Origin of the sequence: Nocardioides ureilyticus, from assembly GCF_051280745.1 — a bacterium.
Lineage (GTDB): Bacteria > Actinomycetota > Actinomycetes > Propionibacteriales > Nocardioidaceae > Nocardioides.
Window position 1 is genome coordinate 1 of record NZ_JBNCOG010000001.1, and the last position, 55,181, is coordinate 55,181.

A 55,181-nucleotide genomic window follows, 5' to 3' on the forward strand; every position below is an offset into this window, starting at 1 on the left:
ATCATTGTCAAAGAAACCATCAACCACCAACCCACCAAAAGGCAGACCAATGATCGACGGGGCATAACAAACTAATTCGTCGACTATGACACACTGTTGAGTTCTCAAGAATCACACGCGCACCGCTTGGACCCTCTCGGGCCGGCTGCGGGGCAACCTGCAGAAACTTACCCGATCCGCTCCGGCTTCGCAACTCGGGGCTGCGGGCCCTTCTGGATCGTGCCCCGGACATGCCGCTCCCGCTCGTGTTGGCCTGTCGGCCCGAGTGTGGGAGCCGCTTGCCGCGGCGAGAAGGAACATTACACGCGGGTGCTGGCCGGTCCAAATCGACCCCCGCTCCCCCTCGCGAGTCCGCCCGGGAGCGGCTCATCGCGGCTTGGCAGGCCGGTACGCCGAGACGCTCGGCGCCCCTGTCTCCCAGAACCGCCACGGCCGGTCGGGCGCGCCCCGGAGGCCGACGCGCGGTCCGCTCGACACCTGCGCCGGCGGGTCACCCGGCTCGAGGGTGAGGGGGCCGGCCACCAGGTCGGATCCGTCGTGGTCGAGCGCGATGGCCAGCGCCCGGCACAGCCGTGCGGGGCCGCGGGCCAGGTCCCGGTCGGAAGCGCCGGGTCGGCGGGTGCGCGCGACGTCGACGCCCTCGACCACCTCACCGGCGCGCAGCAGGACGGCGCTCGGGTCGCCCTCGGCGCCGGTGACCACGTTGCAGCACACGTGCATGCCGTAGGTGAAGTAGCAGTACAGGTGGGCCGGGGGCCCGAACATCGTCGCGTTGCGCCGGGTCATGCCGCGATAGGCGTGCGACCCCGGGTCGGCGGGGCCGGCGTACGCCTCGACCTCCGTCAGCCGGATCGCGACCGGGCCGTGGCGGAGGACCGAGCCGAGGAGCCGGGGCGCGACCTCGTCGACCGGCCCGGCGAGGAAGCGGACCAGACGGTCGGCCCGGTCAGCCGAGCCGGTCACGGTAGGAGGCGGCCCGGGCCAGCAGCTCCTCGAGCTGCTCGCGCACCCGCACGGGCGCGGTGCCGCCGCGGCCGTCGCGCGAGGCGACCGAGCCCTCGGCGGTGAGCACCTCACGGACCGCCGGCGTCAGGTGCGGCGAGATCTCGCTGAGCTGCTCGTCGGTCAGCTCGTGGAGCTCGATCCCGCGCTCCTCGCAGACCCGGACGCAGGCCCCGGCCAGCTCGTGGGCCACCCGGAACGGCACGTCCTGGCGCACCAGCCACTCCGCCACGTCGGTGGCGAGCGAGAAGCCCTGCGGCGCGAGCTCCGCCAGCCGCTCGCGGTCGAACACCAGGGTGGCGACCATGCCGGTGAAGGCCGGCAGCAGGACCTCGAGGGTGTCGACGGAGTCGAAGACCGGCTCCTTGTCCTCCTGCAGGTCGCGGTTGTAGGCGAGCGGCAGGGCCTTGAGCGTCGCCAACAGCCCGGACAGGTTGCCCAGCAGCCGGCCCGCCTTGCCCCGGGCGAGCTCGGCGATGTCGGGGTTCTTCTTCTGCGGCATGATGCTCGACCCGGTCGACCACGAGTCATGGAGCGTCACGAACCCGAACTCCTTGGTGGCCCAGAGGATCACCTCCTCGGCCAGCCGACTGACGTCGACCCCGACCTGGGCGGCGACGAAGGCCAGCTCCGCGACGAAGTCGCGCGCCGCCGTGCCGTCGATGGAGTTGGCGCTCGAGCCGGTGAACCCGAGCTCGGCGGCCACCGCGGTGGGGTCCAGACCGAGCGACTGGCCCGCCAGCGCCCCGGAGCCGTACGGCGAGTCGGCGGCGACGCGGTCGTCCCACGCGAGCAGCCGGTCGACGTCGCGCAGCAGCGGCCACGCGTGCGCCATCAGGTGGTGGGAGAGCAGGACCGGCTGTGCGTGCTGCAGGTGGGTGCGCCCCGGCATGATCGTCGGCTGAGGCTCCAGGTGCTCCCGCGCCTGCGCCGCCAGCACGTCGACGAGGTCGAGGACCTGACCGGCGACCACGCGGGCGTGGTCGCGGAGGAAGACCTTGAAGAGCGTGGCGATCTGGTCGTTGCGGCTCCGGCCGGCCCGCAGCCGGCCGCCGACCTCGGCACCGACCTCCTCCAGCAGGAGCCGTTCGAGCGCGCCGTGCACGTCCTCGTCGCTCGGGTCCGGCCGGAGGTCGCCGGCGGCGTACCGCTCGCCGAGGACGTCGAGCCCACGACGCAGCTCGGCGAGGTCGGCGTCGGACAGCAGGCCCGCCCGGTGGAGGGCGTTCGCGTGGGCTCGGGAACCGGCCAGGTCGTACGGCGTGAGCCGCCAGTCGAAGTGGGTGGAGCGCGACAGGGCGTCGAGCTCGGGCGACGGTCCGCCGGCGAACCGTCCGCCCCACAGCTTGCCCTCGTTGGTGGTGCTCACTGCCTGCCTCCCAGCACCGCGTCGACCGCGGCGCGCATGATCGTCGTCAGCGTCTCGCTCGCTGCGGTGCCATCCTCGTCCAGCGCCTGCGGCGTCCACCACCCGGCCCGGTCGATCGTGCCCACCTCGAGCGGCTCGAGGCCGCCGAGGTCGACCACGGCGCCAGCGTCGAGGGCCACCGCGAAGAACGTGTGGTCCTGCACCAGGTGCCAGGGCCCCCAGTCGAAGGCCACGTCCTCCCGGCCGACCGGCTCCCCCAGGTCCGCGGGGGACACCGCCAGGCCGGTCTCCTCCCGCATCTCCCGCGCCGCAGCCTCCGCGAGCGACTCCCCCGGCTCCACACCACCGCCGATCGAGAACCAGTACGGCGCATGCCGCGCCGCCGGGTCCCAGCCGTGCAGCAGGAGCACCTCGCCGGCGGCGTCGACCGGCAGGACGCGGGCGCACACCCGCTCCCGGACCGGCGGGCCGAGGCCCGCGCCGGTCCGCCGGCGGGGCCGGGCGGGGAGGTGACCATCAGTCCGTGCCCATCAGTCCGTGCCCATCAGTCCGTGCCCATCAGTCCGTGCCCAGCTCCATCGCCGCCGCGTCGAGGGCGTCCTCCTCGGTGCCGCCGGCGTACTCCGGGTTCTCGGTGATCCTGTCGTAGCCGCCGGCCGGGAGCTCGCCGAAGAGCGTGCCGTGCTCGACCAGCACCTGGCCCTGGTCGAGCGGCTGACCGGCGTACTGCTCGAGCTTGGCCCGCGAATCGGCGATGTCGAGGTTGCGCATGGTCAGCTGCCCGATCCGGTCGACCGGACCGAACGCCGCGTTCTCGGTGCGCTCCATCGACAGCTTGTCCGGGTGGTAGGAGAACGCCGGGCCGTCGGTGGCCAGGACGGTGTAGTCCTCGCCGCGGCGCAGCCGGATCGTCACCTCGCCGGTGACGAGGGAGGCGATCCAGCGCTGGATGGCCTCGCGGATCATCAGCGCCTGCGGGTCCAGCCACCGGCCCTCGTAGAGCAGGCGGCCGAGGCGGCGGCCGTCGTTGTGGTAGCTGGCGACGGTGTCCTCGTTGTGGACGGCGTTGACCAGACGCTCGTAGGCGATCCACAGCAGCGCCATCCCGGGCGCCTCGTAGATGCCGCGCGACTTGGCCTCGATGATGCGGTTCTCGATCTGGTCGGACATGCCGAGGCCGTGGCGGCCGCCGATGGTGTTGGCCTCGTGGACCAGCGCGACCGGGTCGTCGTAGGTCGTGCCGTTGATCGCGACGGGACGCCCCGCCTCGAAGCGCAGCGTGACGTCCTCGGTGGCGATCTCCACCGACGGGTCCCAGAACTTCACGCCCATGATCGGCTCGACGGTCTCGAGCGAGACGTCGAGGTGCTCGAGGGTCTTCGCCTCGTGGGTGGCGCCCCAGATGTTGGCGTCGGTGGAGTACGCCTTCTCCTTGCTGTCGCGGTAGGGCAGGCCGTGCTCGGTGAGCCACTGGCTCATCTCCGCGCGGCCGCCGAGCTCGGTGACGAAGTCGTGGTCGAGCCAGGGCTTGTAGACGCGCAGGTCGGGGTTGGCGAGCAGCCCGTAGCGGTAGAACCGCTCGATGTCGTTGCCCTTGAACGTGGAGCCGTCGCCCCAGATGTCCACGCCGTCCTCGTGCATGGCGCGGACCAGCATGGTGCCGGTGACCGCGCGGCCGAGCGGCGTGGTGTTGAAGTAGGCGCGCCCGCCGGAGCGGATGTGGAAGGCCCCGCAGGCGAGCGCGGCCAGACCCTCCTCCACCAGCTGGCGGCGGCAGTCGACGGCGCGCGCGATCTCCGCGCCGTACTGCATGGCCCGGTCCGGGACGCCGGAGATGTCCGGCTCGTCGTACTGCCCGATGTCGGCGGTGTAGGTGCAGGGGACGGCACCCTTGTCGCGCATCCAGGCGACGGCGACCGAGGTGTCGAGGCCGCCGGAGAACGCGATGCCGACGCGCTCTCCCTTCGGCAGCGTGGTGAGGACCTTGCTCACTTAGAACTCCTTGAGGGGGCTGGCGGGGGCGGAGGAGTCGGCGAGGGAGAGGAAGCGCTGCGCGAGCGCCTCTCCACCCTCCGCGTCACGACCGATGACCAGGATGGTGTCGTCCCCGGCGATGGTGCCGAGGACGTCGAGCAGGCCGGCGCCGTCGAAGGCGGAGGCCAGGAACTGGGCGGCGCCCGGGGGCGTGCGGAGGACGACCAGGTTCGCGCTGGCCTCGGCGGAGACCAGCAGCTCGCCCAGCAGGCGGGAGAGACGGTGCGAGGCGGCAGCGGTCTCCGTCGGGGCGGCGGGCCGCCGGTCGCCGCCCTCGGCGGGCACGGCGTAGACCAGCGCGCCCGAGGAGGCCCGCACCTTGACCGCGTCGAGCTCGACCAGGTCCCGCGAGAGCGTCGCCTGGGTGACCCGCACGCCGCTCTGCGCGAGCAGGTCGGCGAGCTCGCCCTGCGACCGCACCTCGTGGTGGGTGACCAGCTCGACGATGCGCCGGTGCCGGGCGTTCTTGGTGGCCGGCCGCAGGGCGCTGTCGGTCATCACCGCTCCCCCGCCGACTGCGACAGCAGCCACGTCAGCACCGCCTTCTGCGCATGGCGGCGGTTCTCGGCCTCGTCCCACACGACGCTCTGGATGCCGTCCAAAACCTCCGCCGCGATCTCCTTCCCGCGGTACGCCGGCAGGCAGTGCATGGCGATCGCCTCCGGCTTCGCGGTCTCGAAGAGGGCCTGGGTGACGGCGTACGGCGAGAAGACCTCGGTCCGCGCGGCGGCCTCCTCCTCCTTGCCCATCGAGACCCAGGTGTCGGTCACCACGACGTCGGCGCCGGCGGCGGCCTCCTTCGGGTCGGCCACCCAGGTCGCCGACCCACCGGTCCCGGCGGCGATCTCCCGGGCCCGCACGAAGACCTCCTCGGGCGGGGTGAAGCCCTCCGGGGCGCTGATCCGCACGTGCATGCCTGCGGTCGCGCCCGCCAGCAGCCACGAGCTGCCCATGTTGCAGGCACCGTCGCCGAAGAACGCCACGGTCAGCCCGGCGAGCTGAGGCTTGTGCTCGAGGACCGTCATCAGGTCCGCCAGCAGCTGGCAGGGGTGGAAGTCGTCGGTCAGCGCGTTGACCACCGGGACGCCGGCGTGCTCGGCCATCTCCTCGAGGTCGGCCTGCCGGAAGGTGCGCCAGGCGATCGCCGAGGCCTGGCGCCCGAGGATCCGCGCGACGTCCGCGACCGGCTCCCGCACCCCGATGCCGGCCAGCGCGCCGTCGACGAGCATGGGGTGGCCGCCGAGCTCGGCGACGCCGGCGGCGAACGAGGTCTGCGTGCGCAGGGTCGGCTTGTCGAAGACCATCGCGACGGTCTGCGGCCCGGCCAGCGGGCGGTGCTCGAACGGCGCCGCCTTCATGGCGGCGGCCAGCGCGAGCACCTCGGCCTGCTCGGCCGGCGACAGGTCGTCGTCGCGCAGCAGGTGGCGCGGCTGCCCGGGGATCACGCCGCGCCCTCCATCGCGTCGTCGAGGATGCCGGGCCACGCGGCGAGCAGCGCGTCGACGTCGGCGTCGGCGAGCACGAGCGGCGGCACCAGCCGGATCCGCCGGGGCGTGGGGTTGTTGAGGATGAACCCGCGCCGCAGGGCGGCCGCCACCACCTCCGCCGACACCTCCGACGACAGGTCCAGCCCGATGAGCAGGCCCTCGCCGCGGACCTCGGTGACCCGGTCGTCGGCGCCGAGGCCGTCGCGGAGCCGTCGGCCGAGCACGGTGGCCCGATCGAGCAGGCCCTCCTGCTCGATCGTCCGGATCACCGCCAGCCCGGCCGCGCACGCCACCGGGTTGCCGCCGAAGGTGGTCCCGTGGTTGCCGGGCTGCAACAGGTCCGCCGCGGCGCCGAACGCCAGGCACGCGCCGATCGGGAAGCCTCCGGCGAGCCCCTTCGCGAGCGTCAGCACGTCGGGGCGGACACCCTCGCTGGCGAGCCAGCGCCCGGTCCGGCCCATGCCGGTCTGCACCTCGTCGAACCACAGCAGGGCACCGGTCTCGTCGGCGGTGCGCCGGGCGGCGGCGAGGTACCCCGCAGGGGGCACCACGACGCCGGCCTCGCCCTGGATCGGCTCGAGCACGACGGCGGCGGTCCGGTCGGTGACCGCGGCGGCGAGCGCGTCCGCGTCGCCGTACGGCACGAAGGTCACCTCGCCCGGCAGCGGCTCGAACGGCGTCCGGTAGGCCTCCTTGGACGTCAGCGCCAGCGCGCCCATGGTGCGGCCGTGGAAGCCGCCCTCGGTGGCGACGACGTGGGTGCGGCCGGTGCGGCGCGAGAGCTTGAACGCCGCCTCGTTGGCCTCGGTGCCCGAGTTGGTGAAGAACACCCGGGCGCCGCCGCCGGCGATCTCCACCAGCGCCTCCGCCAGCTCCAGCTGGGGACCGGTCGTGAAGAAGTTCGAGACGTGGCCGAGCGTCTGCAGCTGGGCCGTGACCGCCTCCACCAGCGCCGGGTGGGCGTGGCCGAGCGCGTTGACGGCGATGCCGGCGAGGTAGTCGACGTACTCGTTCCCGTCGGCGTCCCAGACGCGGGCTCCCTCACCCCGGACGAGCTCCAGCTTCGGCGGCCCGAAGGTGTTCATCAGGCTGCCGGCGTACCGCTCGGCGAAGCCCACGGGGCTGCTCACTGGGAGTCCCTCACCTTCCGGGTCTTGGTGTCGACGCCCGGGAGCACCTGGGTGCCGACGCCCTCCTTGGTGAACAGCTCGAGGATCACCGCGTGCGGCTCGCGCCCGTCGACGACCGTCGCGCGGGGCACGCCGCCGTTGACCGCCTTCAGGCAGGCGCCCATCTTCGGGATCATCCCGGAGGCCAGCGTGGGCAGGATCTTCTCGAGCGCCTCGGGGCTGATCTCGCCGATGACGTCGGTCGGGTCCGGCCAGTCGAGGTAGAGCCCCTCGACGTCGGTCAGCACCAGCAGCTTCTCGGCCCGGAGCGCCACGGCCAGCGCGGCGGCCGCGCTGTCGGCGTTCACGTTGTGGACCTGGCCGTCCACGTCGGGCGCCACGCTGGAGACGACGGGGATCCGGCCCGCCTCGATCAGGTCGAGCACGGACTCAGGCCGGACGCGGGTGACCTCGCCGACCAGGCCGAGGTCGACCTCCTCCCCGTCGACGACCGTGCCGGTCGCCTCCGCGGTGAACAGCCCGGCGTCCTCACCGGAGCAGCCGACCGCGAGCGGGCCGTGCTCGTTGATGAGCCCGACGAGCTCGCGCTGCACCTGCCCGACGAGGACCATCCGCACGACGTCCATGGCCTCCGGGGTGGTGACCCGCAGGCCGCCGCGGAACTCCGAGTCGATGTCGAGCCGCTTGAGCATGGTGGAGATCTGCGGACCGCCGCCGTGCACGACGACCGGCTTGAACCCGGCGAACCGCAGGAACGCGATGTCCTCGGCGAACGCGCGCTTGAGCGTGTCGTCGGTCATGGCGTTGCCGCCGTACTTCACCACGACGATCTTGCCGTGGTACTGCTTCATCCACGGCAGGGCCGCCGCCAGCGTCCGTGCCTTGGCCTGGTCCGGCTTGCTGGTGTCGAACTCGCCGCTGGGGTCGCTGGAGTCGTTGTTCGGCTTGGTGCCGCTGTCCGGGGTCTCGGTGCTCATGAGGAGTAGGCGCTGTTCTCGTGTACGTAGGCGTGGGTCAGGTCGTTGGTCCAGACGGTGGCCCGCTCGGTGCCGGCCTTGAGGTCGATGGTCACGCTCACCTCGCGCGGGGTGAGGTCGACCGTCGCAGGATCGGCGTGCGGGGTCGACCGGCGGCAGACCCAGACGCCGTTCATGGCGACGTCGAGGTCGGCGGGGTCGAACCGGGCGTCGGTCGTGCCGATGCTGGCGAGCACCCGGCCCCAGTTGGGGTCGTTGCCGAAGATCGCGGCCTTGAACAGGTTGCTCCGCGCGACGCTGCGACCGACCTCGACCGCCTCGTCCTCGGTCGCGGCGTTGACCGTGGTGATCGCGATCTCGTGGTCGGCGCCCTCCGCGTCCTTGAGCAGCTGCATCGCGAGGTCGGTGCAGGCCTGGGTGAGCGCCTGGGTGAAGTCGTCGAGGCTGGGCGTGATGCCGCTCGCGCCGCTCGCCAGGACGGTGACGGTGTCGTTGGTCGACATGCAGCCGTCGGAGTCGAGCCGGTCGAAGGAGACCCGGGTGGCCGCGCGCAGCGCCGTGTCGAGCTCCTCGGCCGGCACGACGGCGTCGGTGGTGAGGACGACCAGCATCGTGGCCAGCTGCGGGGCCAGCATGCCGGCGCCCTTGGCCATGCCGCCGATGCTCCAGCCGGCGCCCTCGACGACGACCTGCTTGCTCACGGAGTCGGTGGTCATGATCGCCTCGGCCGCCGCGGCGCCCGCATCGGGTGACAGGGCGGCGTACGCCGCGTCGACACCGTCGAGGAGCTGCTGCCGGTCGTTGGCCAGCCCGATCAGGCCGGTGGAGCAGACGACCACGTCGACCGCGCCGATCCCGAGCCGTTCGGCGACCCGCTCGGCGACCGCGTGGGTGGTCTGGAAACCGTCCGGGCCGGTGTAGCAGTTCGCCCCGCCGGAGTTGAGGACGACCGCCCGGACGATCCCGTCCTTGACGACCTCCTGGCTCCACAGGATCGGGTTGGCCTTGCAGCGGTTGGCCGTGAAGACGGTGGCCGAGTCGAAGCGGGGACCCTCGTTGACGACGAGCGCCAGGTCCTTGCCGCCGCTGGTCTTGAGGCCGGCCTCGACGCCGGCCGCGCGGAAGCCCTGGGGGACGGTGCAGCTCACGGCGCCACCCCGATCGTGGTGAGGCCCGTGCCCTCGTTCAGGCCGAGCGCGAGGTTCATGCACTGGACCGCGGCGCCGGCGGTGCCCTTGGCCAGGTTGTCGACGGCACCCACGGCGACGAGGCGCCGTGCGGACTCGTCGACGGTCGCCTGGACGTGGACGGCGTTGGAGCCGACGACCGACTGGGTCTGCGGCCACAGCCCCTCGGGCAGGACGTGGACGAACTGCTCGTCGGCGTAGGCCTTGACGTAGGCGTCGCGGACGTCCTCAGCCCCCACCCCGTCGACGAGGCGGGCGGTGCAGGTGGCCAGGATCCCCCGCGACATCGGGACCAGCAGCGGCGTGAAGCTCACGGTCACCCGGTCGGTACCGGCCACGCTGCTCAGCAGCGTGGACAGGTTCTGGGTGATCTCGGGGGTGTGCCGGTGGGAGCCCCCCACGCCGTACGCGCTGGCGTTGCCCATGACCTCGCTGCCGAGCAGGTGCGGCTTGGCCGCCTTCCCGGCACCGCTGGTGCCCGACGCCGCGACCACGACGACGTCCGGCTCGACGAGGCCGGCGGCGACGGCCGGGGCGAGGGCGAGGGTCGAGACGGTCGGGTAGCAGCCGGGGACCGCGACCCGCGTGGCGCCCGCGAGGAGGTCGCGCTGGCCGGGCAGCTCGGGGAGGCCGTAGGGCCACGTGCCGGCGTGGTCGCCGCCGTAGAAGCGGACCCACTCGGCCGAGTCCTGGAGCCGGAAGTCGGCACCGCAGTCGATCACGACCGTGGTGGGGTCCGCCTCCTGCAGCGCCTGGGCGATGGCGCCCGACTGGCCGTGCGGCAGCGCGAGGAAGACGACGTCGTGGCCGCCGAGGGTGTCGGTGTTGGTGGGCTCGAGCACCCGGTCGGCCAGGGGCACCAGGTGCGGCTGCAGCCGCCCGAGGGTCTCCCCCGCGTTCGAGGCGCCCGTGAGGGCACCGATCTCGACCTCAGGGTGCACCAGGAGGTGCCGCAGCAGCTCCCCTCCGGCGTACCCGCTGGCTCCGGCGACAGCGACGCGCTTCCTGGACATATGCATGACCATACCGGACCGCGAATGTCTATGCGAACCCGGGTGCCCGCCGACGGGGCTCTGGTACCCCGGCGCCCCGCGACCATGCGCCCGCCCGTCGCCAGTCGCCGATCAGCGGCGAGGGGTCGGATGCAGCCGGTCAGGCCCGCTGGACCGCCCCGGTGCGCTCACCGGCGAGGGCGACGGCGGCCTCGCGGGCCCGGGCCGTCTCCTCCTCGGTCAGCGTGCGGTCCGGGGCGCGGAACCGCAGCGCGAACGCCAGCGACTTCCGGCCCTCGCCCACCTGCTCGCCGGTGAAGACGTCGAAGAGCCGGACCGACTCCAGCAGCGGACCCGCGCCCTCGCGCAGCGCCGCCTCGACGGCGGCCGCGGGCAGCCCCGCGTCGACGACGAGGGCGACGTCCTCCTTCGCGACGGGGAACGACGACAGGGTGGGCCCGCCCGGCACGTCCACGGCGGACCGCATCAGCCCGTCGAGGTCGACCTCGACGGCGGCGCTGCGGGCGGGCAGCCCGAACGCCTGGCAGACCCGCGGGTGCAGCTCGCCGGCGTGGCCGAGCTCGACCTGCCCCCGCTGGGGGTCGGCGACGGAGAGCCGGGCGCACCGGCCGGGGTGCCACGGCGCGAGCGCGGCGGACTCGACCACGAGGTCCAGGCCCAGCTCCTCGGCGACGACCCGGACCACGGCGAGCGCGTCGGCCCAGCCGGCCGGTCGGCCCTCGCCCCACCAACCGGAGCGTTCGCGCTCACCCGCCAGCACCACGGCGAGGTGGAGGGGCTGGTGCGGGACGGCCTCGAGGAGGGTGGCGAGCTCGTCCGACGAGGGACGCCGGTCGACGCCGTAGATCGGGGCCGCCCCGCGCCCGGACGGGAACGCGACGGTCGCGGTCTCGAACAGGGCCACGCCGGGAGCACCGCGGCCGATGTTGCGCGCAGCCGCCTTCAGCAGGCCCGGCAGCAGCGTCGTGGTGTACGCCGGCTCCTCCGCCGACAGCGGGTTGGCCAGCCGGGTGGTCCTGCGCCTCGGGTCGTCGGCGTCGAGGCCGAGGGCGTCGAGGGCGGCCTCGCCGACGAACGGGAAGGTCAGCACCTCGACGCAGCCGGCGCCGGCGAGCGTGCGGCCGACCCGACGACGCAGGCGCTGCTCGCGGGTGAGGCCGCGACCGGCCCGCGGGGTCGGCAGCACCGACGGGACCCGGTCGTAGCCCACGACGCGCGCGACCTCCTCGACCAGGTCGAAGGGGTCGGTGAGGTCCGGGCGCCACGGCGGGACGGTCACCGTGAGCACGTCCCCGGTCCCCTCGACCGCGCAGCCGACGGCGGTGAGGTGCTGCACGGTGGTGGCCGGCGGGACCTCGATGCCGGTGACCCGGGCCGGCAGGTCGGCGTCCACGGTGATCGTGGAGGCCGGAGGCGGCGTGCCCACGACCGTGACGCCCGGCTCGGCCGTCGCGCCGCCGTGGGAGCAGAGCAGCTCGACCACCCGGTCGGCGGCGGCCTCGCAGATGGTGGGGTCGACCCCGCGCTCGTTGCGCCGTCCCGCCTCCGAGGAGATCTTGTGCCGCTTGCCGGTGCGGAACATCGCGACGGGGTCCCAGTGGGCGGCCTCGACGAGGACCCGCGTCGTGGTGCCCGACATCTCCGTCGCCTCGCCACCCATGACGCCGCCGAGGCCGATGATGCCGGAGTCGTCGGTGACGACGAGGTCCTCGGGCGAGAGGACCCGGTCGGTCCCGTCGAGGGTGGTCAGCCGCTCGCCCTCGCGCGCCCGGCGCACGCGGACCGCGCCCTGGAGCTTGTCGGCGTCGTAGCCGTGGATCGGCCGACCGGTCTCGAGCATGACGTAGTTGGTGACGTCGACGGCCAGCGAGATGGGGCGCATCCCGGCCTGCCGGATCCGCCGGGCCATCCAGTCGGGGGTCGGTGCCGTCGGGTCGAACCCGCTGACCGTGCGGGCCACGAAGACCGGGCACCCCTGCGGGTCGTCGACGACGACGGGGTGACCGGCGTCGTCGGCGGGCGGCACGTCACGCTCGACGGGGTCGCGGTACGGCGCGTCGTAGGCCAGGGCGGCCTCGCGGGCGACGCCGCGGACCGACAGCGCGTAGGCGCGGTCGGGGTTGATCTCGAACTCGATGACCTCCTCGCGCAGCCCGAGGAGGTCGAAGACGTCCTCACCGGGCTCACCGGCGTCCGCGGGGAGCACGATGATCCCGTCGTGGTCCTCGCCGAGACCGAGCTCCCGCGCGGAGCAGATCATCCCCGCGGAGACGTGCCCGTAGGTCTTGCGCGCCGAGATCGCGAAACCGCCGGGCAGCACGCCGCCGGGCAGCACGACGACCACGAGGTCCCCGGGGGCGAAGTTGTGGGCGCCGCAGACGATGCCCTGGGGCTCACCGGTGCCGTTGGCCGCACCGACGTCGACGGTGCACCAGTTGATCGTCTTGCCGTTCTTCTGCGGCTCGGGCTCCATGGTGAGCACCCGGCCGATGACGAGCGGACCGGTGATGTCGGCGCCGGCACTCTCGACGGCCTCGAGCTTCAGTCCGAGGGCCGTCAGCCGGTCGGTGAGGTCCCCGGTGCCGACGCCGTCGGGCAGGTCGACGTGCTCGCGGATCCAGGAGGCGGGGAGCTTCATCGCTCAGATCTCCGTTCCGAAGGCGGTGGTGAAGCGGACGTCGCCCTCGAAGAACGCGCGCAGGTCGTCGATCCCGTGGCGGAACATCAGGGTCCGGTCGATGCCCATGCCGAAGGCGAAGCCCGAGTAGCGGTCGCTGTCCACGCCGCAGGCGGTCAGCACGCGGGGGTTCACCACCCCGCAGCCACCCCACTCGATCCAGCCCTCGCCCCGGCAGGTCCGGCAGCGCGAGCCGTCGAGCTCGCCGGCGCCCCGGCAGACGAAGCAGAGCAGGTCGACCTCGGCCGAGGGCTCGGTGAAGGGGAAGTACGACGGACGGAACCGCGTCGTCATGCCCTCGCCGAACATCCGGGCGGCGAAGTGGTCGAGGGTGCCCTTGAGGTGGGCCATCGTGATGCCCTCGTCGACGGCGAGGCCCTCCACCTGGTGGAACATCGGGCTGTGCGTGGCGTCGTACTCGTCGGTGCGGAAGACCCGGCCCGGGCACACGACGTAGATCGGGGGCTCGCGGGTCAGCATGGTGCGGGCCTGGACCGGCGAGGTGTGGGTGCGCAGCACGAGCCCCTGCTCGGCCGGCTCGGTCCAGAAGGTGTCCTGCATGGTGCGCGCCGGGTGGTCCGGACCGAGGTTCAAGGCGTCGAAGTTGAGCCACTCGGCCTCGATCACCGGGCCCTCGGCGACCTCCCAGCCCATCGCGACGAAGATGTCGGCGATCCGCTCGGACCCGGTGGTGATCGGGTGCCGGGCACCGACGGGCGCGCGGTCGGTCGGCAGGGTCACGTCGACGGTCTCCTCGGCGAGCATCCGCTCCTCGTGCTCGACCTCGAGCACCGCCTGCCGCTGCGCGATCGCCTGGTTGACCGCTCCACGGGCCTGGCCGATCCGCTGGCCGGCCTCCTTGCGCGCCTGGGGCGGCAGCGCGCCGATCTCGCGGTTGGCCAGCGCGAGCGGCGAGCGGTCGCCGGTGTGGTCGATGCGCACCTGCTTGAGCTCGGCGAGGTCGCGGGCGGCGGCGACGGCGGCGAGCGCGGCGTCGCGGGCGGACTCGACCTCCTCGGGCTTCAAGGGAGTGACCTCCACGGGGTCGTAGTCGGTGTTGGGTCCGGACATGCGCGCCTCTCCAGCTGGTGACCGGCCGGTCGTCGGCAAGTCTAGGAAGGAGCGCGGCCGACCCGCGCACCGGTGCGGCGCCGTGGACACCGCCGTGGACCCCGCCGTGCGCTCAGGCCGGATCCCCGCCGTCCGCGGGCCAGGTGGTGACCAGCCGGGCTCCGCCCCCGGGCGCGTCGCCGATCGTCACCGTGCCGCCGTGCGCGCGCACCAGCCCGTGGACGATGTAGAGCCCGAGACCGGAGCCGCCGCGGACCCCGCCCTTCCAGAACTTCGTGAAGACCCGCCGCCGCATCTCCTCCGGGATGCCCTCGCCCTCGTCCTCCACGGTGATCCGGACCCCCGGCGGATCGGGCTCCTCCCTCGGGCCGACCGCCTCCAGCCGGACCCGCACCGCCCCGTCGCCGTGGCGCACGCCGTTCTCGACCAGGTTGGTGAGCACCTGGGTGAACTTGTCGGGGTCGACCCGCACCTGCGGCAGGTCGTCGGCCAGGGACAGCTCGATCGCCCGGGCGGTGCCCGCCTGGACCGACTCCACGATCCGCGTCACCAGCACGCCGGCGTCCGCGGGGCGGGGGTAGAGCTGGAGCCGACCGGTGTCGATCCGGGCGACGTCGAGCAGCTCGGCGATGAGCCTGCTGAGCCGGTCGGAGTCGGAGCTGACGGTGGTCAGCATCAGCTTCTTCTGCTCGTCGCTGAGCTTGTCCCAGCGGTTCAGCAGCGCCTGGACGAAGCCCTTCACGCCCGTGAGGGGCGACCGCAGCTCGTGCGCGACCGTCGCCACCAGGTCGGAGCGCTCGCGGTCCAGCCGCGCCCGGCCACGCCCGGAGCGGAGCGTGACGGCGACCCGGTCGACCGGCTGGTCGAGGGCGGGCCGGTGGATCCGTGCCGCCACGAGCACCTCGGTGCCGTTGGCGAGCAGCCACGACTGCTCGGGCACCGCCGTCCGGGTGCTGAGGCCTTCGTAGGGCCGGTTGCAGTGCGCCCACGGCCTGCCGTCGTGGTCGCGCAGCGCCAGCACCTCGGCCAGCGGTCGTCCGATCGCGGCCGACTGGTCGATGCCGAGCATGACCGCCGCGGGGCGTGAGACCAGGACGACGTCCTGGGCGGCGTCGGCCACGACGACACCGTCGGGCAGCGAGTCGGCGAGCTCCTGGGCATCCACGTCGCCACCCTAGGTGTACCGAGCCAGGGCGCCGGCCGGCGACGGGTCAGGTCGCCGGGGCCGGGGTACCGCGGACGTCGTGCCAGCAGCCCTTCCCACCCTGCTCGTCGTCGGCGCCATGAAGTGCGGGACGAGCGCCCTCCACGACCTCCTCGACCGCCACCCGGACGTCGCGATGGCGCCCGGCAAGGAGCTGAACTTCTTCTTCGGCCCCGACCACCCGCCGCACGAGGACCCGGAAGAGTGGTGGCGCGACGGGCAGTGGCACCGCGGCCTCGAGTGGTACGCCGGCTGCTTCGACGCCGCGGCCACGGTGCGGGGCGAGTCCTCACCCGGGTACACCGATCCCTCGCACCCCGAGGCGCCGTCGCGGATCCACGCGGTGCTGCCCGACGTGCGCCTGGTCTACCTCGTGCGGGACCCCTTCGAGCGGGCGCTCTCGCAGTGGCGTCACCACGTCCGCGACGGGACCGAGCCGCGGCCGGCCGAGCTCGCCCTGCTCGACCCGGCGAGCCAGTACGTCGACCGCAGTCGCTACCACGAGCGGATCGCGCCCTACCTCGACCTCTTCGCCCGCGAGCAGCTGCACGTGGTCGTGCAGGAGCGCCTGCGCGACCACACCGACCGGGAGGTCCGCGGGGTGCTGGCCCACGCCGGCGCCGACCCCGGCCGGTGGGAGCCGGTCGGACCCTCCACACCCGCCGGCCCGACCACCACCGACGACGTGCCGCCCGGCCTGCGTGCGCGCTTCGCCGGGCGCGTGGCCGACGACGTGGCCGCGCTCCGCGCCCTGCTGGACGACCCGCTGGAGGAGTGGGGATCGGTCCCGGCCGGCCGCACGGCGGGCGTGGCGGGTTGAGAAAGGCCGGAGCGGGTACCCCGGCCACACCAGTGGTTCACGGAGAGGCAGGGCAGCACATGCGGAGGTCGACGAGCACGGCGGTGGTCACGGGCGGAGCAGGCTTCGTGGGGTCGTGGCTGTGCCAGCGCCTCCTCGCCGACGGCCACGAGGTCTGGTGCATCGACTCGCTCGTGACCGGGCGCCGCGACAACATCGCCCACCTGCTGCCCGACCCGTGCTTCACCTTCGTCGAGGCCGACGTGTGCGAGCCGTTCGACGTGCCGGGAGACGTGGACCTGGTGCTGCACCTGGCCTCCCCCGCCTCCCCCGTCCACTACCTGCGGATGCCGATCGAGACCCTGCAGGTGGGCAGCACCGGCACCACCAACGCCCTGGACCTCGCCGAGCGCAAGCAGGCACGGTTCCTCATGGCCTCGACCTCCGAGGTGTACGGCGACCCCCTGGAGCACCCCCAGCGCGAGACCTACTGGGGCAACGTCAACCCGGTCGGCCCGCGGAGCGTCTACGACGAGGCCAAGCGCTTCTCCGAGGCGCTGACCACGGCCTACCGCGACCACCGCGGCGTCGACACCGTCATCGCCCGGCTCTTCAACACCTACGGCCCCCGGATGGCCCACCAGGACGGCCGGGTCGTCCCGACCTTCGTGCACCAGGCGCTGCTGGGCGAGCCGCTCACCGTCGCCGGCGACGGCAGCCAGACCCGTTCGCTGTGCTTCGTCGAGGACACCGTCGAGGGTCTCCTCCGCCTGGCGGCGTCGGGCGAGCGCGGCCCGGTGAACATCGGCAACGACCGCGAGCTGACCGTCCTGGAGATCGCCGAGGTGGTCAAGGAGATCACCGGGTCCGACTCCCCCATCGAGTTCATCGACCTGCCCACCGACGACCCGAAGGTGCGCCGTCCCGACATCAGCCGCGCCGAGGAGCTGCTCGGGTGGCGCCCGCGCACGCCCGTGCGCGACGGCCTGAGCCGGACGGTGGCGTGGATGGCGGCCGAGCGCGCGGAGGCCGCCTCCGCCTGACGCCGGGCCCCGCGACCGGGGATCAGCCGGGGCGCACGGCCTGCCCGATCCGCGCCCGGCAGGCCGCGACCACCTCGTCGACGTCGATGGCGGCCAGCGCCGGGTCCAGCTCGGCACCGTGCGGGTCACCGGGCCCGGTCCCGTGCCACAGCACCGTGTGCGGGCCTGCGGGCGGACCCCAGCGGTGCGGCGGGGTGGGGCCGAAGAGCAGCACCGAGGGGCGGCGGTACGCCGACGCCAGGTGCGCGGTGCCGGTGTCCCCCGAGACCACCAGCCGCGCGTCCGCCACGAGCGCGGCCAGCTCGGCGAGGTCGGTGCGCCCCGCGAGGACGGCGCCCGCCGGCAGGCCGGCGCGGCGCCGTACCTCCTCGGCCAGGGGCTGCTCGTCGGCCGTGCCGGTGAGCACCACGTCGTGGCCGTCCCCGGCCAGCGCCCTCGCCACGGCGGCGAACCGGTCCGCGGGCCAGCGCCGGCTCGGGTAGGCGGCCCCGGCGTGCACCACGACGGCGCCCGAGGCCGCAGGGGCGACCCGTGGGACGGCGATCGTGACGTCGTCGGGGTCGGTCGCCACCCCGAACGCCTCGGCGACCAGGCGACACCAGCGGTCGCGCTCCTGCTCCTCGGGGTCCCACCGCGAGGGGCCGCCGTGGAAGGCCACGACCCGGGCCGGCGCGAGCTCCTCGACCAGCCGCCGGCTGGCCGGTCCGTTGCCGTGGAGGTCGACCGCTACCTCGGGCGGCGCACCGGACCAGGCGACCGGCGCGAGCTCGGCGGTGGGGAGGTGGGTGTCGACGGCGTCGACCAGCGCGACGAGCGGCGCCAGCACCCCGGGCGCCGCGAGCACGAGCTCGTGCTCGGGCACGGCCCGGCGCAGCGCCTTGAGAGCGGGGACGCCCGCCAGCATGTCGCCGAGGCCGATCGCGCGCAGGACGAGCGCGCGCGGCCTCATCGGGTGGCGCCCACCCGCTCGGCGGCCGTCTCCACCAGGCCCGTGGTCGACCGCCCCTGCAGGTAGGGCAGCACCACGGACTGGCCACCCCACTCGCGCAGCAGCGCGGCCTCCGGCAGGTCGACGCCGGCGTAGTCGCCGCCCTTGGCCCAGACGTCCGGGCGGATGCGCCGCAGGGCCTCGGTCGGGGTGTCCTCGTCGAAGACGACCACCGCGTCGACGGGCTCGAGCGCCTCCAGCACGCGGGCCCGGTCGGCCTGCGGGACGAGCGGTCGGGCGGGCCCCTTGAGGCGGCCCACCGACGCGTCGGAGTTCAGGCAGACGACGAGGCAGTCGCCGAGCGCGCGGGCCGCCTCCAGCGTGGCGACGTGGCCGGCGTGGAGCAGGTCGAAGCAACCACCGGTGGCGACGACCGTGCCGCCGGCGGCACGGACCGCCTCGACCCTCGCGAGCCCTCGGGCGACCTGCGGCGCGGCACCCTGCCCTGCCCGGCCGAACGACGCGGCCCCGCCTTCGGCCACGAAACGCGCCGCGGCCAGCACGGCGGCCTGGACCGCCTCGGTCGTCACGGCGCCGGTCGCGAGCGCACCCGCGGCCGCGCTGGCGAACCGGTCACCCGCGCCACACGGGTCCGACGCGCCGACCCGGGGCGCCGGGACGACCGACGGCGAGGACTCCCCGTGGCTCAGCAGGGCGCCACCGGCGCCGAGCGTCACCGCCACCGCGTGGACCGACCAGCGCTCGACGAGCGCGGCGGCGCGGGCGCTGACGGTGCCGAGCGACGTGCGCGCGTCAGCGCCGACGTCGCCGGCGAAGTGGGCGGCCTCGTCGCGGTTCGGCGTCACCAGGCGCACGCCGGGCACCGGCGCGGCGCCGCGGGGGTGCGGGTCCCAGACGACCGGGACCGTGGCCGCCGCCGTCTCCAGCGCCTGCCGGACGACGGGTGCGGACGTCAGCCCGCGACCGTAGTCCGCGACGAGGACGGCCCCCGCGGTGCGGATCGCCTCGACCGCGGCCTCAGGCACCTCTCCCAGGTGCCCCGTCGCGCCGGAGTCGAGGCGCAGCAGGGACTGCCCGGAGGAGCGCACCCGCCGCTTCACGGGTGTGGAGCCGTCGTGCGGCACGGCGACGAGCCGGACGCCGTGCTCGGCCAGCAGGCCGGAGAGGCGCTCACCGTCGTCGTCGGCGGCGATCGCGGAGACGAGGACGACCTCGTGGCCGTCCGTGGCGGCCAGCGCGGCGGCCAGCCCGGCCCCACCGGGCCGGGCGTGCTCGGCCAGCTCGTCGAGGACCGGCACCGGGGCGTCGGGGCAGAGCCGGCCGGCGCGCCCCTCGAGGTCGACGTCGAGGAGCGCGTCCCCCACGACGACGAGCGGACCGCGGCTCACGCGCCCGCTCCCCGGCTGCGGACCAGGTCCTCGTGCGACATCCGGGTCCGCGAGACGCCCACGTCCAGGGTGCGGTCGAGCGCGGCACAGGTGATGTGGAGGGCGACGAGGTGGAGCTCCTGCACGGTCGCGGTGTACGGCGCGTCGACGGCGCACACCTCGTCGGCCACCTCGGCGAGCGGGTTGGGCCGCGGCCCCGTCATCGCCCACACCTCGAGGCCGACGTCGCGGCCCCTCCGCGCGGCGGCGACCATGTTCGGGCTCCGGCCGCTGGTCGACATCAGCACCAGCACGTCGCCGGGCCGGCCGTGGGCCTCGACCTGGCGGGCGAAGAGCTCCTCGGGCGGGTAGTCGTTGGAGATGGCGGTGAGGCTGGAGGTCTCCGCGCTCAGGCAGATCGCGGAGAACGGACCCCGGTCCTCGCGGTAGCGACCCACCAGCTCGGCGGTGAGGTGCTGCGCCTGGGCCGCGCTGCCGCCGTTCCCGGCGGCGAGCAGGCGACCGCCCCCGTCGAGCACGCTGGCCAGCCGGACACCCCAGGCGTCGACCAGGTCGACGCACGGGCCGAACCGCTGGAGCGCGGAGGAGAGCTCCTGGAGGTGCTCGTGGTCGCAGGGGGTGTGCAGGGGACGGGTCGTGCTCATCGGGTTACCTCCGAGGTCAGGCGCGCAGCCGCGCCGACGAGTGCTTCATAGACGTTCTCTGTCTGCTCGACGACGCGCCGCCAGTCGTAGAGCTCCATGGCCCGCTGGCGCCCAGCCCTGCCGTACGCCGCACGGCGCACGTCGTCGGACAGCAGTGCGGTGAGCGAGGCCGCGAGGGCCCCGGGGTCGCGGGGCGGCACCAGCTCGCCGGTGACACCGGGGACGACCGTGTCGAGCAGGCCCCCCACGGCCGAGCCGATGACCGGACGACCGCAGGCCATCGCCTCCAGCGGCACGATCCCGAACGGCTCGTACCAGGGCACGGTCACCACCACGTCGCTGCTCCGGATCAGCTCCGGCACCTCCGGACGCGGCAGCGCGCCCGTGAAGACGACCCGGTCGGCCACCCCGAGCTCGTCGGCGAGCGCGCGGAGCCGGCACGCCTCCGGGTCGACCGCGAGCGCCTCGGACGCCGGTCCGCCGGCGACGACCAGCTCGACGTCGGGGACGGCGGCCACCGCCCGGATGGCGTCGTCGATCCCCTTGCGTGCCACGAGACGGCCGATCACCAGGACCCGCCGACGGCCCGTCTCGCCCCGGCGCGCCCGGCCGGGCCGGAACTGGTCGACGTCGACGCCGCAGGGCACGACGCTCGCCCGCGACGCGTCGAGGCCCAGCTCGCCCAGCTCACGCACCTCGTCGGAGCAGGTGGCCACCACGTGGTCGACCTCCCGGCACAGCCGGCGCTCCAGCTCGACCCGGGTCGGCGGACTGGTGTCGTCGGCGCCCTGCCAGCGGCGCTTGACCGAGCCGAGGGCGTGGAAGGTCTGGACGACGGGGATGCCGCGCTCCGCCGCCGCGTCGAGGGCCGCGAGCCCGCTCATCCAGAAGTGGGCGTGCACCAGGTCCACGGGCTGCCGGCGCCACTGCTCGCGCAGGCACTCGGCGAACTCCGGCATGTGCGGGAGCAGCTCGTCCTTCGGCAGCGCGGTCGGCGGACCGGCCGGCACGTGGTCGACCACGTAGCCGTCGGGGGCGAGCACCCGCGTCGGTCCGTCAGGACGGTCCCGCCTGGTGTGCACCACCACGTCGTGGCCGCGTCGGACGAGGCCGGCCGCCAGGGCCGCCACGTGCACGTTCTGGCCGCCGGCGTCGACCCCACCGAGCGTGGCCATGGGATTGGCGTGCTCGGACACGAGCGCGATCTTCACGGGATCCTCCTCAGGGTCGGGCGGGCGGAGTGGGCCGGCTCGGCCCACTCCCCCGGCGGCCCGCTCAGGGCCGTGACGGCGGCGACCACCTCGGCAGCGGTCACCGACGCCAGGCACGGGTGCCCGGGGACCGGGCAGGTCGTGGCACGGCTGCCACGGCACGCGGCGCGCTGGTCACCCAGCACGACACGCCTCGAGGTGTACGGCGCCCACCGCGCGGCGGGCACGGTCGGCGCGAAGAGCGAGACCACGGGCACCCCGACGGCCGCAGCCAGGTGCGCGGGGCCGGTGTTGCCGACGACCACGGCCTGCGCCCCGGCCAGCAGGCCGGCCAGCTCGCCGAGGTCCGTGCCGCCGCCGTGGTCGAGGCCGCCCCCCGCGGCGACGTACGCCGTGAGCTCGCGCTCCTCCGGGCTCCCGGTCACCACGACGGTCACCCCGTCGGCCGCCAGGAGCTCGCACAGCTCGCGGTAGCGCTCCGCCGGCCAGGCGCGTGCCGGCACCGACGTCCCCGGGTGCAGCACGACGTACGGACGGGCGGGTGCCTGCACGGGTGGCGTCCGCACCGCCAGGCCACCCTCGTCGCCGGCCGGGAGCTCGTACCCGCAGGCGCGGGCCAGCGAGAGCGCCCGCTCGGGCTCCGGCACGTCCTCGTCGAAGCGGTGCCGCAGGTCGAGGAGCGACCCCGGGTAGTCCTCGCTGATGGCGCCCACCCACGGGATGCCGGCGAGGCGCAGCAGGAGGGCGGTGGGCAGCGCGGACTGGTGGAAGGAGGTGAAGACGACCGCCCGGTCGAACCGGCCCTCGGCCAGGCGCGCGACGAGCCCGTCGACGTCGGACCGGTCGACCGGTTCCGGCTCGGGGTCGATCCAGGGCGCCCGCCAGCACAGCACCTCGTCCACCGCCGGGAGGAGCTCGGCGGCGGCCCGGCCACGAGGGCCGCACAGCAGGGTCAGGTGGTCGGACCCGGCGGCGAGGGCGCGGACGGCCGGGCCGGTGACGATGACGTCCCCGAGGCTGTCCAGCCGGACGGCGAGGGTGCGGGTCACCACTCCCCACCGACCATCGCGTCCACGGCCGCGGCGAGGGTGGCCCGCACGTGCCGGGCACGCTCGACCTCCTCGGTCCGCGTGACCGGCGTGGGGACCAGGAAGCCCACCGCACCGGCGGCCTCGGCCGCGAGCACGTCGGACTCGATGTCGCCGACGAGCACCGTCCGGGCGGGGTCGACGTCGAGCTCGGCACACGCCTGCTTCACCATGCCGGGGGCCGGCTTCCGGCAGCCGCAGCCGTCCTCGGGGCCGTGCGGGCACAGCAGCACGACGTCGAGCGGCCCGAGCAGCTCCTCGACCCGCGCGTTGACGGCATCGGCCTGCTCGCGGGTGATCAGCCCGCGGGCGATGCCGGACTGGTTGGTGACCATCCCGAGGCGTACGCCGAGGGAGCGCAGCCGGTCCAGCGCCTCCCGGGCCCCCTCGACCGGCCGCACCAGGTCGGGGTCGCCGTTGTAGGGCACGTCGTGCACCAGCGTGCCGTCGCGGTCGAGCAGGACCAGGTCCGGCACGCCCCGCCAGGGCCCCGCCCCACGGTGCCGCAGGATCCCGCGCACGGAGTGGTACGTCGCGGCGAACGGGATCGCAGCGCTCGTCAGGAGCATCCGGCGGACCTCACCGCGGTCGCGCGGGCCCGGCTGGATGCGCGCCCAGGCGAAGTCCGCCGTCCCGGCCAGCCACGCGGCCCCGGCCGCCAGGGCGGTGCCGCGCCGACCGGAGACGGCAGCGGCGACCGAGAGCGCCCCGGCAGCCACGATCGCGACGTGCCGCGGGCGCCGTCCCAGCGGTGCCTCGGCCCGGACGTGCCAGTCCGCGCCGTGGACGGCGCGCATGAGGTAGTCGTCGGCGTTGCCGGCCTGCTGGCGCAGGCTGGCCCAGTCGTCGGCCGGTCGGACGGGGTGCACGGTGAGCCGGGACCCCTGCAGCACCCGCCCACGGTCGGCACCCAGGCGCAGCGCCAGGTCGGCGTCCTCGCGGAAGGCCCGCGGGAAACGCTCGTCGAAGCCGCCCACCGCGGCCAGGTCGCGTCGGCGGTAGGTCAGGTCCGCGGTGATCCAGCGGGCCGTCTCCAGCCCGGCGGTCCCCCGCTCCCAGTCGGTCGGCCGCCGGTCCTCGGGCAGGGGCACCCGGATCCGCCCCTCCGAGCCCACGGCGTCGCGGGACGTCGCGAGCTCCAGGTCCACCCGGAGCCGCTCGTGCCAGCCCTCGTCGGGGAGCACGTCGTCGTCGAGGAACGAGACCCACGTCGTGCGCGCGTGGCGCCAACCGATGTTGCGCGCCCGGGCCGGTCCGCCGCCCCCCGCGCGCACGACCCGGAGGTCGAGCCCGTGGCCGGGCCCGAGCCCGCGGTCCAGGTCGGCCCGGAGCGCCTCCGCCAGCCCCGGACCTCCCGGGCGGTCGTCGACGAGCACCACCGGCACGTCCAGCGGCACGGTCTGGCCGGCCAGCGAGCGCAGCAGCGCGACGAGGCTCGGCCTCCCGACCGTCGGGACGACGACGGTCGTGTCGAGCGGCGCGCGGTGCTGGTTCACCCGCGGCCGCCTGCCGCCGTCCTCCGCCGTACGACGAACGGGCCGATCGCGAGCATGGTCACCGGCGCGGAGCCGAAGCACTCGAGGGCGTCGCGGGGGTCGTCGACCATCGGCCGCCCCGCGGTGTTGAGGCTGGTGTTGATGACGACCGGCACCCCGGTGCGCTGCTCGAACTCGGCCAGCATCCGGGCGACGAGCGGCTCGTCGTCGGCGTCGACGGTCTGCACCCGGGCGGTGCCGTCGACGTGCACGACGGCGGGGATGCGGTCACGCCACTCGGGTGCCACGTCGTGGACGAAGAGCATGTACGGCGAGGGCAGCGGCCCGCGGCTGAAGATCTCCGCCGCCCGCTCGGCGCGGACCATCGGGGCGACCGGGCGGAACTGCTCACGCCCCTTGACGTCGTTGAGCCGCTCGAGGTTGGCCTTCCGGCCGGGGTGGGCGAGCAGCGAGCGGTGCCCGAGCGCGCGCGGGCCGTACTCGCTGCGCCCCTGGAACCAGGCCACGACGCCGTCGGCGGCCAGGCACTCGGCCACCTCGACGGCGACGTCGGCGGGTCGCTCGTACGGCACCTGCGCCGTCCGCAGCCAGGCCTCGATCTCGTCGTCGGAGAACCCGCGGCCCAGGTCGGCGCCGCGCATGGGCGTGAGCGGGTCGCCGTGCGTGTAGGCGTGGTGCAGTGCGCTGCCGAGCGCCGTGCCGGAGTCGCCGGCGGCGGGCTGGACCCAGACCGACTCGTAGCCGGTCTCGGCGTGCAGGCGGGTGTTGGCGACGCAGTTGAGTGCGACGCCCCCGGCGAGGGTGAGCGTGGTGCCGCCGGTGCGGCGACGCAGCCACTCCGCCAGCTCGATGAGCACCTCCTCGAGCCGGGTCTGCACGGTGGCGGCGAGGTCGGCGTGGTCCTGGGTCCACTCCTCGCCCGGGGCGAGCCGCTTGGCCAGTGCTCCCCAGTCGACGCCCTGGGTGCGGAAGCCGCCGTTGCCGTCGGCGCGCACGAGGTCACGGATCTCGTCCATGAACCGCGGCGTGCCGTAGGAGGCCATCGCCATGACCTTGTACTCGTCGGAGGAGCGGAGGAAGCCCAGGTGCTCGGTCAGGTCCTCGTACAGCAGGCCGAGGGACTGCGGCAGCTCCTGCGCCGCGTGCACGGTGAGGTCGCCGCCCTCGTACCGGCCGGCGAGGTGGCTCGCGCACTCGCCGCGCCCGTCGAGCACGAGCACGTCGGTGTCCGGGTGCGGGGAGGCCAGGGCGCTGCTCGCACCGTGGGAGACGTGGTGCGGCACGAAGCGGACGATCGCGGGGTCGAGGCCCGGGAGCGCGGTGGCGAGGAAGCCGGGTGCCTGCCGGGCATAGGTCTGGCGGAGGTGGTCCCAGGGGTCGAAAAGGCCCATCTCCTCGGCGGGCCGGGCACGATCGGGATCGTAGGAGTAGGTGACGGCGTCGAGGTCGGAGACGTCGAGGCCGGCGTGCTCGAGGCACCAGCGCGCCGCCAGCTCGGGCTGCTCCCACGCGGCGAACGGCACCGGGCGCTTGCCGTGCTTCCGGCGCGAGAACCGCTCCTCCTCCGCTGCGGCGACGGTCACGCCGTCGACCACCAGGGCAGCAGCAGGATCGTGGAACAAGGCGTTGATGCCCAGGACCTTCACGCGCACTCCTTCACGTCTCGGCACGTCGGTTGGCGTAGCGGTTCCCCGGTCAGCGGCGGGCAAACCCCTTCTGACCTGCACTGGTAGCAGCGCTTTCCTCCCGAAGGGTGAATGGCGCGCGACGGGTGGGGAACCGTCGCCCCGTGCCTCGATCCGCCTCCTCCCGCCCCAGTCCCGCCTGATGCGCGTCCTGCTCTGGCACGTGCACGGCTCCTGGACCACGTCGTTCGTCCAGGGCAGCCACGAGTACGTCCTCCCCGTGACGCCCGACCGTGGCCCCGACGGCCTCGGCCGCGCGCGCACCTGGGACTGGCCCACCAGCGTCGTCGAGGTGGCCCCGGAGGACCTCCGGGCCGCGGAGGTCGACGTGGTGGTCCTCCAGCGGCCGCACGAGGCCGAGCTCGTCGAGCAGTGGCTCGGCCGCCGACCGGGCGTGGACCTGCCCGCCGTCTACCTCGAGCACAACACCCCCCTGCACGGCGAGCCCGACGTCCCCGACACCCGGCACCCGATGGCGGACCAGGACCTGGTTCCCATCGCCCACGTGACCGGCTTCAACGAGCTCTTCTGGGACAACGGCGCGGCGCCCACCACCGTCATCGACCACGGGATCGTCGACCCGGGACACCTGTGGACCGGCGAGCTGCCGCACGCGGCGGTCGTGGTCAACGACCCCGTCCGCCGAGGGCGCTCGGTCGGCACGGACCTGCTCCCCGACCTGCTGGCGGCAGGTCCCGTGGACGTCTTCGGCATGCGGGTCGACCAGCTGCCGCCCGCCGACGGGCTCCGGACCCACGAGGACCTGCCCCAGGCGCGGATGCACGAGGAGCTGGCGCGCCGCCGGGTCTACGTCCACACCGCACGCTGGACCTCGCTCGGCCTCTCGTTGCTGGAGGCCATGCACCTCGGCATGCCGGTCGTCGCACTGGCCACCACCGAGGCCGCCGTGGCGGTCCCGCCGAGCGCCGGCGTGGTCACCACCCGCCGCAGCGAGCTCCGCGAGGCCGTCTCGCACTTCCTCGCCGACCCGGCGGCCGCCGCGGAGGCCGGACGGCACGCCCGCGCGCACGCCCTCGAGCACTACGGCCTGCCCCGGTTCCTCGAGCGCTGGGACGAGCTCCTCGCCGAGGTGGTCCGGTGAGCGCCCGGGTCACGACGGTCATCGCCACGCGCGACCGGTGGCCGGACCTGCAGGTCTCGCTGCCGCACCACGAGGGCCCGGTCGTGCTGGTCGACAACGGCTCACGCGACGGCACACCCGCGCACGTCCGCCGCGACTTCCCCCACGTCGAGGTCATCGAGCTGCCGGCGAACATCGGCGCCCCGGCGCGCAACGTGGGCGTCGAGGCAGCCACGACGCCGTACGTCGCCTTCGCCGACGACGACTCGTGGTGGGCGCCGGGCGCCCTGGACCGGGCCGCCGCCGTGCTCGAGCGCCATCCGCGGCTGGCCCTCGTGCACGCGCGCATCCTGGTCGGCCCGGAGGAGACGCTCGACGGCCTCTGCGCCGAGCTGGCGCACAGTCCGCTCCCCCGCTCGCCGGGCCTTCCCGGGCCGGCCGTCCTCGGCTTCATCGCCTGCGGCTCCGTCGTGCGCCGGGAGGCGTTCCTCGAGGTCGGCGGCTTCGATCCCGTCGTCGAGTTCGCCGGCGAGGAGGAGCGCGTCGCGCTCGACCTGGTCGCCCGCGGGTGGGACCTGGCCTACGTCGAGGACGTCGTGGCGCACCACCACCCCTCGCCCGTTCGCGACGCCGACGGCCGTCGGCGCACCCGGGTGGTCCGCAACCGGCTGCTCACCGCCCTGATGCGGCGCCCGTGGCCGGTGGTGCTGGGCGAGGCGGGCACGACCCTGCGGGCCGGCGACTGGCCCGCGCTGCGCGGCCTGCTCGAGGCGGTCCGGCGCTCGCCGCGGGCGTTGGGCCGACGAGACGTCGTCCCGGGCCGCGTCGAGGACCTGTTGGCACTCCTGTCCTGACCCCGGCCCGCGGCGACGTCAGGGACGCGGGTTGGTCCGGCGCCACGGCTTCTCGTCGCGCCGGTGGCCGGTGGCCGCCAGGCAGCGCCGGCACACCGAGCTCACCCGGTCGGCGTCGCGGCCGGTGGCCGGTTGCACGTCGAGCCAGTCGACGTGGGAGAAGCGACCGAGCCGGGCCTTCTTCGTCGGGATGCCGCAGAGGGTCTGGTTGGTGCCCGGGAGCCACGCGTGGACCTCGCCGGCAGGCGACCGGATCCCGTCCGGGTCGGTCCAGGTGTCGGTGGCGGCCACGGCTGCTCGCATGCCCGTCGGGTTGCCCGGCGGCGGGCGGCCATACCTCCGGTGCGCTCCGCTCAGCGTCGCTGGGCGCGCGCCGAGGAGTACAGGCAGAGGGCGGCCGCGGTGGAGAGGTTGAGGCTCTCGGCGCGGCCGTGGATGGGGATGCGGACCCGGTGGTCGGCCAGCGCCGCGAGCTCGGGGGGCAGCCCCCAGGCCTCGTTGCCGAAGAGCCAGGCGGTCGGCCGGGACAGCAGGTCGCCGGCGTCGTCGAGGTCGACCTCGCCCGAGCCGTCCGCCGCCAGGACCACCAGGCCGGCGGCCTGCGCGGCACGCACGGCCGCGGCCGCGTCGCGCTCGACGGCGAGGGGCAGGTGGAAGAGGCTGCCCACGGTGGCCCGCACCGTCTTGGGGTTGTAAGCGTCGACCGAGTCACCGGCGAGCACGACCAGGTCGGCACCGGCGGCGTCGGCGCAGCGGATGACGGTGCCGGCGTTGCCGGGGTCGCGGACGTCGGCGCACACCGCGACCAGGTGGCGCTCCGGCTCCAGCAGGTCGCCCAGCGGCCGGTCGAGGTGACGGCACACGGCGACCACGCCGGCCGGGGTCACGCTGTCGCTGAGCGAGGCCAGCGCACGGTCGTCGACCAGCGTCCACCGCGCCCCCGCCTCGGTTGCGGTGTCGGCCAGGGCGGCGTGGGTCGCGGTCGCCGTCGCGGTGGCGAACACCTCGACGACGCACCCGGGGACCTCGAGGGCGCCCTGGACCGCCTTCGGGCCGTCAGCGAGGAACAGCCGCCGCTCGGTGCGTACCGAGCGGCGGCTGAGCCTGCGTGCGTCCTTGATCCTGGCGTTGCCCGCGACCAAGGGCTGGTCGGTCGTCAGGCCGAGGCCTCCGCCTTGGGGGCGTTGACGTCCTCCGGCAGCGCGTTCTTCGCGACCTCGACGAGCGCGTTGAACGCCGCGACGTCGTTGACGGCCAGCTCGGCGAGGATCTTGCGGTCCACCTCGACGCCGGCCAGGTTGAGGCCCTGGATGAAGCGGTTGTAGGTCATCCCCTGCGCGCGCGCCGCAGCGTTGATCCGCTGGATCCACAGCTTGCGGAAGTTGCCCTTGTTCTTGCGCCGGTCGTTGTAGCTGTAGACCAGCGAGTGGGTGACCTGCTCCTTGGCCTTGCGGTACAGGCGCGAGCGCTGGCCGCGGTAGCCGCTGGCGCGCTCGAGGGTCGTACGGCGCTTCTTCTGGGCGTTCACTGCCCGCTTGACGCGTGCCATCTGTCGTGCTCCTTGGTGCTCATGGGTCCAGGTGGGTCCGACCGGTCGGGCCGGCTGTCCACCGAGGTACGGGTGGGGGCGAGGTCAGAGACCCAGCATCTTCTTGGCGCGCTTGACGTCGGCCTTGGCCAGCTCGACCGTGCCGGTCATCCGGCGGGTCACCTTCGAGGGCTTCTTCTCGAGGTTGTGGCGCTTGCCCGCCTTCTCGCGCAGGATCTTGCCGGAGCCGGTCACCTTGAAGCGCTTGCTGGCACCCGAGTGGGTCTTGTTCTTCGGCATCTGTTGTCTCTCTCTCGTCGTCCTGCCGGAGCACGGTGGCGCCCCGGCGGAAGTTCTCGGGTCTGGCCCGACCCGCTCAGGCGTCGATCTCCGGGTCGAGGTTCTCGGAGCGGCCGCGCTCCTTCTTCTGCGCGACCGGGCCGGCGGCGTGGGCCGCGTCGCGCTCGGCGCGCTCGTCGGCCTCGGCGGCGGCACGCTCAGCCGTCTTGGCGTCCTTGGCGGCCTGGACGTCGGCCTTGGCGTCGGCCTTCTTCTTGTGCGGGCCGAGCACCATGATCATGTTGCGGCCGTCCTGCTTGGGCGCCGACTCCACGAAGCCGAGGTCGGTGACGTCCTCGGCGAGCCGCTGCAGCAGCCGGAAGCCCAGCTCGGGCCGGTGCTGCTCGCGACCGCGGAACATGATCGTGATCTTGACCTTGTCGCCGGCCTTCAGGAACCGCACGACGTGACCCTTCTTGGTCTCGTAGTCGTGCGCGTCGATCTTCGGACGAAGCTTCATCTCCTTGATGATCACGTTCGTCTGGTTCCGACGGGCCTCACGGGCCTTCTGGGCGTTCTCGTACTTGAACTTGCCGTAGTCCATGAGCTTGCAGACCGGCGGGCGCGCCATCGGCGCGACCTCGACGAGGTCGAGGTCGGCCTCCTGCGCGAGGCGGAGGGCGTCGGCCGTCGGCACGATGCCGACGGTCTCGCCGTTGGGTCCAACGAGGCGGACCTCGGAAACCCGGATCCGGTCGTTGATACGAAGCTCGGTGCTGATGTGTCCTCCTGGTGGCTACGTGGCCGGAGTCCTCGCACGCCCCGGTGTCGGACCGGAAATGACGAAAGGCCTCCGCTGACGCAAGCGGAGGCCTTCACTGCCCGTTCGCCACGGGTGCACGCCACGAGGTGCGCACGCCACGGCCGGAGCCTTCAGGACCGGACCCGACGACCTGTGACCGGCGGTGCTGCTGGTGCCGGGCGGCGGTCGGTGCGGGTGGGAGACGGATGGTGCTGGTCCCCGCTTGTGGATCGGCGCCCTGGGCCAGGACACGCCTGGTCCGGGGCACTGATCGGTCAACAAGGAAGGCTAGCGGATCATTCCTCCGTCGGCCGAATCCAGGCCGACCGCTCCCCCACGCGCGCGAGCGTCCACCCGGCCGCCAGGGCACGGAGGTCCTCGCCCTCCACGACGACCCGGACGGGGCCGGCCACGTCCACGAGCAGCGCCGCCGCGCCCTCCTGCACGGCCGCCTGGGCGGCGAGCTGGGCCGGTACCGGCACGGGACGCGCCGCGGGGTCCCACGCCGCCATCGCGGCGGTCCCCGAGAAGGCGAGGAGCGCGCGCCGGCCGTCGGCCCCGGTCAGCAGCACCGCCGCCATGTCCGACGACTTGTCCCGGGCCAGGCCCTGCTCGTCGAGCTCCACCTCGCCCAGCACCGCGACCACCGGCACCAGGAGCCGGCACGCGGTCAGCGCGCCGAGCACCTCGGGGTAGCGGCGGGCGTCCGCGGCGTACGACGTGGTGGCGGCGACCAGCGCGGCCGGCGGCTCCCCCGTGTCGTCCGGGAAGCCGGGGCCCAGCAGCCGCCGCTGCCCCTCCGGCTCCTCGCCGCCGCCTCGGGGCACCTGGTCACCGACCTGATCGTCCACCCTCCCACCTTCTCACCGCCCCCTCTGGCACGCTGGAGGGGTGGACGACGCGACGTGGGCCGCGCTGGCCGTCACCCTGACCCTCCTCGGAGCGGTGTGGACGTGGCACGCCTTCCGGCGCCGCGGCACGGCCGCGGGCCTGCGGGGCGCCGGGCTGACCCTGCTGCCGGTGGCGGCCTACCTCACCGACACCCTCGAGATGTTCACCCGCATCGGCACGGCCGTCGGCGACTGGGTGGCCGGCCTGGCGCTGAGCCCCAGGGTCTGGGCCGGCATCGCCGTGGCCGGCGTCGCCGTCGCCCTGCTGGTGGTCTCCGGGCTCCTGCGGGACCGTGAGCGGTCGCGGGCGCTCGGCAAGGGTCCAGCGGCGAGCCCGCCGGCGGCCGGCCCGGAGCGCGGCGAGCCGGCCATCGGGTCCGGCGGCGACGAGGAGATGGCGGAGATCGAGGCGCTGCTCCGGCGGCGCGGGATCTCCTGACCTCCGGCCGCCTGGCGCACGAGCGCCTCCCGGCACCCTAGGCTCGGCGCGTGGACCACCACGACACCTCCGCCCGCGACCGGCTCTGGGCCCGGCTCACCGGTGCGGCGGCCGCGCACGGCGGCCCTCTCAGCACCCCGGCCATGGTCGTCGACCTCGACGCCTTCGACGCGAACGCCGCCGACCTGGTGCGGCGGGCGGCTGGAACGCCGATCCGGGTGGCGTCGAAGTCGGTGCGGGTGCCGGCGCTGCTCCGTCGCGCGCTGGCCACCGACGGGTTCGCGGGGGTGCTGGCCTACACCCTGCGAGAGGCGCTGTGGCTGGAGGAGCACGACGTGAGCGACGACGTCGTCCTCGCTTATCCCACCGTCGACCGGGGCGCCCTGCAGCGCCTCGTCGAGTCACCGTCCGCTGCCGCCCACGTGACGCTCATGGTCGACGACGTCGCGCACCTCGACGTCGTCGACGCGGTGCGGTCCTCACGCGCCGTGCCGGTCCGCGTCGCCCTCGACGTCGACGCCGCGCTGCGGATCGCGCCGCGGGACCGGCAGATCTCCACCATCGGCCCGCGACGCAGCCCCCTGCACCGTGTCGACGACGTGGTCCGGCTCGCCCGCGCGGTGCTCGACCGCCCCGGCTTCCACCTCGTCGGCGTGATGACCTACGAGGGCCAGGTCGCCGGCGTGCCCGACGACGTCCCCGGGCAGCGCCTGCGGTCGAGCGTCGTACGCCGCATCAAGCACGCCTCCGTCGACCAGCTGGCGGTCCGCCGGGCCGAGGTCGCGGCCGCACTGCGCCCCCTCGTCGACCTGGAGCTGTGGAACGCCGGCGGCACGGGCTCCCTCGAGTCCACCGTCGCGGACCCCGTGGTCACCGAGGCGACCGCCGGCTCGGGCCTGCTGGGACCGACCCTGTTCGACCACTACCGCGCCTTCGACCCCCGGCCGGCCGCGTTCTTCGGGCTGCCGGTCGTCCGTCGGCCCGGCTCCGGGGTCGTGACCGTCCACGGCGGGGGGCTGGTGGCCTCCGGCCCCGCGAACCGGGACCGCCTGCCCACGCCGTGGGCCCCGGCCGGGCTGGCGCTGACCGGCCTGGAGGGCGCCGGCGAGGTGCAGACGCCCCTCACCGGGGCCGCTGCCGACCGGCTCCGGATCGGCGACCTCGTGTGGTTCCGGCACGCCAAGTCCGGCGAGCCGTTCGAGCACACCGACCGGGTGCACCTGCTGGCCGGCGACCGCTTCGTCGACGAGGTGAGCACCTACCGTGGTGAGGGCCTCGTCGGCTGAGGCCGCCGAGGTGGTGCTCGCGCTGCTGCGCGAGCGTCGGCCCACCCTCGGCGACGGCCGGCTGGTCTGCATCGACGGCCCGGCCGGCTCCGGCAAGACCACGCTGGCGGCGCGGCTCGCCGCCCTGGCGCACGCCCCGGTCGTGCACATGGACGACCTCTACGACGGCTGGGACGGCCTGCCGCGGGTGGCCGACCAGCTCGGCACCCTCCTCGAGCCGCTGGCCCGCCGGGAGCCGGGACGCTACCGGCGCTACGACTGGCACGCCGGCGCGTTCGCCGAGACCGTCACCGTCCCGCCTGCCCCGCTGCTGGTCCTCGAGGGCGTCGGGTCCGGGTCCGCCGCGTGCTCCCCGCTGATGACCGCCCTGGTCTGGGTGGAGGCCCCGCCCGACCTGCGGCTGCGGCGTGGCCTGGAGCGGGACGGGCCCGAGGTCGAGCCGCACTGGCACCGCTGGACCGCGGCGGAGGCGGCGCACTTCGCCGCGGACCGCACGCGCGAGCGGGCGGACGTGCTGGTGGACGGAACCGGCGAGCCGCCTGCCCGCCACACGCGCTGAGGCCACCGCACCGGGTCGCGCATAGGGTGGCCCGCGTGCTGGCTCCGAGTGGTGAACAGTTCGACATCGAGGGCGGCGGCTACCGCGCCGTCGTGACCGAGAGCGGCGCCGCCCTGCGGGTGCTGTCCTACCGCGGTCGCGACCTCGTCGACGGCTTCCCCGAGGACCAGATGGCCTCCGGCGGCCGCGGCCAGCTGCTGGCGCCCTGGCCGAACCGCGTCCGGGACGGTCGCTACTCCTTCGGTGGGCACGAGCTGCAGCTGCCGCTCACCGAGCCGCGGCGCGAGAACTCCTCGCACGGACTGGTCCGCTGGGCCGCCTGGACCGTCGAGGAGCACACCGGCCACTCGGTGTCGTTGCAGTACCGGCTCATGGCGCAGACCGGCTATCCGTGGACGTTGGACCTGCACGTCGCCTACGACCTCTCCGCCGACGGCCTCACCGTGACCCAGACGGCCACGAACACGGCCGGCGAGGCCGCGCCGTACGCCTCCGGGGCGCACCCGTACCTCCGGGTCGGCGAGGGGCCGGTCGACACCCTCGAGCTCACCGTGCCCGCGGCGACGCGGCTGCTCACCGACGACGAACGGCTGCTGCCGGTCGGACGGGAGGAGGTCGAGGGCACGCCGTACGACTTCCGCGTCGCCCGTCCGCTCCGCGCGACCGCGCTCAACCACGCCTTCACCGGCCTCGACCGTGACGACGACGGCGTCGCCACGGTGCTCCTGCGGGACCCGGGGACGGGCGACGGCGTCGCGCTCTGGGTCGACGGGCACCACGGGTGGCTGCAGCTCTACACCGCCGACGACGTGCCCGCGACGGCTCGTCGCTCGCTCGCCGTGGAGCCGATGACCGCCCCACCCGACGCGTTCCGCTCCGGCGAGGACCTGCTCGTCCTCCGCCCGGACGAGACCGTCTCGGTCGTCTGGGGCGTGCGGGCGCTCGAGGCCTGACCGAGGCTTGACCGGGGTCCCGTCAGCCGGGCGGGTCGGCGACGAGCGCGCGCAGCTCGCGCACGGCGCGCCGGGAGCGCTCGCCGTCGGACCCCTGGATCCCCAGGGCGGACGCCGTGCCGCCGTCGGCCAGGTCGAGGGTCACCCACGGGGCACCCGGCGGGAGGTGCACCGCGACGACCTGCGGCCAGGAGTACTCACGCCGGCGGAAGCCGTTGACGACGACGAGCCGGTCCCGCTCGGCTGTCACCCGGGAGCGCATCAACCCGAAGAGGATGAGCAGTCCCAGGAGCACGAACCCGATCACCGTGGCGCGCTGCAGGAGCGTGAAGGCGGCCCGGGTCTCGGCGTCGAAGGTCAGCCAGGCGGCGGCGAGCACCGCGACCAGGCCGAGACCGAGGACGGTGCCGACCACCCGCGGGCCGAGCGGGCGCCAGGTGCGCGGCAGCGCCGGCGGCGCAGCAGGCACGGGCGGGCGCTCAGAGCCGGCAGGCATGGATGTCGGTCAGCAGGATGCCGCGGGCACCGAGGTCCCACAGCTCGTCCATGAGCCGCTGGGCGCCCGCGCGCGGGACCATGGCGCGCACGGCGACCCAGCCCTCCTTGTGCAGCGGGGAGACCGTCGGGCTCTCGATGCCGGGGGTGAGCGCCACGGCCGCGGCGACGCGCTCGCTCTCGATGTCGTAGTCCATCATCACGTAGCTGCGGGCCACCAGCACGCCGTCGAGGCGCCGCTTGAAGATCTCGAAGCCGGCCGGCGCCTCACCGGCCCGTGTGACGAGGACCGCCTCGGACTCCAGGATCGTCTCCCCGAAGACCTCCAGGCCCGCACGACGCAGCGTCGACCCCGTCTCCACCACGTCGGCCACGACGTCGGCGACGCCCAGCTGGATGCTCGTCTCGACCGCGCCGTCCAGGCGGACGACGGTGGCGTCGATCCCCTGCTCCTCCAGGAAGGTGCTGACCACGCCGACGTAGGACGTGGCGATCCGCGTGCCGGCCAGCTCCGACAGCTGGGTGTAGCGGCCGGCGGGCCCCGCGAACCGGAACCTGCTCCGGCCGAAGCCGAGCGGGCGCACCTCGGCGGCCGTGGCGCCCGAGTCGCGCAGCAGGTCCCGGCCGGTGATGCCGACGTCCAGGGTGCCCTCGCCGACGTACAGCGCGATGTCGCGGGGGCGCAGGTAGAAGAACTCGACGCCGTTCTCGGTGTCGATGAGGGTCAGCTGCTTGGCGTCCTCGCGCTGGCGGTAGCCGGACTCACGGAGGATCTCCGACGCGGACTGGGAGAGCGCGCCCTTGTTCGGGACGGCGACTCGGAGGAGGGACATGGCGGTCCTTGTCAGAGGTGGGCGTAGACGTCGTCGAGCTCGAGCCCGCTGGCGAGCATCAGGCACTGCGCGTGGTAGAGCAGCTGGCTGATCTCCTCCGCGGCGCGTTCGGGCCCCTCGTGCTCGGCGGCCATCCAGGACTCGGCGGCCTCCTCGACCAGCTTCTTGCCGATGGCGTGCACGCCGGCGTCGAGCTGGCGGACGGTGCCCGACCCCGCGGGGCGGGTCCGGGCCTTCTCCTGCAGCTCCGACCACAGCTCGTCGAACGTCTTCACGGGCGACCAGCCTAGGCCGTCGACGTGCCGGCACGTGTGGCGGGCCGTGGGCCGGGGAGGCGCGTGGCGGCGAAGCGTGCTCCCAAGACCCGTCCTGATACCGTCGGGGGTATGCGCAGCACGCTGTCGCTCGAGGCGCAGCGCCGTCGCTACCACGTCGTCGTACCCGTCGCCGCCGGGCTCGTGGCGATCTTCGCCGGGCTCCTCCTGCCGAGCGTCCCCGCCGACGTCCGCGAGACCGCGAGCGCCGTCGGTCTCGTCCTGGCCGGGGGGATCGCCGGAGTGGGCTGCCTGCTGCGCGCGCGGCTCTCCGTCGGGCGCAAGGCGCGAGCCTGGTGGCTCTTCGCCGCGGCAGCCGGCGCAGCGGTGGTCGGCAACCTGTGGGTTGCCGCGACCGGCGCGTCCCTGACCGGGGAGCCCGCGCTGGCCAGCGACATCAGCGTCGCGGTGGCGCTGGCCTTCTCGATCGCCGGGATGCTCTCCTTCCCGACCGCCCGACGCCGCGGCAGGGACCTCGCCATGATGGCCCTCGACGCGGTCGTGGTCGCCTCGGCCGTGCTCATCGTCGCGTCGGTGCTCGTCTACCAGCAGCTCCTGGACGCCGGCGACGGCTCCTGGGGCGAGCGGGTGTGGACCCTGTTCGTGCCCTTCCTCGAGGTCGCCCTCGTGACCATCGGGCTCCTGCTGGTCGTGCGCGCCCGTGGCCGCAGCCGGCCCGCCCTCGCCCTCCTCGCGGTCGGGTTCCTGCTCTACGCCGCGACGGACCTGAGCTACGCCGTGCGGGTCGCGGAGGGGACGTTCGGCTTCGGCAGCCCGGCCGACCTCGGCTGGATCGCCGGCTACCTCACCATCGCCGCCGCCGCCTGGTACCCCGCCCGCCCCGGCGACGGTGCCGGCGAGGAACGGATCGCCAACGCGGACGCTCGCGACACCGTGCTGCTCTTCCTCGTGGTCGGCGTCGCCTTCCTCGTGCAGGTGCTGGCGGGTGACACCGGCGACGTGGACGGCCCGCAGCGCCTCCTCTGGCTGGCGCTCGGGCTGAGCGTGGCCGCCCGCCAGGTGCTGCTCACCGTCGACAACGCCCAGCTGCGGCGCGGGCTCGAGCGCCGGGTCGCCGAGCAGACCGCCGACCTCCGGCGGCTGGCGCGACAGACGGAGGTGCTCCTGACCTCGGTCGGTGACGGCATCTACGGCGTCGACGACCGCGGGTCGGTCACCGCCGTCAACCCCTCGGCCGCCCATGCGCTGGGCTACCGCCCCGACCAGCTGCTCGGCCGGTCCGCGCACGACCTCTTCCACGCCCCGCCCGCGGAGCGGGCGGACTGGTCCTACGCCGAGTGCTACATCGCCCAGGCGATCCGGTCGGGCAGGGTCACGTCGGCGGAGGAGGACGTCTACCGGCGCTCGGACGGCACGACGTTCCCGGTCGAGATCACCGCCAGCCCGTTGGTCGACGAGGAGACGGTCACCGGCGCGGTGGTGGTCTTCCGAGACGTCACGCAGCGGCGCGAGGTGGACCGGCTGAAGAACGAGTTCCTCTCCGTCGTCAGCCACGAGCTGCGGACGCCGTTGACGTCCATCCACGGCACGCTGACGCTCCTGGCCGCCGGCCACCTCGGCGACCTGAGCACGACCGGCACGTCCATGGCGCACACGGCGCTCGAGAGCACCGAGCGCCTCACCCGGCTCATCAACGACATCCTCGACCTCGAGCGGATCGAGTCCGGGGCCCAGGCGGTGACGCTGGGCCCCGTGGACGTCCCCACGATCCTCGGCACGGCCGTCGCCGAGATGACTCCCATGGCCGAGGCCGCCGCGGTCCGGCTGGAGGTCGAGGCGGCCCCGGTGCAGGTGCTCGCCGACGACGACCGGGTGGTGCAGATCCTCACCAACCTGCTCCACAACGCCATCAAGTTCTCCCCCGCCGGCGGGCGGGTGACCGTGAGCGCGGCCGCGCAGCCCAGCGGCGACGCGGTGCTCTTCCGGGTGCAGGACCAGGGTCGCGGCATCCCCGCCGACCAGGCCGCCGCCGTCTTCGACCGGTTCCACCAGGTCGACTCCTCCGACGCACGACAGGAGGGCGGGACCGGTCTCGGTCTCGCGATCACGCGTGGGATCGTCGAGCGGCTCGGTGGCCGCATCTGGGCCGAGAGCGCGCCCGACGGTGGTGCGAGGCTCAGCTTCACCCTGCCGGTCCCCCGTCCCCCGGCTCCCTCCGACGGCTCGGTCCCCACGACGGCCCTCGAGATCCCTCGCACCGAGAAGGAGCTTCGTTGACCGAGCCCGAGACCGAGACACCGTCCGGCACCGCCCGGTTGTCCATCACCGTCCGCGCGGCCACCGGGAGCGGACGCACGCCGCTGGCGGCCTACGACCAGGCGCTGCTCCATGCGGGGATCGGCAACTTCAACCTCATCAAGCTGTCCTCGGTGATCCCACCGGGCAGCGACGTGAGCGTCGTCGACGATCCTGGCGCCGTCCACCTGGCGGGGGGCCACGGCGACAAGCTCTACTGCGTGCAGTCGGCCGCGTTCGCCGACCTGCGCGGCGAGACGGTGTGGGCCGGGCTCGGCTGGAGCGCCGACGCCACCACGGGCGGGCTCTTCGTGGAGCACACCGGCGGCAGCGAGGAGTCGCTGCGCGAGCAGGTCGAGCTCAGCCTCGCCGACATGGATGCGAACCGCGGAGGGGGATACGGGCCGGTGCACGTCGCCAGCACGCACGCCCACTGCACCGACCTGCCCGTCTGCGCGCTGGTCGTGGCGGCGTACACCGTCGAGGACTGGATGCCGAAGGAGGGACCACGTGGCTGACGGTCGGACCGCCGCACGGGCCGGCGTCGACATCTCCGTGGAGTCGGAGCTCGACGAGGCCACCACCACCGCGTACTGGGAGCTCTACCGCGAGACGTTCGCGGAGCTGGAGACCCGCGCGGTGGCACGGCAGCTCCTGCACGAGCACGAGTTCCGCGAGGAGATGGGCGACCCGCGGGTGATGAAGTACGTCGCGCGCAACCACGGCGGCGAGGTCGTCGGCCTCTCCACGCTGACCCGCGACCTCACCACGGTCCCGTGGATCGCCCCTGGCTGGTACGCCCACCACTACCCCGAGCAGACCGCGCGGGATGCCGTCTTCTACCTCGGCTTCACCCTGGTGCGCGGGGACCAGCGGCAGGGGCGGGTGCTGTGGGCGATGATCGAGCGCATCGTGGAGCTGCTCGCGGCCGAGCGCGCGGTCTGCGGCTACGACCTGTGCAAGTTCAACGACCAGGTCATCGGCCTCGGACCGGGGACCGAGGCCCTGCTGAAGGCGAACGCCGCGGTGGACGTGGCGACCGTGGACGTCCAGACGTACTACGCGGCGTCCTTCGCCGGACCGCTCCCGGCCGACCAGCCCGGAGCGGTTCCTCCCGGAGCGGCGTCGCCCTGATGCCGCGTGCGCTCGTGGTCGACGACGACGACGCGATCCGGGAGCTCACCATGGTCGCGCTGGAGACCGTCGCCGGATGGGAGGTCGTCACCGCCGAGGGCGGGGAGCCGGCGCTGGCGCTCGCGGTCGAGCACCAGCCCGACGTCGTCGTCCTCGACCTGATGATGCCGGACATGGACGGCCGCACGACCTTCCAGCGCCTCCAGGCGCAGCCGGCGACGGCGCACATCCCCGTCGTGCTGCTGACCGCCAAGGTGCAGGTCGGCGACCGCCAGGTGTGGGACGACATGGCCGTGGCCGGGGTGATCCCCAAGCCGTTCAACCCGTTGACGCTCGCGACCGACATCGCAGCCCTCGTGGGGTGGCCGTGACCGGCCGGCTGGAGGTCCCCGGGAGGCGACCGGGCCGGGTCAGCGGCCGGTGATGCCCCGGAGGGCCCGGGCCGTCAGCAGCGCCGCCGTGGTCGCCTCGTAGCCCTTGTCCTCCCGCGAGCCGGGCAGGCCGGCCCGGTCGCGGGCCTGCTCGTCGGTGTCGCAGGTGAGCACGCCGAAGCCGATGGGGGTGCGGTGGTCGAGCGCGACCCGCGTCAGGCCGTCGGTCGCCGCCGAGCAGACGTAGTCGAAGTGCGGGGTGCCGCCCCGCACCACCACCCCGAGGGCGACCACCGCGTCGTACCCCTCCTCGGCCAGCGCGGCGGCCACGACGGGCAGCTCGAAGGTGCCCGGCACCCGGACGACGGTCGACTCCCCCACCTCGTGGGCGTCCAGTGCGCGCTCGGCCCCGGCCAGCAGGCCGTCCATCACCTCCAGGTGCCAGCTCGCCGCGACGACCGCGACGCGCAGGTCGCTGCAGTCGACCGGCTCGAGGACAGGTGCTCCGTGACCGCTCATCGCTGGTCCTCCTGGGTGGTGCTCGGGGCGGGCTGAACGGACGTCAGGCCCGGCAGGACGTGGCCCATCCGGTCGCGCTTGGTGCGCAGGTAGGCGAGGTTGTGGTCGTTCGGGTGCGGGGTCAGCGGCACCCGCTCGGCGACCGGCACGCCGAAGTCCTCGAGGCTGGAGACCTTCTCGGGGTTGTTGGTGAGGAGTCGCACGCTCCGCACGCCCAGGTCGCGCAGGACCTGGGTGGCCGTCCCGTAGTGCCGGGCATCGGCGGGCAGGCCCAGGTCGAGGTTGGCGTCGACGGTGTCCCGCCCGCCGTCCTGGAGCTGGTAGGCCTGCAGCTTGGCTACCAGGCCGATCCCCCGGCCCTCGTGGCCCCGCAGGTACACGACGACGCCCCGCCCCTCCTCCACGATCCGGGCCAGCGCCTCGTCCAGCTGGGGACCGCAGTCGCAGCGGTGGCTGCCGAAGACGTCGCCGGTCAGGCACTCCGAGTGCACCCGTGTCAGCACCGGCTCGTCCCCGGCCGAGCCCAGGTCACCGTGGACCAGCGCGATGTGCTCGGACCCGTCCACGGTGATCCGGTACCCGTAGGCCGTGAACTCGCCGTGCCTCGTCGGCAGGCGCGTCTCCGCGACCCGCTCGACGAGGTTCTCGTGCCGCCGTCGGTAGCGGACCAGGTCCTCGATCGAGATCATGGCGAGGCCGTGCTCGTCGGCGAACTCCCGCAGCTCCGGCGCCCGCTTCATCGTGCCGTCGTCGTTGACGACCTCCACGAGGACGCCGGCCGGGGTCAGCCCCGCCAACGTGGCCAGGTCGACCGCGGCCTCGGTGTGCCCGCGGCGCACCAGCACCCCGCCCTCGCGGTAGCGGAGCGGGAAGACGTGGCCGGGCCGGGTGATCTCCCACGGCTCGGTCGCGGAGTCCGCCAGCACGCGGACGGTGTGCGCCCGGTCCGCCGCCGAGATGCCCGTCGAGACCCCGTCGCGGGCGTCGACCGAAATCGTGTACGCGGTGCGCAGCCGGTCCTTGTTGTGGGGCGTCATGAGCGGGATCTCGAGCCGGTCGAGCATCTCGCCGGGCATCGGCACGCAGATCACCCCGCTGCTGTGCCGGATCGTCCAGGCCATGAGCTCCGGCGTCGCCCGGCTCGCGGCGAAGATGATGTCGCCCTCGTTCTCCCGGGTCTCGTCGTCGACCACGATCACCGCGCGCCCCGCGGCGATGTCCTCGATCGCCCGCTCGACGCTGTCGAGGCGGACGCTCGCGTGCTGCGGCGTGGCCGGGCCGGGGGCGCCCGTGCTGCTGGGGCTGCCGCCCGGGGTGCTGGCGGGGATGCTGGTCATGCGGCTGCTCCTTCGGCGATCAGCTCGGGGGTGCCTCCGCGCGTAGAGCGCTCGACGCGCCACCAGGCGAGGAAGCCGACGACGCAGAAGGCGCCGTAGAAGAGGTACATCGCCGCGGTGGGGTAGAACCCGGCCCGCAGCAGGGTGGCCACGCCGACGACGTCCACGGCGATCCACACCAGCCAGAACTCGACGTACCCGCGCGCCATGCCGTACGTCGCCAGCATCGAGCCGGCCAGGATCCACGCCTCGGTGGCCGGGCCCCAGGAGCCGAGCCGGCTGACCAGCAGGTACGCCGCGGCGTACCCGACGACGGCGAGGCCGAGCAGGCGCAGCCGCTCGGCCGGGCTCGCCCAGCGGGGCTCGACCGCCGGGCCGCCGCTGTCGCGGTTCGCCGCCCACCGCCACCAGCCGTAGGCGCTGAGCACGGCGAACATGACCTGGCGGCCGGCCTGGCCCCACAGCGGCTCGGTGACCGCTCCGCTCAGCTCGCCGCTGACGAAGACCGTGAAGAGCAGGACGTTGCCGACCAGCCCCACCGGCCAGGCCCACACCAGCCGGCTCATGCCGAGCAGCGCGCTCGCCAGGCCGAAGACGTTGCCGACCACCTCGGGCACCGACAGGTAGCCACCGCCCACGGCGATCTCGCCGTGCAGCAACCACTCGAGCATCAGGACGCCTCTCCGGTGGCGGCGCCGAGCCGGGCGCCGAGCAGCTTCTCGACGTGCTTGGCCAGCACGTCGACCTCGAGGTTGACCCGGTCGCCGGGGGCCCGCGTGCCGAGGGTGGTGCGCGCCAGCGTCTCGGGGATCAGGCTGACCGTGAACCAGTCCTCGGCCGCGTCGACCACCGTGAGGCTCACGCCGTCGACCGTGATCGACCCCTTCTCGACGAGGTAGCGCGACAGCCCCGCCGGCAACCCGACCCGGACCAGCTCCCAGTGGGCGCTGGCGGTCCGCTCGAGGACCTCGCCGACGCCGTCGACGTGGCCCTGGACGATGTGCCCGCCCAGGCGGGTCGCGGCCGTGACGGCCCGCTCGAGGTTGACCCGGTCGCCGGGGCGCACGCCGTGCAGGCTGGTCCGGTCGAGGGTCTCCTGCATCAGGTCGGCGGTCCAGGTGTCGGTGGTCCGCTCCGCCACGGTGAGGCAGCAGCCGTTGACGGCGATCGAGTCGCCCAGCGCGGCGTCCTCGAGGACGGTGGCGGCCCGGACGGTCAGCCGGACCGCGTCGCCCTGGTCCTCGACCGCGGCGACCGTGCCCAGCTCCTCGACGATCCCTGTGAACATCAGCGCTCCTCGCTGGCGTGGTGCGGCGCCATGGTGAGCCGCACGTCGGGCTGGTCGCCGGCGGCGACCGGCTCCAGCACGGTCACGTCGGTGACCGTGGGGCGGAACGCGCTGGCGATGGTGGTGATTCCGAGGTCGCCCACGGCGGACGCGCCCGCGCCGAGCAGGACGGGCGCGACGTAGGCGACGACCTCGTCGACCAGGCCCGCCCGCAGGAACGACGCGGCGAGCGTCGGGCCGCCCTCGAGGAAGACGTGCTGGCGGTCGTGCGCCCGCAGGGTGGCGAGCGCCTCGTGGGGGTCGCGGGTGCGCAGCAGGAGCGTCTCGGCCTGGCCGTCGAGGACGCGGCGCCCGGCGTCGAGCTCGCGCAGGCCCATGACGGCGCGCAGCGGCTGTCGGGCGAGCGGGACGTCGTCGGCGTCGCGGACGGTCAGCGCCGGGTCGTCGGCGAGCACCGTGCCGGTCCCGACGAGGACCACGTCGGCGCCGGCCCGGAGCCGGTGCACGTCGAGCCGGGAGGCGCGGCCGGAGATCCAGCGGCTGGTGCCGTCGGCGGCCGCGCTGCGGCCGTCGAGCGTCGTCGCGAGCTTCCAGGTGACGAACGGGCGTCCGTGCTCCACGGCGAAGGTCCAGCTGCGGTTGAGAGCGCGGGCGTCGTCCTCCAGCAGCCCGTGCTCCACGTCGATGCCGGCCGACCGGAGGGTCGCCCGACCGCCCGCGGCCACGGGGTTTGCGTCGGACTGGGCGAAGACCACCCGGCGCACGCCCGCTGCGACGAGCGCCTGCGCGCACGGGCCGGTGCGACCGGTGTGGTTGCACGGCTCGAGGGTCACGACCGCGGTCGTGCCGCGTGCCGCGGCACCCGCCTCCGCCAGCGCGTCGGCCTCGGCGTGCGGCGTACCGGCGCCGCGGTGGTGCCCCTCCGCGACGGTCGAGCCGTCGTCGGCGAGCAGGACGCAGCCCACGCGCGGGTTGGGCCCGAGCGGTACGCCGGGCGTGGCGGCGAGCTCGAGGGCGCGAGCCATCGCGCGGCGCTCCGCGTCGGTGAAGGTCATCGCCTGGCCCCTGGTCCTGTGTCCGGTGCGCTCACGGACTCCGGGGGCGACGGCGGCTCGGCACGTCGCGTGCCGTGACCACCTGCGTGCGCTTCCCATCCGGACTTTGACCGTCGGTCCAGGATTCCCACCTGGTCAACCGGTCACTGGCGGTGACCGGGTCGCGGACTTCTGAGCGGAGCGAGTGCGTCCGTCCAGTCACCGCCGGCTCGGAATTTCACCGACCCCAGAGCACGCGAGCGTGTTGCTCGTCTGGTGCGGCAGTCTGCCACAGCGGTCCGGCGCGGTCGCCGTGACCACGCCCACACCGCGGCGTGGCCCGCGCTCAGCTGCCGTAGACGGGCTCGGGCGCGGGGGCCTCCGTGATCAGCTCCCGGAGCACGCCGCCGACCTCGGTGGCCTCCCACCGCGAGCCCTTGTCCCGGGCCGGCCCGTGCGCCCAGCCGTTCTCGAGCGTCACCTTCCCGCCCTCGATCTCGATCACCCGGCCGGTCACGTCGCCCGCCTCCTCGGAGGCCAGCCACGCCACGACCGGGGAGTTGTCCTCGGGCTCGGGCATCGCCGAGGTGTCGAACGCGCCCTCGGTCATCCGGGTGCGGGCCACCGGGGCGATGGCGTTCACGGTCACGCCGTACCGGCCGAGCTCGGCCGCCGCGACCAGCGTGAGCCCGGCGATGCCCGCCTTGGCGGCGGAGTACGTCGCCTGGCCGATCGAGCCCTGGAGCCCGGCGCCCGAGGATGTGTTGACGACGCGGGCCGCCCGGGTGCGACCGGCCTTCGCCTCGCTGCGCCAGTACGCGCCGGCGTGGCGCAGCGGCGCGAAGTGTCCCTTGAGGTGCACGCGGACGACGGCGTCCCACTCCTCCTCGGAGGTGTTGACGAGCATCCGGTCGCGCACGAAGCCGGCGTTGTTGACGAGCACGTCGAGGCCGCCGAAGGTGTCGATCGCCTGCTGGACCATCGCCTCGGCAGCCGCGAAGTCCGCCACGTCGGCGCCGTTGACCACGGCCTCGCCACCCATCGCCTCGATCTCGGCGACCACCGACTCGGCCGGGGTCTCCCCGGTGCCGCTCTGCCCACTTCGTTGGCCGGCCAGGGAGACCCCGTAGTCGTTGACGACCACCTTGGCGCCGTGCCGGGCGAGCTCCAGGGCGTGCGCCCGGCCGATGCCGCGGCCGGCGCCGGTGACGATCGCGACGCGGCCGTCGAGGAGTGTGCTCATCAGGGTTGCTCCCTCAGGTGGGCGGACAGGAAGACGGGCGGCTCGCCGCCGCCGTGGCACTCGACGCGGGCGCCGGAGACGTAGGAGGCGAGGTCGCTGGCGAGGAAGGCCGCCACGTGGCCGACCTCCTCGGGTCGCGCCATCCGGCCCAGCGGGATGGTGCGCTCGATCGCGGCCACGCCGGCGTCGCCGCCGTAGTGGTCGTCGGTGTTCTCGGTGCGGCAGAGCCCGACGTCGATGGCGTTGACCCGGACCCGCGGGGCCCACTCGACCGCCAGCGACCGGGTGAGCGAGTCGAGGCCGGCCTTCGCCGCGCCGTACGCCGCGGTGCCCGGCGAGGGCCGCGTCGCGGAGACCGAGGAGATGTTGACGATCGCGCCGCCGGTGTCCTGCTGCTGCATCACCCGGTTCGCCGCCTGCGCGGCCACGAGCGGAGCGGACAGGTTGAGTCCGACGACCTTGTCGTGGAAGCGCGGCGAGGCGGTCGCCGCCTCCGCGTACGGCGCCCCTCCGGCGTTGTTGACCAGGACGTCGAGGCGTCCGTGGGAGGAGACGATGCCCTCGACGAGCTCCGCGACCGCGTCGGGGTCGCGCACGTCGCAGACCCGGTGGGTGGTCCCGGGGACCGGCGCCGAGGCGCTGCGGGCGCAGGTCACCACGGCTGCTCCGGCGGCGCGGAAGACGTGCGTGATGCCGAGCCCGATGCCCTTGGACCCGCCGGTCACCAGCACCACGCGCCCGGTGAGGTCGAGGGTGAGAGACATGGCCGCACCGTACCAAGCAAGTGCTAGGTTGGCATCCATGCCGACCACCTCGGAGCTCCGCGCGGACGGGATCCGCGTCATCACGATGGACCACCCACCGGTCAACGCGCTGACGGTGCAGGGCTGGTTCGACGTCGCGACCGCGCTCGACGAGGCGAGCCGCGACATGGGAACCCACGTGGTGGTGCTCCGGGCGGAGGGTCGCGGGTTCAACGCCGGCGTCGACATCAAGCAGATGCAGCACACCAGCGGCTTCGACGCGCTGATCGGCGCCAACAAGGGGTGCTACGCCGCCTTCAAGGCGGTCTACGAATGCGCGGTCCCCGTGGTCGCGGCGGTGCACGGCTTCTGCCTCGGCGGCGGGGTCGGCCTGGTCGGCAACGCCGACTGCGTGGTGGCCAGCGAGGACGCCTACTTCGGCGTGCCGGAGGTCAACCAGGGTGCGCTCGGCGCCGCGACCCACATGGCACGGCTGGTCCCCCAGCACCTGATGCGCACCCTCTACTTCACCGCGCGCACCATCAAGGCCGCCGACCTCGTCCAGCACGGGTCGGTGCTCGAGGTGGTCCCCCGGGAGCGCCTCGACGACGCCGCGATGGCCGTCGCCGGCGAGATCGCCGCCAAGGACACCCGGGTGGTCCGGGCCGCGAAGGAGGCGCTCAACGGCATCGACCCGGTCGACGTCCACAAGAGCTACCGGTTCGAGCAGGGCTTCACCTTCGAGCTCAACCTCGCCGGCGTCAGCGACGAGCTGCGGGACACCTTCGCCGGCACCGAGAAGGCCGCCGGCGGGACCGCCGGCACGGCCGCCACGAGCAAGGAGAGCACGTGAGCAAGGGACCCCGCGACAAGCGGATGACCATCGACGAGGTCGTCGCCGAGCTGCACGACGGCATGACCATCGGCATCGGCGGCTGGGGGCCGCGGCGCAAGCCGATGGCCCTGGTCCGGGCCATCCTCCGCAGCGACCTCAAGGACCTGACGATCGTCAGCTGGGGCGGCGCCGACGTCGGCCTGCTCGCCCGCGCGGGGAAGATCCGCAAGCTCGTCTTCGCCTTCGTCTCCCTCGACTCCGTCCCCCTGGAGCCGAGCTTCCAGAAGGCGCGCCAGGAGGGGTCGATCCCGGAGCTCGTCGAGCTCGACGAGGGGATGTTCCAGACCGGCCTGCGCGCGGCGGCGCAGCGGCTGCCGTTCCTGCCGATGCGGGCCGGCCTCGGGTCGGACGTGCTGGTCAACCAGCCGTGGATCACGACGGTCACCAGCCCGTACGACGGTCCGGACGGCGTGCGGGAGGAGCTGGTCGCCGTGCCGGCACTCCACCTCGACGTCGCGCTCGTCCACCTCAACCGCAGCGACCGGCACGGCAACGCGACGTACCTCGGGCCGGACCCGTACTTCGACGACCTCTTCTGCATGGCCGCGGACCGCGCGTTCGTCTCCTGCGAGCAGGTCGTCGACACCGCGGGGCTGACCGTCGACACGCCCGTCCAGCGGCTGCTGCTCAGCCGGATGATGGTCTCCGGCGTCGTGGAGACGCCGAACGGCGCGCACTTCACCACCTGCACGCCCGACTACGAGCGCGACGAGAGGTTCCAGCGCGCGTACGCCGCCGCGGCCGGCGGGTCCGACGAGGAGTGGGCCGCCTTCGAGGAGCGGTTCCTGTCCGGTGACGAGGACGCCTACCAAGCGGCGGTCGCCGCGTTCGCCGAGGAGGGCAAGTGAGCACCGTGACCCGTGCCGACGTCTGCGCGGCCGCCATCGCCGACGCCTTCCGCGACGACGGGGAGATCTTCGCCAGCCCGATGGGGATGCTGCCGATGCTCGGCGTGCGCCTGGCCAAGCTGACGTCCAACCCGGACCTGGTCATCAGCGACGGCGAGTCGCTCTTCCTCGCCGGCGTCCCGCCGCTCTTCGCCAAGGCCGACGTCGTCGAGGGTTGGATCCCCTTCCGCCGGGTCTTCGACGTCGTCGCGTACGGCAAGCGCCACGTGATGATGGGCGCCACCCAGGTGGACCGCCACGGCAACCAGAACATCTCCGCCATCGGCGACTGGGCCAGGCCGAAGCGGCAGCTGCTCGGCTCCCGCGGAGCGCCCGGCAACACGGTGAACAACCGGACGTCGTACTGGGTGCCCAAGCACTCCACCCGGGTCTTCGTCGAGCAGGTCGACATCGTCTCCGGCGTCGGCCCGAAGCGGGCGGCCGAGGCCGGCCCCGCCGCGGCCCGCTTCAACGACATCCACCGCATCGTCACCAACCTCGCCGTCCTCGACGTGCGCGGCGCGGACGACACCGTGCGGCTGCTCTCGGTCCACCCGGGCGTGAGCGTCGAGGAGGTCCGCGCGACCACCGGGTTCGAGCTGGAGGTGCCCGCCGACGTGGCCACCACCCGCGAGCCGAGCATGGAGGAGCAGGTCGTCATCCGCGAGGTGCTGGACCCCAAGGGACTGCGCTTCAAGGAGGTCCCGCAGCCGGAGGCAGCACAGGAGCGGAGCCGGTGATCGAGCAGCTGGTCCGCACGCCCCTCACCGACCTCACCGGCGTGCGGCACCCGGTCGTGCAGACCGGCATGGGCTGGGTCTCCGGCCCGCGCCTGGTGACCGGGACGGCGAACGCCGGCGGCCTGGGCATCGTCGCCAGCGCCACCATGACCTTCGCCGAGCTCGAGCAGGCCATCGTCGAGGTCAAGGGCCGCACCGACCAGCCGTTCGGCGTCAACCTGCGCGCCGACGCGAGCGACGCCGCCGACCGGTGCCGACTCCTGGTCGACCACGGCGTCAAGGTCGCCTCCTTCGCGCTCGCGCCGAAGCCGGAGCTGATCGCCATGCTCAAGGAGCACGGCGTCGTGGTGATGCCCTCGATCGGTGCGGCCAAGCACGCGGTCAAGGTGGCCTCCTGGGGCGCCGACGCCGTCATGGTGCAGGGCGGCGAGGGCGGCGGCCACACCGGCCCGGTGCCGACGACGCTGCTGCTGCCCACCGTCCTCGACGCCCTGCGCGACGCCGGCAGCGACATCCCGGTGGTGGCGGCCGGCGGCTTCTTCGACGGCCGGGGGCTCGCGGCCGCACTGACCTACGGCGCCGCGGGCGTCGGCATGGGCACGCGGTTCCTGCTGACCCGGGACAGCGCCGTCCCCGACGCGGTCAAGCGGCTCTACCTCGAGCGGGGGCTCACCGACACGGTGGTCACCGCGAAGGTCGACGGCATGCCGCACCGGATGCTGCGCACCGACCTCGTGGCGGAGCTCGAGGAGACCGGCGCCCTCAAGCGGCTCGGCCCGACCGTCCGCCGGACGCTGGAGTTCAAGCAGCAGTCCGGGATGAGCTGGGTCGGCCTGGCCCGGGACGGGCGGGCGATGCGCAAGGCCCAGGGCCGCACGCTGGCGCAGATGGCGTTGGCCGCCAACACGCCGATGATGCTGAAGGCCGGGCTCGTCGAGGGCGACACCGACGCCGGGGTGCTGGCCAGCGGCCAGGTCGTGGGGCTGATCGACGACCTGCCCACGTGCGAGCAGCTCATCGACCGGGTCGTCACCCGCGCCGCCGAGGAGCTGCGCCGGGGCGCGTCGTACCTCGTCGACGGGGGCGTCGACGGGGGCGTCGACGGGGGCTGAGCCTCCGCAACGGTCCGGACGGGCCGGGCGGGGCGGGCCGCTCAGCGCGGGGGCAGGTGCTCCAGCACGGTCCCCCGCGCCCCGCCCCACTGTCCGTCGGCCCGGAGCCGGTCGTAGATCTCGTACTCCGGCGCGAAGCGCTCCTCGAGCCGCGCCCGCACCGCGTCGGAGAGGTCGAGGTCGTCGCGGCGCAGGCTGGCGTTGGCGACCGGGAAGCTCAGCGTGCCGCCGAGCTTGTCGTTGAACCAGCCCTGCCAGACCTCGGCCGCCTCGTGGGCGAAGATCCGGTCGACGCCGACGGCGCCGTCGTGGCCCAGCACGAAGCGCGACGGACGGCCGGTGACCACGCCGTTCTCCGTCGAGCCGGCGAGGTAGGCCTCGGCGTACTCCTGGAAGGAGATGCCCCCGGTGTAGTTGCGCTTGAGCGGCCGCCCCTGGCGGCGCCGCAGCGCGTCGAGCTTCTCGGGCTCGAGGTGTTTGGGGTCGCTGCGGTAGCGCCACCACGAGTGCAGCCACGAGACCGGCTCGCGGAACAGCGTGACGACCTCGTAGGCGTCGCGCGGGTAGCCGGCCGCGCGGAGGAGGGGTCGCAGGTGCTTGTCGAAGGTGCGGTAGGTCATGTGCTTGAGGCGCGGGTGCTCGCGGGCCAGCATCTCGGCACGGGGCGCCAGCGTCCGCTGCAGCGAGGTCGAGGCGCACTTGGGGGCCGAGAGCACGACGAACCCGTGACCGGGCAGAGCAAGCATCCGTACCTCCTACAGATCCGACCTCGACACCCTACGCAACCCGCGCCGTCCCTAGACTGCCGCCATGAGCCAGCAGCAGGAGCCCCGCCGCGCGCGCCACCTGCTTGACCCGGCGAACCCTCGACCGCCGGCTCCGCGCCGTCCGAACGGCATGAGCATCGAGACGGTCCAGCGCTACGTGCTCTCCGCCCTGGCCGCGACCACGATCCTGCACCTGTCGGTCGGCCTGGTGATCGCAGGACTGGTGATCGACGACAGCGAGCGGGCCTCCCAGATCGGGCTGTGCGTGCTCGGCGGCGCCTTCGGCGTCATCGCGGTGGCGGCGGCGCTGGCCATCCACCGGCGCAACCCGCTCTCCCCGTGGCTGCTGGCCGGGACCCTGCCGGGCATCGTCGGCGTCTGGCTCGTCCTCCGCTGACCCGACCGACCCGCCGCCCTCAGAGGCGCTCGATGATCGTGACGTTGGCCTGCCCGCCGCCCTCGCACATCGTCTGCAGCCCGTAGCGGCCGCCCGTGCGCTCGAGCTCGTGCAGCAGCGTGGTCATCAGCCGGGTCCCGGTGGCGCCGATCGGGTGCCCCAGCGCGATGCCGCCGCCGTTGACGTTGACCTTGTCGTGCGGCACGCCGATCTCCGCCATCCACGCGAGCACCACGGACGCGAAGGCCTCGTTGCACTCGAAGAGGTCGATGTCGTCGACGGCGAGGCCGGTCCGCTCCAGCGCGTGGCGGGTGGCCCGGATCGGACCGGTCAGCATCCAGACCGGGTCGTCGCCGCGCACCCAGAGGTGGTGCACTCGGGCGCGGGGGGTGAGCCCGTGGTCGGCGACGGCACGGGCGGAGGCGACCAGCACCGCCGAGGACCCGTCGCAGATCTGCGAGGCCAGCGCCGCGGTGATCCGGCCGCCGGGCGCCAGCGGGTCGAGCGACGCCATCTTCTCCAGCGAGGTCTCGCGGGGGGTCTGGTCGGCGTCGAGCACGCTGCCGTCCTCGAGCGTGACGGGGGCGATCTCCCGCGCGAAGCGCCCCTCCGCGGCCGCGGCGAGCGCACGCTGGTGCGAGGCGAGGGCGTACTGCTCCATCTCCTCCCGGGACAGGTCCCACTTCTCGGCGATCATCTCAGCCGAGCGGAACTGGCTGACCTCCTCGTCGCCGAACCGCTGCTGCCACCCTGGCGACTCCGCGAACGGGGTGGAGAAGCCGTACTGCTGGCCCACGATCATGGCGGCGGAGATGGGGATCGCGCTCATGTTCTGCACTCCCCCGGCGACGACCAGGTCCTGGGTGCCGGACATCACCGCCTGCGCCGCGAAGTGGACCGCCTGCTGCGAGGAGCCGCACTGCCGGTCGATGGTGACGCCGGGGACGTGGTCGGGCAGGCCGGCGACCAGCCACGCCGTGCGGGCGACGTCGCCGGCCTGGGAGCCGATGGTGTCGCAGCACCCGAGGATGACGTCGTCGACCGCGCCCGGGTCCACGCCCGTCCGGGTCATCAGCGCCGCGATGGAGTGGGCGGCGAGGTCGGCGGAGTGCATCCCGGCCAGCGCACCGCCGCGCTTGCCGGTGGGGGTGCGCACCGCGTCGACGAGGTAGGCCTCGTGGGTCTTCAGCTCAGGCATGGGCGATCCCGTCCAGGAGGATGGTGAGGTACTGGTCGGCCACGGCGGTGTGAGTCAGCTTCCCACCGGGGCGGTACCACTTGACCGCGACCCAGACGGTGTCGCGGATGAAGCGGTAGGTCAGCTCGACGTCGAGGTCGGCGCGGAGGGCCCCGGAGCGGACCCCCTCGGTCAGCAGGGTGATCCAGACGTCGCGGGACTGGGCGTTGCGCTCGGCGAGGTAGCCGAAGCGGTCCAGGGTCCCGAGGTGGTCGGCGTCGTTCTGGAAGATCGCCACCTCGTGACGGTGCTGGTCGATCGCGGCGAAGGAGAGCCGGACCGCCCGCTCGATCTTGGTCCGCGCGTCGTCGTCGCTGCGGAGCACCTCGTCGTACGCCGCGAAGAGCTCCTCCTGGAAGGAGCTGAGGATCTCGTCGACCATCGACTCCTTGGAGTCGAAGTGGTGGTAGAGGCTCCCCGACAGGATGCCGGCGGCGTCCGCGATGTCGCGGACCGTCGTGTTCTTGAACCCGCGGTCGGCGAAGAGCCGCGCGGCGATGGCGAGCAGCTCCCCGCGCCGGTCGGTGCCGCGCTGGGGGGACGCTCGCTGGTCGGACGGGGGGAGGCCTCGGGTGGTCACGGCAGATCGTCTCAGGCCTGCTGGCTGCTCACGGCGACGACCTCACCGGTCATGTACGACGCGTAGTCGCTGGCCAGGAAGACCATCACGTTCGCGACCTCCCACGGCTCGGCGGCGCGGCCGAACGCCTCCCGCTGCTTGAGCTCGGCCAGCAGCTCGTCGGAGGTGACCTTCGCGAGGAACGGGTGCATCGCCAGGCTGGGCGAGACGGCGTTGACCCGGATGCCGTGGGGCGCCAGGTCGATGGCCGAGCACCGGGTCAGCGCCATCACGCCGGCCTTGGCGGCGGCGTAGTGCGCCTGGCCCTCCTGCGCCCGCCAGCCGATGACGGAGGCGTTGTTGACGATGACGCCCCGGGTGCCCGCCTCCACCATCCGCCGGCCGGCGGCGCGCACGCAGCGGAAGGTGCCGGTGAGGGTGATGTCGAGGACCCTGGACCACTCGTCGTCGGTCATCTCCAGCACGTCGGCGGTGCCGCCGAGACCGGCGTTGTTGACCATGACGTCGACGCCGCCGAGCTCATCGGCCACCTCGAGCAGCGCCGCGACCTGCGCCTCGTCGGTGACGTCGCAGACCTGCTGGCGGACCCGGTCGGCGCCGAACTCCGCGGCGAGGGCCTCCTCGGCCTCGGCGAGCCGGCGCGCGTGGGTGTCGCTGAAGACGACCGCGCGGGCCCCCTCCTCCAGCACCCGCCGGACGACGGCCGCGCCGATGCCGGCGCCGGCGGCCGCCGTCACGACCACCACCTTGTCGGCAAGGAGGTCGTGGCCCGGCACGTAGGAGGGGGCGGGCTGCTCGGGTCGGCGCTGCGGGGAGGTGGTCACGTGGTGCCCTTCGGCTCGCGGGGAAGGCCGAGCACGCGCTCGGCCAGGATGTTGCGCTGCACCTCGTCACTGCCGCCGTAGATGGAGTCGGCGCGGGCGAAAAGGAAGAGTCGCTGCCACTCGTCGAGCTCGTACGGCGCGCCTCGGGCGGTCAGCCCGTCGGGGCCGAGCACCTCCATGGCGACCTCGCCGAGGCGCTTGTGCCACGCCGCCCACACGAGCTTGAAGATCGACGCCGCTCCCCCGCCGGCGGCGGAGTCCTGCCCCCCGGTCACCCCGGCCAGGCCACGCACCGCCTGGCACCGCATGACGTCGAGCTCGACGGCCAGCGCGGCGAGCCGGTCGCGCAGCACCGGGTCCTCGAGCGCGCCGTTGGTGCGGGCGAGGTCGACGACGCCCGCGAGCTCGCGCTCGAAGCCGACCACCTGCCCGAGCACCGAGACGCCGCGCTCGAAGCCGAGCAGGCCCATGGCGACGGCCCACCCCTCCCCCGGCTGCCCGACGACCAGGTCGGCATCGGTGCGCGCGCCGGCGAGGAAGACCTCGTTGAACTCCGAGCCGCCCGTGAGCTGCTCGATGGGGCGCACCTCGACGCCTTCCTGCTCCAGCGGCACCAGGAGGAAGGAGAGGCCGTGGTGGCGCTTCGAGCCGGGCTCGGTGCGGGCGAGCACGAAGAGCCACTGGGAGAAGTGGGCGTTGGAGGTCCACACCTTCTGCCCGTCGAGCACCCACTGCTGCGCGCCGGGCTCGCCCTCGAGCCGGGCCCGGGTCTGCACGTTGGCGAGGTCGGAGCCGGCCCCGGGCTCGGAGTAGCCCTGCGCCCAGAGCTCCTCCACCCGGCGGATCGGCGGCAGGAACCGCTGCTGCTGCTCCGGCGTGCCGAAGGCCATCAGGGTGGGCCCCAGCAGCTCCTCCCCGAGGTGGTTGAGCCGCGCCGGGGCGTTCGAGCGGGCGTACTCCTCGTGGAAGATCACCTGCTGGGCGAGGCTGAGCCCGCGGCCTCCGTGCTCGGTCGGCCAGCCGACGCAGGTCCATCCGTGGGCCGCCAGGTGGCGGTTCCAGGCCAGCCGCTCGTCGACGGCCTCGTGGTCGCGTCCGGGGCCGCCCAGCCCGCGGAGGGCGCCGAAGTCACCGCGCAGGCTCTCCTCGAGGAAGGTCCGCACCTCGGTGCGAAACGCCTCGTCGTCGGCGGCAGAGGTGAGGTCCACGGGTGCTACAGTACCAAGCAATTGCTTGGTTGGCTCGGGCGGCTCCGCCCACCGACCCCGACCCGTCGCCGGAGGCCCGATGCCCGACACCATCCCGGCCGTGCTGCGTGCCGCGGCCGAGCGCTTCGGCGACCACCCGGCGTACGTCGAGGACGGCGTGGCGACCTCCTTCGCCGACCTCCTCGACCGCGTCCGGGCCGTCGCCCAGGGATACGTCGCGCTCGGGCTCCGCCCGGGTGACCGGGTCTGCCTCTGGGCCCCCAACAGCGTGGCGTGGGTGGTGGCCGGCCTCGCGGTGTCGTACGCCGGCGGCGTGCTCGTCCCGGTCAACTCCCGCTACACCGCGCACGAGGTCGTCGACCTCGTCGAGCGCACCGATGCACGGCTGGTGGTGGTCGAGGACGGGTTCCTGGGCCGCTCCCAGATCGGGGACCTGGAAGCGGCCGGCGACCTCACCGACGTGCGTGCAGTGCTCGACCTGCGCGCGATCGACGCGCTCGACCCGGGCGGGATCACGGTCGCCGACGTGGACGCGACCGCGGCAGCCGTCCGCCCCGGGGACGTCGCCGACGTCCTCTTCACCTCCGGCACCACCGGACGCAGCAAGGGCGCGATGTCGGCGCACCGCCAGACCGTCGGCGTCGCCCGCGCCTGGGGCGAGCTCGGTGGGGTCACCCACGAGGACCGCTACCTCGCGGTCAACCCGTTCTTCCACTCCTTCGGCTACAAGGTCGGCATCGTCACCGGCCTGGTGACCGGGGCGACGCTGCACCCGATGGCGACCTTCGACGTCGAGCGCACGATGGCGCTCGTCGAGTCGGAGCGGATCAGCGTGCTGCCCG

General features: G+C 74.1%; 59 protein-coding genes and 1 riboswitch (1 of these 60 running past the window's edge). Of the genes, 18 read left to right on the forward strand and 41 right to left on the reverse strand.

Annotation, left to right across the window (positions count from 1 at the left end; translation table 11 throughout):
* Window positions 1–366: 366 nt before the first annotated feature.
* From ACSMHG_RS00005 to ACSMHG_RS00065, 13 genes are all read right to left on the reverse strand, one after another.
* Entirely contained in the window at window positions 367–963 is a 597-nt protein-coding gene (locus ACSMHG_RS00005; protein WP_435741267.1) for a DNA-3-methyladenine glycosylase, read from the reverse strand.
* Window positions 947–2,371 carry an argininosuccinate lyase gene (gene argH, locus ACSMHG_RS00010; protein ID WP_435741268.1) on the reverse strand — a complete coding sequence of 475 codons (1,425 nt, stop codon included), beginning with the start codon at window positions 2,369–2,371 and terminating at the stop codon, window positions 947–949. The genes ACSMHG_RS00005 and argH overlap by 17 nt, the downstream gene beginning before the upstream one ends.
* Window positions 2,368–2,820: an NUDIX hydrolase gene (locus ACSMHG_RS00015; protein ID WP_435741269.1), complete on the reverse strand. Its 453-nt coding sequence runs from the start codon at window positions 2,818–2,820 to the stop codon at window positions 2,368–2,370. The genes argH and ACSMHG_RS00015 overlap by 4 nt, the downstream gene beginning before the upstream one ends.
* Before the next feature lie 109 nt (window positions 2,821–2,929).
* Window positions 2,930–4,363, reverse strand: a complete 1,434-nt coding sequence (gene argG / locus ACSMHG_RS00020) for an argininosuccinate synthase (protein ID WP_435741270.1) — start codon at window positions 4,361–4,363, stop codon at window positions 2,930–2,932.
* Window positions 4,364–4,903 carry an arginine repressor gene (locus ACSMHG_RS00025; protein WP_435741535.1) on the reverse strand — a complete coding sequence of 180 codons (540 nt, stop codon included), beginning with the start codon at window positions 4,901–4,903 and terminating at the stop codon, window positions 4,364–4,366. It lies immediately after the preceding gene.
* Window positions 4,903–5,847, reverse strand: coding sequence for an ornithine carbamoyltransferase (argF, locus tag ACSMHG_RS00030; RefSeq protein ID WP_435741536.1), 945 nt, complete (start codon window positions 5,845–5,847; stop codon window positions 4,903–4,905). The genes ACSMHG_RS00025 and argF overlap by 1 nt, the downstream gene beginning before the upstream one ends.
* The gene (locus ACSMHG_RS00035) at window positions 5,847–7,022 is read right to left on the reverse strand and encodes an acetylornithine transaminase (protein ID WP_435741271.1); all 1,176 of its coding nucleotides are present in this window, start codon (window positions 7,020–7,022) and stop codon (window positions 5,847–5,849) included. The genes argF and ACSMHG_RS00035 overlap by 1 nt, the downstream gene beginning before the upstream one ends.
* Entirely contained in the window at window positions 7,019–7,873 is an 855-nt protein-coding gene (gene argB / locus ACSMHG_RS00040) for an acetylglutamate kinase (protein ID WP_435741537.1), read from the reverse strand. Before argB ends, ACSMHG_RS00035 begins: the two co-directional genes overlap by 4 nt.
* Window positions 7,874–7,995: 122 nt before the next feature.
* A complete protein-coding gene (gene argJ, locus ACSMHG_RS00045) occupies window positions 7,996–9,147 on the reverse strand; it encodes a bifunctional glutamate N-acetyltransferase/amino-acid acetyltransferase ArgJ (protein ID WP_435741272.1) in 1,152 nt (383 codons plus the stop codon).
* Complete coding sequence (gene argC, locus ACSMHG_RS00050; protein ID WP_435741273.1) at window positions 9,144–10,205, reverse strand: N-acetyl-gamma-glutamyl-phosphate reductase; 1,062 nt, start codon at window positions 10,203–10,205, stop codon at window positions 9,144–9,146. Before argC ends, argJ begins: the two co-directional genes overlap by 4 nt.
* 133 nt (window positions 10,206–10,338) lie before the next feature.
* A complete protein-coding gene (pheT, locus tag ACSMHG_RS00055; RefSeq protein WP_435741274.1) occupies window positions 10,339–12,837 on the reverse strand; it encodes a phenylalanine--tRNA ligase subunit beta in 2,499 nt (832 codons plus the stop codon).
* A 3-nt stretch (window positions 12,838–12,840) separates the two neighbouring features.
* Entirely contained in the window at window positions 12,841–13,947 is a 1,107-nt protein-coding gene (gene pheS, locus ACSMHG_RS00060) for a phenylalanine--tRNA ligase subunit alpha (protein WP_435741275.1), read from the reverse strand.
* Window positions 13,948–14,059: 112 nt separating this feature from the next.
* Window positions 14,060–15,112 (reverse strand): sensor histidine kinase, encoded by a 1,053-nt coding sequence (locus tag ACSMHG_RS00065; RefSeq protein WP_435741276.1) that lies wholly within the window; start codon window positions 15,110–15,112, stop codon window positions 14,060–14,062.
* A gap of 79 nt (window positions 15,113–15,191) precedes the next feature.
* Here ACSMHG_RS00065 and ACSMHG_RS00070 point away from each other — a divergent pair, with 79 nt between their 5' ends.
* A complete protein-coding gene (locus tag ACSMHG_RS00070) occupies window positions 15,192–15,971 on the forward strand; it encodes a sulfotransferase family protein (protein WP_435741277.1) in 780 nt (259 codons plus the stop codon).
* Between the two features lie 59 nt (window positions 15,972–16,030).
* Window positions 16,031–16,993 carry a UDP-glucuronic acid decarboxylase family protein gene (locus ACSMHG_RS00075; RefSeq protein WP_435741278.1) on the forward strand — a complete coding sequence of 321 codons (963 nt, stop codon included), beginning with the start codon at window positions 16,031–16,033 and terminating at the stop codon, window positions 16,991–16,993.
* 22 nt (window positions 16,994–17,015) lie between these two features.
* Here ACSMHG_RS00075 and ACSMHG_RS00080 read toward each other — a convergent pair whose 3' ends face one another.
* Genes ACSMHG_RS00080 through ACSMHG_RS00110 form a run of 7 tightly spaced genes read right to left on the reverse strand, consistent with a single transcriptional unit; the run spans window position 17,016 to window position 25,415 of the window.
* A complete protein-coding gene (locus ACSMHG_RS00080; RefSeq protein WP_435741279.1) occupies window positions 17,016–17,942 on the reverse strand; it encodes a glycosyltransferase family 9 protein in 927 nt (308 codons plus the stop codon).
* Entirely contained in the window at window positions 17,939–19,330 is a 1,392-nt protein-coding gene (locus ACSMHG_RS00085; RefSeq protein WP_435741280.1) for a PfkB family carbohydrate kinase, read from the reverse strand. Before ACSMHG_RS00085 ends, ACSMHG_RS00080 begins: the two co-directional genes overlap by 4 nt.
* On the reverse strand, window positions 19,327–19,974 hold the full coding sequence (locus tag ACSMHG_RS00090; protein ID WP_435741281.1) for a D-sedoheptulose-7-phosphate isomerase: 648 nt from the start codon (window positions 19,972–19,974) through the stop codon (window positions 19,327–19,329). Before ACSMHG_RS00090 ends, ACSMHG_RS00085 begins: the two co-directional genes overlap by 4 nt.
* A complete protein-coding gene (locus ACSMHG_RS00095; RefSeq protein ID WP_435741282.1) occupies window positions 19,971–21,185 on the reverse strand; it encodes a glycosyltransferase in 1,215 nt (404 codons plus the stop codon). The genes ACSMHG_RS00090 and ACSMHG_RS00095 overlap by 4 nt, the downstream gene beginning before the upstream one ends.
* Window positions 21,182–22,234, reverse strand: a complete 1,053-nt coding sequence (locus ACSMHG_RS00100; protein WP_435741283.1) for a glycosyltransferase family 9 protein — start codon at window positions 22,232–22,234, stop codon at window positions 21,182–21,184. Before ACSMHG_RS00100 ends, ACSMHG_RS00095 begins: the two co-directional genes overlap by 4 nt.
* Window positions 22,231–23,769: an HAD-IIIA family hydrolase gene (locus ACSMHG_RS00105; RefSeq protein ID WP_435741284.1), complete on the reverse strand. Its 1,539-nt coding sequence runs from the start codon at window positions 23,767–23,769 to the stop codon at window positions 22,231–22,233. Before ACSMHG_RS00105 ends, ACSMHG_RS00100 begins: the two co-directional genes overlap by 4 nt.
* The gene (locus ACSMHG_RS00110) at window positions 23,766–25,415 is read right to left on the reverse strand and encodes a carbamoyltransferase family protein (RefSeq protein WP_435741285.1); all 1,650 of its coding nucleotides are present in this window, start codon (window positions 25,413–25,415) and stop codon (window positions 23,766–23,768) included. The genes ACSMHG_RS00105 and ACSMHG_RS00110 overlap by 4 nt, the downstream gene beginning before the upstream one ends.
* Before the next feature lie 181 nt (window positions 25,416–25,596).
* On the opposite strand from ACSMHG_RS00110, the gene ACSMHG_RS00115 reads away from it, so the two are divergent.
* Complete coding sequence (locus ACSMHG_RS00115; protein WP_435741286.1) at window positions 25,597–26,556, forward strand: glycosyltransferase; 960 nt, start codon at window positions 25,597–25,599, stop codon at window positions 26,554–26,556.
* Window positions 26,553–27,389, forward strand: a complete 837-nt coding sequence (locus ACSMHG_RS00120) for a glycosyltransferase family 2 protein (RefSeq protein WP_435741287.1) — start codon at window positions 26,553–26,555, stop codon at window positions 27,387–27,389. The genes ACSMHG_RS00115 and ACSMHG_RS00120 overlap by 4 nt, the downstream gene beginning before the upstream one ends.
* Window positions 27,390–27,407: 18 nt before the next feature.
* Here the strand turns inward: ACSMHG_RS00120 and ACSMHG_RS00125 are convergent, their stop codons facing one another.
* The 6 genes from ACSMHG_RS00125 to ACSMHG_RS00150 all read right to left on the reverse strand — a co-directional run bounded on the left by ACSMHG_RS00125 (window position 27,408) and on the right by ACSMHG_RS00150 (window position 30,849).
* Window positions 27,408–27,692 carry a hypothetical protein gene (locus ACSMHG_RS00125; RefSeq protein ID WP_435741288.1) on the reverse strand — a complete coding sequence of 95 codons (285 nt, stop codon included), beginning with the start codon at window positions 27,690–27,692 and terminating at the stop codon, window positions 27,408–27,410.
* Between the two features lie 50 nt (window positions 27,693–27,742).
* Window positions 27,743–28,531: a TrmH family RNA methyltransferase gene (locus ACSMHG_RS00130; RefSeq protein WP_435741289.1), complete on the reverse strand. Its 789-nt coding sequence runs from the start codon at window positions 28,529–28,531 to the stop codon at window positions 27,743–27,745.
* A 14-nt stretch (window positions 28,532–28,545) separates the two neighbouring features.
* A complete protein-coding gene (rplT, locus tag ACSMHG_RS00135) occupies window positions 28,546–28,938 on the reverse strand; it encodes a 50S ribosomal protein L20 (protein ID WP_154617256.1) in 393 nt (130 codons plus the stop codon).
* 84 nt (window positions 28,939–29,022) lie between these two features.
* Window positions 29,023–29,217, reverse strand: coding sequence for a 50S ribosomal protein L35 (gene rpmI, locus ACSMHG_RS00140; RefSeq protein ID WP_166195813.1), 195 nt, complete (start codon window positions 29,215–29,217; stop codon window positions 29,023–29,025).
* Window positions 29,218–29,293: 76 nt separating this feature from the next.
* Window positions 29,294–29,977: a translation initiation factor IF-3 gene (gene infC, locus ACSMHG_RS00145; protein WP_435741538.1), complete on the reverse strand. Its 684-nt coding sequence runs from the start codon at window positions 29,975–29,977 to the stop codon at window positions 29,294–29,296.
* Window positions 29,978–30,294: 317 nt separating this feature from the next.
* A complete protein-coding gene (locus ACSMHG_RS00150) occupies window positions 30,295–30,849 on the reverse strand; it encodes an SseB family protein (RefSeq protein ID WP_435741290.1) in 555 nt (184 codons plus the stop codon).
* 40 nt (window positions 30,850–30,889) lie between these two features.
* On the opposite strand from ACSMHG_RS00150, the gene ACSMHG_RS00155 reads away from it, so the two are divergent.
* The 4 genes from ACSMHG_RS00155 to ACSMHG_RS00170 are packed head-to-tail and all read left to right on the forward strand — an operon-like array spanning window position 30,890 to window position 34,125.
* Complete coding sequence (locus ACSMHG_RS00155; RefSeq protein WP_435741291.1) at window positions 30,890–31,327, forward strand: hypothetical protein; 438 nt, start codon at window positions 30,890–30,892, stop codon at window positions 31,325–31,327.
* Between the two features lie 50 nt (window positions 31,328–31,377).
* Window positions 31,378–32,613 carry an alanine racemase gene (locus ACSMHG_RS00160; RefSeq protein ID WP_435741292.1) on the forward strand — a complete coding sequence of 412 codons (1,236 nt, stop codon included), beginning with the start codon at window positions 31,378–31,380 and terminating at the stop codon, window positions 32,611–32,613.
* Window positions 32,594–33,172 (forward strand): uridine kinase family protein, encoded by a 579-nt coding sequence (locus tag ACSMHG_RS00165; RefSeq protein WP_435741293.1) that lies wholly within the window; start codon window positions 32,594–32,596, stop codon window positions 33,170–33,172. Before ACSMHG_RS00160 ends, ACSMHG_RS00165 begins: the two co-directional genes overlap by 20 nt.
* A gap of 35 nt (window positions 33,173–33,207) precedes the next feature.
* Window positions 33,208–34,125, forward strand: coding sequence for an aldose 1-epimerase family protein (locus tag ACSMHG_RS00170; protein WP_435741294.1), 918 nt, complete (start codon window positions 33,208–33,210; stop codon window positions 34,123–34,125).
* 22 nt (window positions 34,126–34,147) lie between these two features.
* Here ACSMHG_RS00170 and ACSMHG_RS00175 read toward each other — a convergent pair whose 3' ends face one another.
* Genes ACSMHG_RS00175 through ACSMHG_RS00185 form a run of 3 tightly spaced genes read right to left on the reverse strand, consistent with a single transcriptional unit; the run spans window position 34,148 to window position 35,728 of the window.
* Window positions 34,148–34,594, reverse strand: a complete 447-nt coding sequence (locus ACSMHG_RS00175; RefSeq protein ID WP_435741295.1) for a PH domain-containing protein — start codon at window positions 34,592–34,594, stop codon at window positions 34,148–34,150.
* A 10-nt stretch (window positions 34,595–34,604) separates the two neighbouring features.
* The gene (gene hisG, locus ACSMHG_RS00180; protein WP_435741296.1) at window positions 34,605–35,453 is read right to left on the reverse strand and encodes an ATP phosphoribosyltransferase; all 849 of its coding nucleotides are present in this window, start codon (window positions 35,451–35,453) and stop codon (window positions 34,605–34,607) included.
* Window positions 35,454–35,464: 11 nt separating this feature from the next.
* The gene (locus tag ACSMHG_RS00185) at window positions 35,465–35,728 is read right to left on the reverse strand and encodes a phosphoribosyl-ATP diphosphatase (protein WP_435741297.1); all 264 of its coding nucleotides are present in this window, start codon (window positions 35,726–35,728) and stop codon (window positions 35,465–35,467) included.
* A 111-nt stretch (window positions 35,729–35,839) separates the two neighbouring features.
* Between ACSMHG_RS00185 and ACSMHG_RS00190 the strand changes: the two genes are divergently transcribed.
* The 4 genes from ACSMHG_RS00190 to ACSMHG_RS00205 are packed head-to-tail and all read left to right on the forward strand — an operon-like array spanning window position 35,840 to window position 39,528.
* The gene (locus ACSMHG_RS00190; protein ID WP_435741298.1) at window positions 35,840–38,005 is read left to right on the forward strand and encodes a sensor histidine kinase; all 2,166 of its coding nucleotides are present in this window, start codon (window positions 35,840–35,842) and stop codon (window positions 38,003–38,005) included.
* Window positions 38,002–38,541: a pyruvoyl-dependent arginine decarboxylase gene (locus ACSMHG_RS00195; protein ID WP_435741299.1), complete on the forward strand. Its 540-nt coding sequence runs from the start codon at window positions 38,002–38,004 to the stop codon at window positions 38,539–38,541. The genes ACSMHG_RS00190 and ACSMHG_RS00195 overlap by 4 nt, the downstream gene beginning before the upstream one ends.
* Window positions 38,534–39,157 (forward strand): hypothetical protein, encoded by a 624-nt coding sequence (locus ACSMHG_RS00200; protein WP_435741300.1) that lies wholly within the window; start codon window positions 38,534–38,536, stop codon window positions 39,155–39,157. Before ACSMHG_RS00195 ends, ACSMHG_RS00200 begins: the two co-directional genes overlap by 8 nt.
* Entirely contained in the window at window positions 39,157–39,528 is a 372-nt protein-coding gene (locus tag ACSMHG_RS00205) for a response regulator (protein ID WP_435741301.1), read from the forward strand. The genes ACSMHG_RS00200 and ACSMHG_RS00205 overlap by 1 nt, the downstream gene beginning before the upstream one ends.
* A 39-nt stretch (window positions 39,529–39,567) precedes the next feature.
* Here ACSMHG_RS00205 and ribH read toward each other — a convergent pair whose 3' ends face one another.
* From ribH to ACSMHG_RS00240, 7 genes are all read right to left on the reverse strand, one after another.
* Entirely contained in the window at window positions 39,568–40,047 is a 480-nt protein-coding gene (gene ribH, locus ACSMHG_RS00210) for a 6,7-dimethyl-8-ribityllumazine synthase (RefSeq protein WP_435741302.1), read from the reverse strand.
* Entirely contained in the window at window positions 40,044–41,384 is a 1,341-nt protein-coding gene (locus ACSMHG_RS00215; protein ID WP_435741303.1) for a bifunctional 3,4-dihydroxy-2-butanone-4-phosphate synthase/GTP cyclohydrolase II, read from the reverse strand. Before ACSMHG_RS00215 ends, ribH begins: the two co-directional genes overlap by 4 nt.
* Complete coding sequence (gene pnuC, locus ACSMHG_RS00220) at window positions 41,381–42,055, reverse strand: nicotinamide riboside transporter PnuC (protein WP_435741304.1); 675 nt, start codon at window positions 42,053–42,055, stop codon at window positions 41,381–41,383. Before pnuC ends, ACSMHG_RS00215 begins: the two co-directional genes overlap by 4 nt.
* The gene (locus tag ACSMHG_RS00225; RefSeq protein WP_435741305.1) at window positions 42,055–42,672 is read right to left on the reverse strand and encodes a riboflavin synthase; all 618 of its coding nucleotides are present in this window, start codon (window positions 42,670–42,672) and stop codon (window positions 42,055–42,057) included. The genes pnuC and ACSMHG_RS00225 overlap by 1 nt, the downstream gene beginning before the upstream one ends.
* Window positions 42,672–43,727, reverse strand: a complete 1,056-nt coding sequence (ribD, locus tag ACSMHG_RS00230; protein ID WP_435741306.1) for a bifunctional diaminohydroxyphosphoribosylaminopyrimidine deaminase/5-amino-6-(5-phosphoribosylamino)uracil reductase RibD — start codon at window positions 43,725–43,727, stop codon at window positions 42,672–42,674. The genes ACSMHG_RS00225 and ribD overlap by 1 nt, the downstream gene beginning before the upstream one ends.
* A gap of 82 nt (window positions 43,728–43,809) precedes the next feature.
* Window positions 43,810–43,966, reverse strand: a riboswitch (FMN riboswitch).
* Window positions 43,967–44,052: 86 nt separating this feature from the next.
* Window positions 44,053–44,949: an SDR family oxidoreductase gene (locus ACSMHG_RS00235; protein WP_435741307.1), complete on the reverse strand. Its 897-nt coding sequence runs from the start codon at window positions 44,947–44,949 to the stop codon at window positions 44,053–44,055.
* Window positions 44,949–45,713, reverse strand: coding sequence for an SDR family oxidoreductase (locus ACSMHG_RS00240; protein ID WP_435741308.1), 765 nt, complete (start codon window positions 45,711–45,713; stop codon window positions 44,949–44,951). The genes ACSMHG_RS00235 and ACSMHG_RS00240 overlap by 1 nt, the downstream gene beginning before the upstream one ends.
* Window positions 45,714–45,750: 37 nt before the next feature.
* Between ACSMHG_RS00240 and ACSMHG_RS00245 the strand changes: the two genes are divergently transcribed.
* The 4 genes from ACSMHG_RS00245 to ACSMHG_RS00260 are packed head-to-tail and all read left to right on the forward strand — an operon-like array spanning window position 45,751 to window position 49,326.
* Complete coding sequence (locus tag ACSMHG_RS00245; RefSeq protein WP_435741309.1) at window positions 45,751–46,545, forward strand: enoyl-CoA hydratase family protein; 795 nt, start codon at window positions 45,751–45,753, stop codon at window positions 46,543–46,545.
* Window positions 46,542–47,435 carry a CoA transferase subunit A gene (locus tag ACSMHG_RS00250; RefSeq protein ID WP_435741310.1) on the forward strand — a complete coding sequence of 298 codons (894 nt, stop codon included), beginning with the start codon at window positions 46,542–46,544 and terminating at the stop codon, window positions 47,433–47,435. The genes ACSMHG_RS00245 and ACSMHG_RS00250 overlap by 4 nt, the downstream gene beginning before the upstream one ends.
* Complete coding sequence (locus ACSMHG_RS00255; RefSeq protein ID WP_435741311.1) at window positions 47,432–48,214, forward strand: CoA-transferase subunit beta; 783 nt, start codon at window positions 47,432–47,434, stop codon at window positions 48,212–48,214. Before ACSMHG_RS00250 ends, ACSMHG_RS00255 begins: the two co-directional genes overlap by 4 nt.
* Window positions 48,211–49,326, forward strand: coding sequence for an NAD(P)H-dependent flavin oxidoreductase (locus tag ACSMHG_RS00260; RefSeq protein ID WP_435741312.1), 1,116 nt, complete (start codon window positions 48,211–48,213; stop codon window positions 49,324–49,326). Before ACSMHG_RS00255 ends, ACSMHG_RS00260 begins: the two co-directional genes overlap by 4 nt.
* 41 nt (window positions 49,327–49,367) lie before the next feature.
* On the opposite strand, the gene ACSMHG_RS00265 is transcribed toward ACSMHG_RS00260, so the two are convergent.
* Window positions 49,368–50,072: a hypothetical protein gene (locus ACSMHG_RS00265; RefSeq protein WP_435741313.1), complete on the reverse strand. Its 705-nt coding sequence runs from the start codon at window positions 50,070–50,072 to the stop codon at window positions 49,368–49,370.
* Between the two features lie 64 nt (window positions 50,073–50,136).
* Between ACSMHG_RS00265 and ACSMHG_RS00270 the strand changes: the two genes are divergently transcribed.
* The gene (locus tag ACSMHG_RS00270; protein WP_435741314.1) at window positions 50,137–50,490 is read left to right on the forward strand and encodes a hypothetical protein; all 354 of its coding nucleotides are present in this window, start codon (window positions 50,137–50,139) and stop codon (window positions 50,488–50,490) included.
* A gap of 19 nt (window positions 50,491–50,509) precedes the next feature.
* Here ACSMHG_RS00270 and ACSMHG_RS00275 read toward each other — a convergent pair whose 3' ends face one another.
* The 4 genes from ACSMHG_RS00275 to ACSMHG_RS00290 are packed head-to-tail and all read right to left on the reverse strand — an operon-like array spanning window position 50,510 to window position 54,339.
* Window positions 50,510–51,688, reverse strand: coding sequence for an acetyl-CoA C-acetyltransferase (locus ACSMHG_RS00275; protein ID WP_435741315.1), 1,179 nt, complete (start codon window positions 51,686–51,688; stop codon window positions 50,510–50,512).
* Window positions 51,681–52,307, reverse strand: a complete 627-nt coding sequence (locus ACSMHG_RS00280; protein ID WP_435741316.1) for a TetR/AcrR family transcriptional regulator — start codon at window positions 52,305–52,307, stop codon at window positions 51,681–51,683. The genes ACSMHG_RS00275 and ACSMHG_RS00280 overlap by 8 nt, the downstream gene beginning before the upstream one ends.
* 11 nt (window positions 52,308–52,318) lie before the next feature.
* Window positions 52,319–53,131, reverse strand: a complete 813-nt coding sequence (locus ACSMHG_RS00285; protein ID WP_435741317.1) for an SDR family oxidoreductase — start codon at window positions 53,129–53,131, stop codon at window positions 52,319–52,321.
* Entirely contained in the window at window positions 53,128–54,339 is a 1,212-nt protein-coding gene (locus tag ACSMHG_RS00290; protein WP_435741318.1) for an acyl-CoA dehydrogenase family protein, read from the reverse strand. Before ACSMHG_RS00290 ends, ACSMHG_RS00285 begins: the two co-directional genes overlap by 4 nt.
* A gap of 79 nt (window positions 54,340–54,418) precedes the next feature.
* Between ACSMHG_RS00290 and ACSMHG_RS00295 the strand changes: the two genes are divergently transcribed.
* A protein-coding gene (locus ACSMHG_RS00295) for a FadD3 family acyl-CoA ligase (protein WP_435741319.1) crosses the window boundary here: on the forward strand, window positions 54,419–55,181 show its 5' portion. The gene runs 761 nt beyond the window's last position; only the first 763 of its 1,524 coding nucleotides appear in the window; the start codon lies at window positions 54,419–54,421; its stop codon lies beyond the right edge, outside the window.

Excerpts from the sequence above, each read along its gene's own strand:
- ACSMHG_RS00205 (WP_435741301.1), top strand. The coding sequence starts at position 39,157 with ATGCCGCGTGCGCTCGTGGTCGACGACGACGACGCGATCCGGGAGCTC.
- ACSMHG_RS00265 (WP_435741313.1), bottom strand. The coding sequence starts at position 50,072 with ATGCTTGCTCTGCCCGGTCACGGGTTCGTCGTGCTCTCGGCCCCCAAG.
- argC (WP_435741273.1), bottom strand. The coding sequence starts at position 10,205 with ATGCATATGTCCAGGAAGCGCGTCGCTGTCGCCGGAGCCAGCGGGTAC.
- ACSMHG_RS00235 (WP_435741307.1), bottom strand. The coding sequence starts at position 44,949 with ATGAGCACACTCCTCGACGGCCGCGTCGCGATCGTCACCGGCGCCGGC.
- ribD (WP_435741306.1), bottom strand. The coding sequence starts at position 43,727 with ATGACCTTCACCGACGCGGAGCGCCGCGCGATGGCTCGCGCCCTCGAG.
- rpmI (WP_166195813.1), bottom strand. The coding sequence starts at position 29,217 with ATGCCGAAGAACAAGACCCACTCGGGTGCCAGCAAGCGCTTCAAGGTG.
- ACSMHG_RS00125 (WP_435741288.1), bottom strand. The coding sequence starts at position 27,692 with ATGCGAGCAGCCGTGGCCGCCACCGACACCTGGACCGACCCGGACGGG.
- ACSMHG_RS00215 (WP_435741303.1), bottom strand. The coding sequence starts at position 41,384 with ATGACCAGCATCCCCGCCAGCACCCCGGGCGGCAGCCCCAGCAGCACG.
- pnuC (WP_435741304.1), bottom strand. The coding sequence starts at position 42,055 with ATGCTCGAGTGGTTGCTGCACGGCGAGATCGCCGTGGGCGGTGGCTAC.
- ACSMHG_RS00075 (WP_435741278.1), top strand. The coding sequence starts at position 16,031 with ATGCGGAGGTCGACGAGCACGGCGGTGGTCACGGGCGGAGCAGGCTTC.
- pheS (WP_435741275.1), bottom strand. The coding sequence starts at position 13,947 with ATGTCCGGACCCAACACCGACTACGACCCCGTGGAGGTCACTCCCTTG.
- ACSMHG_RS00270 (WP_435741314.1), top strand. The coding sequence starts at position 50,137 with ATGAGCCAGCAGCAGGAGCCCCGCCGCGCGCGCCACCTGCTTGACCCG.
- ACSMHG_RS00115 (WP_435741286.1), top strand. The coding sequence starts at position 25,597 with ATGCGCGTCCTGCTCTGGCACGTGCACGGCTCCTGGACCACGTCGTTC.
- ribH (WP_435741302.1), bottom strand. The coding sequence starts at position 40,047 with ATGAGCGGTCACGGAGCACCTGTCCTCGAGCCGGTCGACTGCAGCGAC.
- ACSMHG_RS00275 (WP_435741315.1), bottom strand. The coding sequence starts at position 51,688 with ATGCCTGAGCTGAAGACCCACGAGGCCTACCTCGTCGACGCGGTGCGC.
- pheT (WP_435741274.1), bottom strand. The coding sequence starts at position 12,837 with ATGAAGCTCCCCGCCTCCTGGATCCGCGAGCACGTCGACCTGCCCGAC.
- ACSMHG_RS00240 (WP_435741308.1), bottom strand. The coding sequence starts at position 45,713 with ATGTCTCTCACCCTCGACCTCACCGGGCGCGTGGTGCTGGTGACCGGC.
- ACSMHG_RS00080 (WP_435741279.1), bottom strand. The coding sequence starts at position 17,942 with ATGAGGCCGCGCGCGCTCGTCCTGCGCGCGATCGGCCTCGGCGACATG.
- ACSMHG_RS00190 (WP_435741298.1), top strand. The coding sequence starts at position 35,840 with ATGCGCAGCACGCTGTCGCTCGAGGCGCAGCGCCGTCGCTACCACGTC.
- ACSMHG_RS00025 (WP_435741535.1), bottom strand. The coding sequence starts at position 4,903 with ATGACCGACAGCGCCCTGCGGCCGGCCACCAAGAACGCCCGGCACCGG.
- ACSMHG_RS00225 (WP_435741305.1), bottom strand. The coding sequence starts at position 42,672 with ATGTTCACAGGGATCGTCGAGGAGCTGGGCACGGTCGCCGCGGTCGAG.
- ACSMHG_RS00245 (WP_435741309.1), top strand. The coding sequence starts at position 45,751 with ATGCCGACCACCTCGGAGCTCCGCGCGGACGGGATCCGCGTCATCACG.
- ACSMHG_RS00090 (WP_435741281.1), bottom strand. The coding sequence starts at position 19,974 with ATGAGCACGACCCGTCCCCTGCACACCCCCTGCGACCACGAGCACCTC.
- argB (WP_435741537.1), bottom strand. The coding sequence starts at position 7,873 with ATGAAGCAGTACCACGGCAAGATCGTCGTGGTGAAGTACGGCGGCAAC.
- rplT (WP_154617256.1), bottom strand. The coding sequence starts at position 28,938 with ATGGCACGCGTCAAGCGGGCAGTGAACGCCCAGAAGAAGCGCCGTACG.
- hisG (WP_435741296.1), bottom strand. The coding sequence starts at position 35,453 with ATGTCCCTCCTCCGAGTCGCCGTCCCGAACAAGGGCGCGCTCTCCCAG.